This window comes from Pseudomonas frederiksbergensis (assembly GCF_017114915.1).
Lineage (GTDB): Bacteria > Pseudomonadota > Gammaproteobacteria > Pseudomonadales > Pseudomonadaceae > Aquipseudomonas > Aquipseudomonas frederiksbergensis_I.
The window spans coordinates 53,593-110,597 of sequence record NZ_JAAUOE010000001.1; the positions used below are offsets into that span (position 1 = coordinate 53,593).

Here is a 57,005-nt window from a genome sequence, read left to right on the forward strand (position 1 = left end):
TTTCGATCTGGAAGTTGTAGAATACGTGCCCTCCGAATAATGACCGGTTGTTTCCAGTCCTTGATTCGCGGTTAACACATCACTGAGGGACGCGTAGAAAACGCGTCCCGGCTCTTTAAGAGATCTAACGAATGACCCTGAAGACCATCGAAGGTACCTTCATCGCCCCTAAAGGCCGCTACGCTCTGGTAGTGGGCCGTTTCAACAGCTTCGTGGTTGAAAGCCTGGTCAGCGGTGCAGTTGATGCCCTGGTTCGCCACGGCGTGAGCGAAAGCGACATCACCATCATCCGTGCGCCTGGCGCCTTCGAAATCCCGCTGGTTGCGCAGAAAGTCGCTCAGAAGGGCGAGTTCGCGGCAATCATCGCCCTGGGCGCGGTCATTCGTGGCGGTACTCCGCACTTCGAATACGTGGCGGGCGAATGCACCAAGGGCCTGGCCCAGGTGTCCATGGAGTTCGGCGTACCGGTCGCGTTCGGCGTACTGACCGTTGATTCCATCGAACAAGCCATCGAACGTTCCGGCACCAAGGCCGGTAACAAAGGTGCTGAAGCGGCCCTGTCCGCTCTGGAAATGGTCAGCCTGCTGGCGCAGTTGGAGGCCAAGTGATTAGCGACGATAGCGATCGTTTCAACCCGCGCGATCCAAAGCCTGCGGATGCCGGCAAGCCATCGAAAAGCGCCAAGCGTCGCGAAGCCCGTCAGCTCGCGACCCAGGCGCTGTACCAATGGCACATGGCCAAGCAGTCGCTGAACGAGATCGAAGCGCAGTTCCGGGTCGATAACGATTTTACCGATGTCGATGGCGCGTACTTCCGCGAAATCCTGCACGGGGTTCCGCAGTTCAAGACCGAGATCGACACCGCGCTCAAGCCTTGCCTGGACTTGACCATCGAAGAGCTGGACCCGGTTGAACTGGCCGTTCTGCGCCTGTCCACCTGGGAACTGCTCAAGCGCGTCGACGTGCCGTACCGCGTTGTGATCAACGAAGGTATCGAACTGGCCAAGGTCTTCGGTTCCACCGATGGCCACAAGTTCGTCAACGGTGTACTCGACAAGCTGGCTCCGCGTCTGCGTGAAGCTGAAGTCAAGGCGTTCAAGCGCTAATCAGCGCTTGGATCTGCGATGGGCGAGTTTGAGCTGATCCGCAACTTCTTCGCCGCCGCGCCTTGTGCGCAGGGCGGCGAAGGCGTTGCCCTGGGGATCGGCGACGACTGCGCCTTACTGGCTGTTCCTCCCGGGGAGCAGTTGGCGATTTCTACCGATACGTTGGTGGCCGGTGTGCATTTCGCCGACCCCTGCGATCCGTTTCTGCTCGGCCAGCGCGCGCTGGCCGTGGCCGTCAGTGACCTGGCCGCCATGGGCGCCACTCCCGTTGCCTTTACCCTTGCCCTGACCTTGCCGGCCGGGACTGCCGATTGGCTGGAAGCGTTCGCCCGTGGTTTGAACCTCATGGCGCAGAATTGCCGTGTGGCACTGGTAGGCGGCGATACCACTCGTGGGCCGTTGAGCCTGACCATGACGGTATTCGGTCGAGTACCGACCGGGCTGGCGTTGACCCGCAGCGGCGCACGGCCGGGCGACTTGCTCTGCGTGGGCGGTGAGCTGGGCAACGGCGCGGGCGCATTGCCGCTGGTACTCGGCCAGCGGGCTGCCGAAGCGGCCATCGCCGAGCCGTTGCTGGCCCATTATTGGTCGCCGCAACCGCAGCTTGGTCTGGGGATGGCGTTGCGCGGCCGGGCCACGGCGGCGCTGGACATCTCCGATGGCTTGCTCGCCGACTGCGGGCATATTGCCCTGGCGTCGAAAGTCGGGATTGAGGTAGAGCGCAGCAGGCTACCGTTGTCGAAGGCGCTGCTGGCTTTCCTCGGTCAATCCGACGCTGAGCAAGCCGCCCTGAGCGGTGGTGATGATTATGTGCTGGCCTTCACCTTGCCGCCCGCCGAGTTGCCATCGATGCTGGCGGACGGCTGGCCGATCCATGTGCTCGGGCAGGTGGTTGCAGGGCAGGGCGTGATTCTGCTGGACGCCGACGGACACGACATCACCCCGCCAGTCCGGGGTTACCAACATTTTCGGGAGACACCGTGACAGATCATCCCAAACAGGTCCCGGCGCAGTTCGTACCGCCGTCGGTCTGGCGCAATCCGTGGCATTTCCTGGCGTTCGGCTTCGGCTCGGGCACCCTGCCAAAAGCGCCGGGCACCTGGGGTTCGTTAGTGGCGTTACCCTTTATTCCGTTGTGGCAGATGCTGCCCGACTGGGGCTACTGGCTGATGCTCGGCATCACCATGCTCTTCGGCTTCTGGCTGTGCGGCAAGGTCGCCGACGATTTGCGCGTACATGACCACGAAGGCATCGTCTGGGACGAAATGGTCGGGATGTGGATCACCCTGTGGCTGGTGCCGCAAGGTTGGTATTGGTTGCTGGCGGGGTTCCTGATGTTCCGCTTCTTCGACATCCTCAAGCCGTGGCCGATTCGCTGGATCGACCGGCATGTGCACGGTGGCGTCGGGATCATGCTCGATGACGTGCTGGCCGGGGTGTTTGCGTGGTTGGCGATGCAAGGGCTGGTTTGGCTCTTCGCCTGAAGGGCGCAACCGAGGACTAAAGATGGCTCGCTGGTTGATGGTGATGGTTTTCGCGACGTTTTGCTCGCTCGCCCGGGCGGGAAATGCGCCGACGCCGCCGTCCGTGATTCACTTGGCCAGCGAAGCGTGGGAAGACTTTACCACCGCCGATGGCCATGGTTTGGGCTGGGATGTGTTGCGCGAAGTGTTCGAGCCGGCGGGCGTCAAACTGGATATTCGAATCGAACCGTATACACGCGCCGCGGGCCTTGCACAGCGTGGCGAAGTGGACGCTTGTATCGGGGCCTATCGGGATGAAGTCAGCGATGTGCTCTATCCGCGCTGGAGTTTCGATACCGATCCGATCTATGCACTGGGCCTGGCCACCAATCCAGCGCCGACCCCGAAAACCCTGGGCAATTATCGATTGGCCTGGGTACGCGGCTACAAGTACCAGGCTTACCTGCCGAATGTGCAGCGCTATAACGAAGTCGCGCGGCGTACCGGGATTCTGTCGATGTTGATCCACAACCACGTCGACTACTATATCGACGCGCTGGACGAGGTTAACTCCATCGTCAGCCGAGCCAAGGATCCGTCGCAGTTTCGCCGCACGCACATCGCGGACTTGCCACTATACCTGTGCTTCGCCGATACACCCCGGGCCCGCCAGTTGATGGCATTGTTCGATCAGCGCATGGAGTTGCTGGTAAAAAGCGGCCGGCTGAAACCGATTTTCGAGCGCTGGAAGCAACCTTATCCGTTCGGGTCGAAATGAATACAGCTGCTACAAGGTCGTGTAATGCCATCGTGTGATCAAACTTTTTGATTGTTATGGCCGATAATTCAGCCTAAGCGTCTGCAGGAACGTGCTGTTACAATGCCGCCTCTGCGAATCTTCAGTACTTTTAGATCAGGAGCACACCGGTGCCTGTCGTTTTTGTCGCCGCTTCCAAGCTGCCAACGCCTTTTGCGCAATTCACCATGCACGGCTTTCTCGATGAGGAAAGCGGGCGCGAGCACGTGGTGCTGAGCCTGGGTGAGTTCGCCGACGGTGCGCCGGTACTCGGCCGGTTGCACTCCGAATGCCTGACCGGCGATGCCTTGTTCAGCCAGCGTTGCGACTGCGGTTCGCAACTCGAGGCGGCATTGCAGGCGATCGCCCGTGAAGGCCGTGGCGTGTTGCTCTACTTGCGTCAGGAAGGTCGCGGCATTGGCCTGCTGAACAAGATCCGCGCCTATGAATTGCAGGACGGTGGCGCCGATACCGTCGAAGCCAACGAACGTCTGGGCTTCGCCGCCGACCAGCGCGACTACGCCATGTGCCTGCCGATGCTGGAGCACCTGGGCGTGAAGTCCCTGCGCCTGATGACCAACAACCCGCGCAAGGTCAAAGCCTTGACCGACATGGGCATCGTGGTCGCCGAGCGCGTGCCGTTGCACACCGGGCACAACCCGCACAACAAACTCTACCTGGCCACCAAAGCCAGCAAGCTCGACCACATGATGGGCAACGAGCATCAGGGCGAGGTTGACCGGGCGTGACCCGCGGTCAGGTACGGCGGCGACTGTCCGTCAACTGGTGGCAATACCTGGCGTTGGCCTTACTGCCGCTGTTGGTGATCAACGGCGTATTCGGCCAAAGCGAGGCGATTCTGCCGGTGCTGGCCATACCGTTTTTCATTGCCGGTATGGCGTCGATGTTTGTCAGTCTGAAGTTCTTTGGCGGCTACAAACATGCGCTGATAGCCACCCAAAAAGTCCTCGATACCCCTGAAGAGCCTGCCGCCTGGATCGCCCTGGCCGCGAAACGCCGCGCCGCGTTTTTGGTCGCCGGCCTGCCCGCCTGGATCGGTGCGCTGGCGGTATTCGTGGGGCTGGAAGCCGTGCCGCTGATGCTGCTGGCGTTGTCGACGGTTGTGCTGTTCTACCTCTACCGTATCCCGCGTCAGCTCGCCTGATGCGCAGCGTCTGGCTGGCGGTCTTGATGCTGGCCATCAGTGGCCCGGCGGCTGCGGTCGAGCGGGTCGTCAGCCTGGCCCCGTCGCTGTCGGAAATCGTCGTTGAGCTGGGCTCGGCTGACCTGCTGGTCGGCGTGCTGGATGCCGGTGAGCGTCCCGCCGAACTCAAAGACATTGCTTCTGTGGGCCGCTACGGTCAGTTGGACATCGAACGGTTGCTCAGCCTCAAACCCGATTTGTTGCTGCTCTGGCCGGGCAGTGTGGGGTCGGCTCAGCGTGAACAGCTTAAACGGCTGAACATTCCCACCTATGTCGCCGAACCTCACAACCTCGAACAACTTACCTCCCAGATTGAAGTGATCGCTGCACAGCTCGGAAGGCCGGAGCGGGGCGTTTCATTGGCTGAAAATCTGCGTCAGCGACTCGATTCCTTGCGTCAGCGTTATCGAAGGGAAGAGCCGTTGCGGGTGTTCTATCAAGTCTGGGACCGGCCGCTGTACACCGTGGGCGGCGGGCAGATTATCAGCGATGCGCTGGAGGTTTGCGGGGCACGCAATGTGTTTTCCGACCTGCCACAACCTGCACCGCAGGTCAGTGTGGAGGCCGTGTTGCAGCGCAACCCCGAGGTGATTCTGGCCGGTGATCAGGCGCAGCTCGATGCCTGGAAAGCCTGGCCTCAGGTGACGGCGGTGGCGCAGGGGCGATTGTTTCTGGTGACGGATAAAGGCCTGGAGCGGCCGAGTGGGCAGATGATCGAAGCGACGGCCAAGCTCTGCCATTTGATTGCGCCGAACCTCTAACCTGTGGCGAGGGTGATGGCTTCAAATATCTGGCATCCAGGTCACCCCGAACATCCACGCCCGGCCTTCCTCTCGATACCCGTACTGACTGCCATCATGGCTGTACAGCGCCCGGCTGTAACCCTTGTCCAGCAGGTTATCGACCTTCAATTCCAGCTTTAGCTCGCGATTCAGCGCCCAGCTGCTACGCAACCCCAACAACGCATAGCCGCCCAACGGCTGTTGGTTGTTCTCGTCGTCATAGCTGCTGCTCACAGCTTGCCAACTGGCGCCGACCCCCAGTCGATCGAATTGTCGATCGAGGTCCAGGCTCAAGGTTCGCCGTGCGCGACGGGCGAGGGTGTGGCCGCTGTCGCGATCTCGTGGGTCGATGATCGCCACGCCCAGGTTGCTCTGCCAGCCGAACAGCTCTTGTTTCAACGCTGCTTCGAAGCCGTTGATGCGAGCCGAGGCAACGTTCGCCGGGCGGTTGTTGCTGCCGAAAATAATCGCGTCTTGCAGATCGGTGCGGTACAGCGAGGCTTCCAGGCGACTGCTCTGCGTCAGCTGACTGCGCCATTGCAGCTCATAACTTTTCGAGGTCTCGGGTTTCAGGGCCGGGTTGCTGAAGTCCGGGTAGTACAGGTCGTTGAAGGTTGGCGCGCGGAAGCCTTCGCTGTAGGTCAACAACACATCGTTGTCCGGGTTCAGCGGCAGGGTGAAGGTGCCGCTCCAGCTGTTCTGGCCACCAAACTGCTGGTTCTGGTCGCGGCGCAGGCCCAGTTCGGTGGAGAAGCTGTCGGCCTGATAGCGATGCTGGATAAACGCCGCACGGTTCCAGCGGCTGTCTTCGTCGAACGCTGTGCTGCTGTTGATCCGGTCTTCGTACCAATCGCCGCCGAGGATCAGGCTGTTGCGCTCATCCAGGTTCAGGTCGTTCTGCCAGTTCACCGAATCGCGGTACGTGTTGAACACGCTGCGCTCGTCGCTGAGCTTGTCGAGGGTCTTTTCGCGGTTTTCGCTGTGGCCGAATTCAAGGCGGGTTTTCCACAGGTCATTGATCCGTGCGTCGACGTAACTGCTGACGCTGCTCACGGTGAACTCGCTGTAGGGCTGCTGCTGGACCGATTCGAAGGTGTTCATGTCGAATCGGCCGAACGGGTTGTCGAACGCGCTTTTGCCTTGGTTGTCCAGCAGGTTGGCGCCGATCTCGATGTCATTGTTGAGCGCGTGACTCAGGCTTAAGCTGATCGCCCGATTGCGGTATTCGTCGTGATCGCCGTCGCTGGGATAAGACGCGTGGGTGCGATTGATGCCTGCCGTTTCATCGAGACTGGCGCCGAGGTTGAAGCGTGTCTGCGCGTTGCCGCCGGACAATCCGAGGCTGCGCTCCCAGGCTTGGTTGCTGCCAAAACCCATGTGCATGCGCGGTTGCAGGCCCTGTTCGCCGCCACGCCGCGTGAAAATCTGGATCACCCCGCCAATTGCGTCGCTGCCGTAAATCACCGAACGCGAGCCACGCAGCACTTCCACACGCTCGACCTGTTCGATGTTGATGTGTTGCAAGTTGCTGTCGCCGGAAGTCGAGTTACCGATGCGCTGGCCGTCGACCAGCACCAGGCTCTGTGCCGGCTTGGTGCCGCGAATGTAAATCCCCGGTAGACTGCCGCGCCCGCCGGTTTGCCCGACTTGTACGCCCGGTACGCGGCGCAGCAGGTCAGTGACGCTGCTCGGTTGCAGACGGTCGATGTCTTCGCGGGTGAACACGGTGTTGGCGGCGCTGCTGTCATTACGCGCTTCGACCTGACGGTTGGCGCTGATCAGCACGTCGGGCAGTCTCAGAGCCTGGTCGCGTTCGAAGGTGTCGGCCAGCAACTGGCCGGCCGGCAGGAGCGTCAGCGTCAGGGCAAAAGGGGAGAGTTTCATGGATGATCCGAGGCGAATTCAGATACGACGCAACCCCCTGTAGGAGCAGCCTTCGGCAGCCCCTACGGGGGCGGGATTAGATATTCAGCAATTGCAGGCGCTGACGCACCGCTTCCTCGATTCCTGCCTCGTCCAGCCCGCACTCGGCGAGCATTTGCGCAGGCTTGGCGTGCTCGACATAGATGTCCGGCAAGCCCAGGTGCAACACTGACTTGAGGATGTTTTCCCGGGCGAGGAACTCGCTGACCGCGCCACCGGCACCGCCCATGATCGCGTTCTCTTCGATGGTCACCAGCAATTCGTGGCTGCCGGCGATTTCGCGAACCAGTGCTTCGTCGAGGGGTTTGACGAAGCGCATGTCGACGACCGTCGCATCCAGTTTCTCGGCGACTTTCAGCGCCTCGGCCAGTTGCACGCCGAATACCAGCAGGGCGACTTTGCTGCCCTGACGGCGAACCACCCCCTTGCCGATTTCAATCGGTTCGAGGTTTTTCTCGATCGGTGCATTCGGGCCGGTGCCACGCGGGTAACGCACGGCGGCCGGGCCGTTGTACAGGTGGCCGGTGCTGAGCATTTTGCGCAGTTCGTTTTCGTCGCTCGGGGTCATCACCAGCATGCCGGGGATGCAACGCAGGAACGACAGATCGAAGCTGCCCGCGTGCGTCGGACCGTCTTCGCCCACCAGGCCTGCGCGGTCGATGGCGAACAGCACGTCGAGGTTTTGCACCGCGACGTCATGGATCAGCTGGTCGTAACCACGTTGCAGGAAGGTCGAATAGATCGCCACCACCGGTTTCGCGCCTTCGCAGGCCATGCCGGCCGCCAGGGTCACGGCGTGTTGCTCGGCAATCGCCACGTCGAAATAGCGCGTCGGGAAGCGTTCACTGAAGGCCACCAGATCGGAGCCTTCCTTCATCGCCGGGGTAATCCCGACCAGACGCGGATCGGCCGCGGCCATGTCGCACAGCCACTCACCGAACACACCGGAATACTTAGGCCCGCCGGCCTTCTTCGGCGCGGCGGCCGGAGCGTCCAGCGGTTCGAGTTTGGTGATGGCGTGGTAACCGATCGGGTCGACTTCAGCCGGGGCGAAGCCTTTGCCTTTTTTGGTGACCACGTGTAGGAATTGCGGGCCTTTCAGATCGCGCATGTTGCGCAGGGTGGCGATCAGGGTCGGCAGATCGTGGCCATCGATCGGGCCGATGTAGTTCCAGCCCAGCTCTTCGAACAGGGTGCCGGGGACCAGCATGCCTTTGGCGTATTCCTCGGTGCGACGGGCGATTTCCCAGGCGCCGGGCAGGCGCGACAAGACCTTTTTGCTGCCTTCGCGCATGCTCGCGTAAGTGCGGCTGGAAAGGATCTTCGCCAGGTAGTTCGACAGCCCGCCGACGTTGCGCGAGATCGACATGTCGTTGTCGTTGAGGATCACCAGCATGTTGGCGTCCACTTCCGGCGCGTGGTTCAGCGCCTCGAACGCCATGCCGGCGGTCAGTGCGCCGTCGCCGATCACCGCGATCGCCTTGCGGTCACTGTGTTGCAGGCGGGCGGCAATCGCCATGCCCAGCGCTGCGCTGATCGATGTGCTGGAGTGGCCGACGCCGAAGGTGTCGTACTCGCTCTCGGAGCGACGCGGGAAGGCCGCCACGCCGTCCTTCTGGCGCAGGGTGCTCATGCGCTCGCGACGGCCGGTGAGGATTTTGTGCGGATAGGCCTGATGACCCACGTCCCACACCAGCCGGTCGTCCGGGGTGTCGAAGACGTAATGCAGCGCGATGGTCAGCTCGATCACACCCAGACCGGCACCGAAATGCCCACCGGTCTGACCGACCGTGTAGAGCAACTCCAGGCGCAACTCATTGGCCAGGGTTTCCAGCTCGGCTTCGCCTAACCGGCGCAGGCCGTCCGGCGTGTTGGCACGGTCGAGCAGGGGCGTGGTCGGGCGCTTGCGGGGAATCTCATGAAACGTCGTGGGCATCAGGCGAATCGTTATAGGTATAAAAGATGCGGCAGTTTACCTGATGCATCGCCCCCTGCCCACGCGTTGGTATTTTTTGGCGGATACGCCGTCAGCTGCGGCGGTCAACGATGTACCGGGCCAGATCGCGCAACGGCTCGGCCGCCGCGTCAAACGGTCGCAGCGCATGCAGGGCCTGGTCGCGCAGTTCCAGGGCGTAGGCCTTGGCCGCGTCGAGACCGAGCAGGGCCGGGTAGGTCGGCTTATCCCGTGCGATGTCGGCGCCCTGGCGTTTGCCGAGGGTGGCGGTGTCACTTTCGACGTCGAGAATGTCGTCCTGGACCTGAAAGGCCAGGCCGATGGCTTGTGCATAACTCTGCAGGGACTTCAGTTCGTCCTTCTCGGCATGACCGCTGGCCAGGGCGCCGAGTTTGACGCTGACTTCGATCAGCGCACCGGTCTTGTGCCGATGCATGTATTCAAGGGCTTTTTGATCGAGCTTCAGGCCCACCGAGCCGAGGTCGATGGCTTGCCCGCCGACCATGCCCGCCGGACCTGCCGCCAACGCCAGGGCGCTGACCATCTGTAGACGGGTTTCGGCGTCTGACGCACTCAGGCGCGGGTCGAGCAAGGCGCTGAAGGCCAGGCTCTGCAAACCGTCGCCGGCGAGAATCGCGCAGGCTTCGTCGAATTTTTTGTGGGTGGTCGGCTGGCCGCGACGCAGATCGTCATCGTCCATGGCCGGCAGATCGTCGTGCACCAGCGAGTAGGCATGAATCAGCTCCACCGCGCAGGCTGCGCCGTTGGCTTGCTCGGCCTTGCCGCCCAGCGCTTCACACGCGGCGTAGGCCAGCAACGGACGCACGCGCTTGCCGCCGTTCATCACGCTGTAGCGCATGGCTTCGTACAGCCGCGCGAGCTCAGGGCTCGGCGGGTTGAACAGGGTTTCCAGTGCCGCATTGACGCGAGCCTGGCTGGTCACCGAATACGTCGCAATCATTCTGGCTGATCCGCGTCGAAGGGTTCCTCGGTCAACTCGCCATCACGCTCGAGCAACACTTGCACCTTCTGCTCGGCCTGGGCCAGCGCCGCCTGGCAATCGCGGGTCAGCCCGATGCCCTGCTCGAAAGCGGTCAGCGAGTCTTCCAGCGACAATTCGCCGTTCTCCAGACGCTCCACCAGCGTTTGCAGGTCAGCGAGGGATTGTTCGAAATCCAGTGCAGCTTTTTTGCGGGCCATGGCGGCTATTTCCGGTTGACGTTAAACCGGCGCGACACTAGCAGACATGGGGGGTATGGGCAAATGAGCAGGGGCGTTGGAGCAGCAATTCCGGGGTGAAAACACACCTTGTGGCGAGGGAACTTGCTCTCGTTCGGCTGCGCAGCAGTCGCGAACTCTGGACGCGGTAGGCCTGAAGAAACACGACGTATGGTTTCGGGGCCGCTTCGCGACCCAGCGGGAGCAAGCTCCCTAGCCACAGATGTATGTCGTCTATAAGGGTGATGTGGATTATTCGGCTCACTTTATGAGCCGAATAAGATCGCTATTCGGCTCACGCCCCAAAAATATGCGTGATTCCCACCGCAAATTCAGATGTATCCGATTGTTAAAAAACCGCCAAATGGCTAATCTTCGCGCCTTCAACGACCCTATATTCAGGGTCTTTCAGACGAAACGCAGTTTTTGGATCTGTGACGCGCCGAGGATCGGGCGCAGGGTTTCGTTATGCATGGCAGGAGGCGTCACATGCGTTGGGTTCTTTCATTGCTGATCACGCTGGTCTGCGCTCAGGTGGCGTGGGCCGAGCCCACGGCCGAGCTATCGGAACCGGTGGGCGGCTGGCGCTATCACGGCCTGTTGGACCGCAGTGAAAACCCTCGCGTCGCCTATCCCACGCCACCCATCGACCGGGGCGTGCAGCGCAATCGCACGATGATCGAAGGCCAGCTCAAGGCCCTCGGCACGCTCCGTCCGCCCCACAGCCTGGCGGTCAACGGCAATCCCCTGAATCTGTACACCGACGACCAAGGACGTTTTGCCCGGCCGTATGCGTTCGGCGCCGGGTCCAACAGCGTCGAAGTGCGCAGTTCCGAGGGCCAGTCGCTCAAGCGCGTTCAATTCTATGAAGCCAACAACCTGCGCACCCCGGCGCGAATTCGCGTGGTGCTGGGCTGGGACGATCCCAAGGCCGAACTCGACCTGCACATCATTACCCCTGACGGCCAGCATGCGTTCTGGGCTCGCCCGGCGATGAGCAACGGCGGCGGCCTGGACCCGGATGGGGTCGATGGCCCCGGCCCGGAAATGTTCACCATGACCGCGCCGATGCACGGCACCTATCTGGTTTACGTGAACTATTGGGGCAACTACGGCAGCGGCGGCTATAACTTCGATGAGACCAGCAACCAGAACGAGGTGATCACCTCGCAAATCAATCTGGTGCTCAACGAAAACACCGTCGACGAAAAACGCGAGACGTTCATCGTGCCCTTGCGGGCGATCGGCGACCTGCTGCTGGTCAAGACTTTCAACTATTAAACATCCCGCACCATGGATGAAATCGAGCTTTGGGAACATGAGCGTGAACATGAGCGATAACACTGCTACTCCGACCGCCGACGCACCCGCAGCCAAAACTCCACGCCGTTGGCCGGCGCTGGTGATCGGGTTATGCCTGGCGGCTGGCATTGCGGGTGGGGTGGGGTGCAAACCCAAGGCGCCGCCTGTTCAGTTGGCCAGTGACAAACTGGGCATGAGCCGCCCGGACGGCCTGCTCGAAACCCATTCCCTGAGCCAGTTGCCCAAGGATCTGCTGGCGGTGCCGTTTCTCAAGGAAACCCTGACCGAAGATTTCGTCTTCTATTACGAAGCTCACGCCGACCGTCTCGGTTTGATTGGCAGTCTGCGGCGGATCATTTACGAGCATGACCTGAAGTTGCAGGACAGCCTGATCGAGCAGCTCTTCGACCAACCGGCGGATGTGGCGCTGTGGCGCGGGGCGGATGGGCGCCTCAAGGATTTCCTGCTGGTGATGGATCGCGGCGGGCTGGCCAAGGTGCTGGAGCCGCTGGCGAAAGTGGCGCTGGATGATTCGCAGCTGAGCAAGCTCAACGAGGTAAAAGTTGGCACCGAAGCGGTCACCCTCTATCAACTCAACTACAACGCCAGCAAGGCGTTGGTGTTCGCTTCCCATGGCGACAAACTGGTGGTGCTGTCCAATCCGGCCAAGCTTTACGACCCGGAAAACGGTGCCTTCGAGGAAGCCGGCGGCGTTTCGACCAAGGCCGTCGCTGCCTTGCTCAATGGCGACAAACTGTTCCCCGAAGCCTTCGGCCTGCCACCCCGCGCGCCCGAGGTCAAACAGCGCCTGTCGGTCAACTCCAGCGTGTTGGCCATGGGGTACCAGCGCTTCATCCCGAACTTCTCGGGCCTGCGTTTCGACATGGACGACAAGGGCTGGCACAGCTTCCTCGCCCTGGATGAACTGGACAATCAGCCGGACTTCGACTTCAAACCGGTCTGGCAAGCCATGCCCATGGGTGCCAGCGCCTGCGTAGCCTTGCCGCTGGCCGCCGAACAACAGAAGCCGCTGCTGGTGAAACTCGGCGCTGAAGAATCCGCGGCCCAGACCCTCACCGAACGCATGGCCGGTGCCGCCGGCCTGTGCTGGTACGCCGACTCGCGGCTGTACACGCCGCTGCTGGTGGCCAGCCTGAATGACGATGACGGCGCCAAACTCGACGCCGACCTGGGCAAGCTGTTCGGCTCGATGGTCGGCGCCTACGAAGGCAAGGTCGCCGAGCACGCGTTCCCGGTGGTCGAGAAACAGAATGGTAAAACCCATCAATGGCAGCGCCAGGTCAGCTCCAACTTCGGCCCTTATAAAGCCAAGGATGCCGAGCAACCAGACGCGATCACCGGCAAAGCCTTCATGCGCGTCAGCCTGGCGCGCCACGGTGCGACGCTGCTGTTCTCCCTCGACGACAAACTCGTCGACAAAGCCCTCGGCACCCTCGACAAACGTTTCCCGCCGCTGGCTGACGTGCTGCCCAAAGACCTGCTGATGCCGATCTATTTCGGCCCGGATGCCATGGCGCAACTGATGCAGCAGGAAACCCTCGACAGCCTGCCGCAGGACATGGAGCCGGTGTTCTACAACGCCGCGCAAACCTACCTGATCCCGAAACTGCGCACCCTCGGCGGCTACGGCAAATACGCCCTGACCTTGCCTGAAGGCAGCGAGCCCGACGGCCACTGGCAGTGGCTGCCGCTGGAGTGGAAAGCCCTGTGACTGCACTTATCCGAGGCCTCGGCCTGCTGGCGTTGCTGCTGGGGACTCGCACATTTGCCAGCGAAACCCCGGCGCTCGACCCGCAGCAATCCCAGGTGTTCCGCGCCTGGTTCGTGCGCATCGCCCAGGAACAACTGACCCAGGGCCCGAGCCCGCGCTGGTATCAGCAGGACTGCGCCGGGCTGGTGCGGTTCGCCGCCAACGAAGCGCTGAAAGTCCATGACGACAAATGGCTGCGCAGCAATGGCTTGTCCAACCGCTACCTGCCGCCGGAGCTGCAACTGAGTGAAGCCCAACGCAGCCTCGCCCAGCAATGGCAGCAGGGCGGCGGCAAGGTCGGGCCTTACGTCAACGCGATCAAACTGATTCAGTTCAACAGTCATCTGGTCGGCCGCGATCTGGCCCAGGCCCGGCCCGGCGACCTGATGTTTTTCGATCAGGGCGATGACCAGCACCTGATGATCTGGATGGGCCGCTACATCGCCTATCACACCGGCACCACCACCCCCACCGACAACGGCATGCGCTCCGCAAGCCTGCAGCAACTCATGACATGGAAGGACACCCGATGGATACCCGACGCAGCCAACCCCAACTTCATCGGCGTCTATCGACTGAACTTTCTCTCCCAATGATCGGTGCCCGCATGCTGCGCATTTGCTCTCGTATTCCATTGCTGTTGGCGTTGCTGGTGCCTTTCGCCACAGTTAACGCCGAAGACACCGTCGAGCCGAGCGGCTACACGCCGGTGGCCGGTGAGAGTTTCTTCCTGCTGGCCGACAGCAGTTTCGCCAGCGACGAACAGGCGATGGTGCGCCTCGAAGCGCCGGGCCGGGATTACCGCCGGTTCCGCATGGAGCCCTACGGTGGCGCGGACATTCGCGTGTATCGCATCGACAAGCCGCTGGACTTCCTCAAGCGCCAGAAGAACCTGCACCGGGTGGTCAGTGACGGCCAGTTCAAGGGCGAAGGCCTGTCGAACACCCTCGCGTACCTGTGGGACAACTGGTACCGCAAATCCCGTCGGGTGATGCAGCGGGCTTTTTCCTACGAGTCGCGCCAACAAGTCACCGAGGAAGTGCCGGAACTGAAGATGGGCACCGCGATTGCCGCGCCAACGCCCTACGACGCACAGCCGCAATTCGCGCTGATTCCGGGCCTGCCGGTGGTCAGCCAATTCCGCTATCCGCTGTGGCAAGCCAAACCGATCCAGCCGCCGGAAGGCGTGAAGCTGGCCGGTTCTTCCAGCGAGTTCGTCAGCGTCATGCCGGGCAACGTCTACATCCCGTTGGGCAATCTGAAGCCGGGCCTGTATCTGGTGGAGGCGCTGATCGGCAAGTACCGCGCGACCACCATGGTGTTCGTCTCCAACACCGTGGCCGTGAGCAAGATTGCCGGTGATGAATTGCTGGTGTGGGCCGCGCGCAAACACGAAGGCAGTTCGGTGCCTAAAGTGAATGTGCTGTGGACCGACGGCCTGGGTGTGATGAGCAGTGGCGCCACCGATGCCGATGGTTTGCTGCGCCTCAAACACGTCAGCCCCGAGCGTTCGTTCGTGATCGGCGAGGACGAAGAGGGCGGGGTGTTTGTCTCCGAGAACTTCTATTACGACAGCGAAATCTACGACACCAAACTCTATGCCTTCACCGACCGGCCGCTGTATCGACCGGGTGATTGGGTGTCGCTGAAAATCGTCGGCCGCGAGTTCAAGAATGCGCGGGATTCCGTGGCACCGACTGCTGCCGACGTCAACGTGACGGTGCTCGATGCCACCGGCACGGCGCTGCAAACATTGGCGCTGAAGCTCGATTCCAAGGCCGGCAGCCAAGGCCGTTTCCAGTTGCCGGATAACGCCGTAGCGGGCGGTTATGAGCTGCGTTTCAACTACAAGGATCAGGCCTATAGCAGCGCCTTCCGTGTGGCTGAATACATCAAGCCGCACTTCGAGATTTCCCTGAACCTGGCCAAGCAGGATTACCGCACTGGCGAACCGGTCAAAGGCAGCCTGGTGTTGTTGTACCCGGACGGCAAACCGGTGGCCAATGCCAAGGTGAGCCTGAGCCTGCGCGCCCAGCAACTGTCGATGGTCGACAACGAACTGCAATACCTGGGGCAATTCCCGGTGGAGCTGACCAGCGCCGAACTGACCACCGACGCCAAGGGCAATGCGACGCTTGACCTGCCCGCCGCCGAGAAACCGAGCCGTTACATGCTCACCGTGTTCGCCAGCGATGGCGCGGCGTATCGGGTCAAGACCACCAAGGAAATCCTCATCGACCGCGGCGCCGCCAGTTTCCGCCTGAGCGCACCGCAGCGGTTCAGCGCGGTGGGCGACAAGGTTGCCTTCAGCTACGCCAACGAAGGTGGCAGCGAGCAGAGCAAAGCGGTCAACCCGAGCAGCTACAGCTGGGTGCGACTCGAAGATCAGACCACTGGCGAAGGTAAACTCGCCGCCAAAGATAAAGGCTTCACCCTGGCCTTCGACCGTCCGGGTACTTACAACCTGACGCTGAAAGATGATCATGGCCGCGTGCTTGGCGCGACCGGCCATTCGGTCACCGGCGATGGCGTCAAAGCAGTGCCCGGCACCGTGGAAATCGTCCTCGACAAACCCGAGTACAAGGCCGGCGACGAAGCCCTCGCATTGATCACTTTCCCCGAGCCGGTCAGCGATGCGTTGTTGTCGCTCGAGCGCGACAAGGTCGAGGCCACGGCGCTGCTGTCCAAGGGCGGCGACTGGCTGAAGATGGAAAAACTCAGCGACACCCAATACCGCGCGCGCATCGCGGTGAAGGACAACTTCGCGCCGAACCTGACGTTCTCCGTGCTCTATACCAAGGGCGGTCAGTACAGCTTCCAGAACGCCGGTATCAAGGTGGTCGCGCCACAGATCGATGTGGCGATCACTACCGACAAAGAGGCGTATCAGCCCGGCGATACCGTGTCCGTGGACCTCACCACCCAGTTCGCCGGCAAGCCGATTCCGGCGCACCTGACGGTCAGCGTGGTCGATGAAATGGTCTACGCGCTGCAGCCGGAAGTGGCGCCGACCATCGACCAGTTCTTCTATCACCCGCGCCGCAACAACGTGCGCACCAGTGCCAGTTTGTCGTTCATCAGTTACGACGTGGCGTTGCCGGGCAGCCCCGGTGCGCCGGGCAAAGCCAACCGCAGTGAGCGAGGGGTGAAAGTGCTGGAGCGGCCGCGTCGCGAAGACGTCGACACCGCCGCGTGGCAGCCGGAATTGATCACCGACGCCAATGGCAAAACCCGCTTCACCTTCAAAATGCCGGACTCCTTGACCCGCTGGCGCATCACCGCCCGGGCCATCGCCGATGACGGCCTGGTCGGGCAGAAGAAGCAATTCATGCGCTCGGAAAAACCGCTGTACCTGAAGTGGAGCGGCCCAACCAAATTCCGCAATGGCGATAAACCGGATCTTGGCGTGTTCGCCTTCAGTCAGGCTGAGCAACCGGCCAAGGCTGAGCTGGTGATTCATTACGCGGGTGCCGAGCAACGTGTGCCGGTCACACTGAGCAATGGCGTCAACTACATCCCATTGCCGGCGTTCACATTGGCCAATGGTGAGTGGACCGCCGAGCTGGTGCAGGATGGCAAAACCGCTGACGCCTTGGCCGTACGCCTGACCGCGACCGGCGAAGGCTGGCAGGTGACCCAGAGCCAAAGCCTGGACGTGGCCAGCGGTGACACCCCATTGACCTTGCCGGCAGACGCCACGGACATTCGCTTGCGTCTTGATGACAGCCCGCAAGCGCTGTTTCGTTCGGCCCTCGATGATCTGCTGAGTTATCCGTACGGCGGCGTCGAACAAACCGCCAGCCGTTTGCTGCCGCTGAGCATCGCTTATCCAGCGCTGTCGTCGAACCCGCAGATTCGCGATCGCTTGCGTTTGATCATGCAGAACAGCCGCCTGCGCCTGGTGCAAATGGCCGGGCCGTCGGCGAGTTTCACTTGGTGGGGCTTTGACGGCGAGCCGGATGCGTTCCTCACCGCGTACGCCTATTACGCCGACTGGCACGCCAGCAAGGCGCTGGAACTGAGCCTGCCGCCGGAGCATTGGCAGCGGGTGCTGGAGGTGTACGCCAAGCAAGCGAAGAACACGCCGCTGTTGCAGCGGGCGCTGATTCTGTCGTTCGCCAAACAGATGCAATTGCCGGTGAATACGTTGCTCAGTGGTTTGATCGACGACCTGGTGAAAGCCGGTGAAGGCCATGGGACGAGCATCATGGACGATGGCGCCGAGAGCCTGGTCATGAGCGATCCGGATTCTGCGTTGGGGCTGGCCAGCGCTCGGGTGCTGACCGCGTCTTTGGCGCGTCAGGCCAAGGTCAATCTGCCCCAGGCGTTCACGCGTCAATTGGACGCTGCACAACAACAAGTGGCCGCCAGCGCTCAACCGTTTGTCGAAGCCCTGAACCTGTCGCTGCAAGCCTTCGATCAAGCGCACGCGCAAGCGTTGTTGCAACGCCTGTTGCCACAGCAATCGACTCTGGAGCGAGCCTTGGCGCTGACCTGGCTGCAACGTAGCATCGAGCAGGCCTCGCCGACCATCGCGCTGGCACCGGGTGAAGGCTGGAAGAAAGAACACAGTGCTACCGGTGAGATGTATTGGACATGGCATGGCGCTTCGCCTGTGCCTGCGGTGTTGTCGGTGTCCGGGGTGCAAGATCGTCCATTGCGAGCGGCGCTGAGCTTCCAGACCCAACAGCCATTGGTTGACCCGATGGCGGTGACCATCACTCGTCGCTTGTCGCGATTGGTGCCGGGTGACGAGGCGTTCGAATTCAAACTCGAAGCGGTAGGCACCAAGCCGTTGTCCAGCGACAGCCTGTACCTGGACGAAGTGATCATCACCAGTAAAGCCGCAAAACCGTTGCGCTACGGCATGCTCGAAGTACCGCTGCCACCGGGGGCGGACGTTGAGCGCACCACGTGGGGCATTAAGCTGATGGGCAAGGCCGGCACCGAGCCGACCGCGCTGGAGAAGGCCCGTTTCGAGCCGGGGCAAATGACGTATGCCGTGCCAGTGGATGCCCTGAGCGGCGAGTTGCGCCTGCGTCATCTGGTGCGCTTCTCGCAAAAAGGCCAGTTCAACCTGCCGCCGGTGCGTTTCACTCAGGTCTATGCGCCACAGCATCAGGCCCAGGAACAGAAGCCGGCGCTCGGTCAGGTCACGGTCAACTGACATGACCCGGCGTCTGGTCTGGTGGCTGTTGTGTTTGATCCCTGCGCTGGCGACAGCGCAGGATGAGCCGCTGCGCCTGGGCTTCAAGGGTGAACTGCTTTCATTGAGCCAGACGCAGGTGATCTCGCGAGAGCCATTGCCTGCTGATGTGCAAACACCGCTGGGCAGTTTGTGGAAGCTGTTTGTCTACAGCTGGCTGGCGGACACCGGCGCGCGTGAGCCGGCTTATGAGTGTCGCGGGCAATCGAAGGAAGAAGTTTATTGCTGCACGGCGGGCGGTAAGATTGGGCGCGATCAGGCGTTGGTGAAGTCCTGCGGCTTGTACTTTGAGCCTACGCGCCTGGGCATTGCCGACGCTGATTGGCGTGCGTATTGGCAGGCGAGGCAAGCGCCGAAGTGGTTGCTGGATTTACCGTCGTTGCAACCGCAGACACGGGTTTCGGTGGCGGAGTTGTTGAAGGTCTTGGCCATGATGCCGGCGCAGGATCAGGCCCGAAGGGTGTTGCTCGATGTAGTGCTCAATGCCGCTGACGACAATGTCGTGGGCGAGCTCGGTGGTCGGTTGCGGGTGAAAACCTGGAGCTGGCTGGGGGATCAGGATCCTTCCTCACGTCAGGGCGGATTCGCTGGCTGGACGGCGGACGGCACCCCAATCTGGGCCGGTGGACGCGGCACCAGTCAAATGGTTTTGCGCCATTACGGTCAGGCACTGGCGACGGTGTTGCCCTCGTCATGGCCCGCCGAGGCGGGGAAGTGCGTTGAGGTCGGCCTGTTCGCGCGTTATCCGCTGAAACGCGTGTTGGCAGGGGACCGCGTTATGGCGCCCGGGCCTTTGCAAGGCGACTATCGCGTCGAGTTCGCCAACGGCAATCAGCTTGATATCCACAGCGACGGCGAGTTGTTCTTGCTCAAAGACAAACTCGTCGCCCGTCTCGATCGTGAAGAGTATGTCGCCCGTGTCCTGCAGCGCGAAGCCAGACCGGAACCCGTCGAAGCCGCCAAAGCCCTGAGCGTCGCGATCCGCACCTACCTGCTGCAAAACGCCACTCGTAGCGGTGACTGCCTAAGCATCGATGACAGCAGCAGCCGTCAACGCGTCGCGCCACGCCCGGCCGCCCCCGAGTCGCGCAACATCGTCGCGTGGACCAGCGATCTGGTTCTCGCCGGCACCGCCGTCACCTATCACTCCGACCAACCGGGGCCGGACAAACTCTCCTGGCAACAAGCCGTCGAACAGGCCAATGCCGGCCAACGCTACGACGCCATCCTGCTACACGCTTATCCGCGAGCGAGCCTCAGTCGCTGGGACAACCCGGTCGCCTCCTGCGAAGCACTGCCCACCGCGCAGGACTGGTTGCTGAAACAACGTCGCGGCTGGCGCCAACGGCTCGAAAGCGAAGTCGGCTACAACGAAGTCAGCACCTTCGCCGTCTGCCGCCTGGCCTTTGGTCGTCCGTTTGTCGATCGCGAACGCCAGCGCATCTACGTGCGCGGCGTGCTGTCGCTGCAAGACCGCCTCGACCTGACCCACGAATACCTGCACCTGGCCTTCGAAGCACACCCCAACGGCCAGGATGAAACTTACATTGAAGGGCTCGCCCGCCACCTCTTGCTGGAATAGGTCATGAAACTCCGTTATCCACAGGTCCTCCTGTTCCTTTGCTCTTTTTGCGTAATGCCGGCGACATTTGCCGCCGTCAAACTTGATACGCCCGTTGGAGGCTGGCGTACCGGCGCTCCTGAAGGTGAAGGCGAAAACTTTCGTCAGACGGTCAATTACCCGGCTTCCTCGGTCAATACCCCGGTGGGCCAGGCCAATACGGCGCGCATTACCGGACAGATCCAATCCACCCCCAAGTCCAGCGAGCCGGGGCGGTTGATCGTCAACGGTGTCAGCATGCCGCTGAAGATCGATCCGGCCGGCCGCTTCGACCGCCCGTTCTCCTTTCCCAATGGCAGCAACAGCGTTGAAGTCCGCAGCCCCGATGGTCAACAACGCCATCGCACCCAGTTCCTCAACGCCAGCGGCGGCGCCACCCCGGCCAAGTTGCGTGTGCTGCTGGCCTGGGACAGCGACGGCACGGATCTGGACTTGCACCTCATCACCCCCGATGGCGCACACATCTGGTACGGCGATCGTGTCGCGCCCAATGGTGCGGCGTTGGATGTGGACGTCACCACCGGCTACGGCCCGGAAATCTTCGCCATGCCGGCGCCGATCAAGGGGCAATACCTGGTGTACGTGAACTACTACGGTGGCGGGTATCGCGGTGATGAAGAGGGACAGGAAGAGGCCGTTCAGCCGCTGACCACCGCGCAAGTGACGGTGATTACGGAGGAGGGGACGCCTGATGAGAAGATGGAAACGTTCCTGGTGCCGATGCGGGCGGTGGGGGAGTTGACGTTGGTTAAGGGGTTTAGTTATCCGTAGGGTTGTTTCACCTAGACACAAATCGTGATTTTTATTTCGAGTTGAGGGGTACTAGAAAGGTCGACACCTACTAAGCAGGAACGCTTTCACGTGAATGACCTCGGTGCTACTGCGCCGTCCGTTAGTGCAAGCTTTAATAAAATCACGCAACTGATCATCACTGCCCGGCAGCGAGCGATGCAGGCGGTCAATACCGAGTTGATTGAACTGCATTGGCAGGTCGGGGCTTACATCAGCCGGAAGATCGAAGCGGCGGAGTGGGGGGACGGAGTGGTCGCTCAACTGGCTACTCACCTCGCTCGTACTCAGCCGGGATTGCGTGGTTTCACGCAGCGAAATCTGTTTCGCATGCGTCAGTTTTATGAGACCTACAGGGACGACGCAATTGTGACAGCACTGCTGTCACAATTGCCCTGGACCCAAAACCTGATCATTCTCAACCAGAGCAAACGCCCGGAAGAGCGTGAGTTTTACCTGCGCATGGCGATTCAGGAGAAGTGGTCGAGCCGGGAGCTTGAGCGCCAATTTAAGGCCGCGCTTTTTGAACGCTCCGTCATCAATCCCGTAAAAGTCTCACCACTGGTGAGACAAATGCATCCTGAGGCCATGAGTGTGTTCAAGGACACTTACATGGTCGAGTTTCTCGACTTGGCGCACGGCCATGTCGAAGCTGATTTACATGGCGGGTTGCTGCGCAGGCTCAGGGATTTTCTGATCGAGCTGGGGCGTGACTTTTGTTTCGTCGGTTCGCAGTACCCATTGCAGGTTGGCGGCCGCGACTTTGCGTTGGACCTTCTGTTCTTCCATCGTGGGCTCAATTGCCTGGTAGCGATTGAGCTCAAGGTCGGACGCTTCGAGCCGGAATACCTTGGCAAACTGGACTTCTATCTTGAGGCTTTGGATCGCAATGTCCGCAACCCCCATGAAAACCCGGCGCTCGGGGTCTTGCTGTGCGCCAGCAAAGATGACGAAGTCGTCGAGTACGCCCTGAACCGTTCACTTTCGCCAGCATTGATCGCGGAATATCAGACTCAGCTGCCGGACAAGAAACTGTTGCAGGCCAAGTTGCATGAGTTTTATGCGCTGAATGCTGACGAGTAAGCCAACGGTTACGCAAGCTGCCGGACTAGCGCGGCGCCCGGCGGCCTCACTCCCGCACCCCTCCATCACAAATAAAATCAATAAACGCCCGCAACTTCGGTGTGAGATACCGGCTCGACGGCCACACCACTTGTATGTTCAACGTACGCAGCACCTGATCGGGCAATATCGACACCAGTTCACCGGCGTCCAGTGCCTCGCGCACCGCAAATTCAGGGACGCAGGCGATGCCCAGTCCTTGCCTGGCCATGTGGATCAGCATTTCCAGATTGTTGCAGACCATCGTTGCCGGCACTTTCAACTCTGTACCTTCGGCAAGCCCCGACAAAGGCCATTTTTCCAGTTTGCCCGTGGAGGGCAGCTTGTAATGCAGGCAATGGTGGTCTTGCAGTTGCTCGACGCTCTGCGGATAGCCGTTGCTCGCAAAGTAGCCCGGTGCGCCGACGAGGTAGAAGTCAAAGCTGTCGAGTTTCCTGGCCATCAGCCGGGAGTCGTGCAGCTGGCCGGTGCGCACCACGGCGTCGAAGCCTTCCTCGACCACATCCACCAGCCGATCGGTGAAGTCCAGCTCCAGCTGTATCTCCGGGTAACGCTGCATGAACCGTGACAGTTGCATGTACAGCACGTTGCCGAGCAGTGGCAGGCTGATGCGCAGTTTGCCTCGTGGTGTCTCGCTTGCGCTGGAGAGTTCCTGCTCCGCGGCTTCCAGTTCGTTGAGCACTCTGCGGCAGCGCTCCAGAAACAGCGAGCCCTCGCTGGTCAGATTGATGCTGCGGGTATTGCGGTGGAACAGGCGCGCGCCGAGTTTCTCTTCCATGCGCGCAATGCTCTTTCCCACTGCCGAGGCAGAGATGCCGAGCAAGCGGCCGGCCCCTACAAAACTGCGGCTTTCAGCGACCTGCACGAACACCGTGATGCCATTGAGCTTATCCAACGCTCACTCCTTTGATTGCGGACAAAAAGGTCCGTGGACCTCGGAAGTGTAACCTCTGTTTCTCCGCAATGGCCGGCTCTACCATCGCGACATTCAGGTAAGTCATCCATCCATTTCGGGGTCAGACATGTCAGTCAACGAACCGCTTCGCCCATTACAGTCGCTTCGCTCGTTCGAACCCGTCGAGCTTGGTTCAAGGATCGACGCCGTGCTCGAGCAGACGCTGCACGACCAACGCCTGGTCGGGGCGGTGGTGCTGGTGGCTCACCGGGGCCAGCTCATCTATCACCGAGCGGCCGGCCTGGCCGACCGTGAAGCGCAATTGCCGATGCGTGAGGAGGCCTTGTTTCTGCTGTCGTCGGTCTCCAAGCCAATCACTTCGGTGGCGGCACTGGTACTGGTCGCCAAAGGCAAAATCCAACTGGACGATGACATCAGCCGGTGGTTGCCCTACTTCAAACCGACCCTGGGTGACGGCCAGCCCACGACCATCACCGTGCGCCAGTTACTGAGCCATAGCGCCGGTTTGACGTATGGTTTTCTGGAAAGCGATCAAGGCGGCCCTTATCGCGATGCCGGGGTGTCCGATGGTCTGGATCGAAGCGGCATTTCACTGGAAGAAAACCTGCGTCGTCTGAGCCATGCCCCCTTGCTGTACAAACCCGGCAGCGGTTGGGGCTATTCGATTGCCACCGACGTACTGGGCGCATTGATCGCCGCAGTCAACGGCACGCCCCTCGCCGAAGCGATCGACGAGTTGATTGCCCGGCCACTGGCGTGGCGCGATACCGGCTTCAGTGTTTCAGAGGTCAGCCGCTTGGGCCCTGCGTACCTGAACGATCAGCCGCAGCCACGGCGCATGAACGAGCTGGAAGTGATTCCGGTGTTCGAAGGGACCGCTGGCATCAGGCTGGAGCCGGCCCGGGCGCTGGACCCTCAGGCTTATCCATCCGGCGGTTCCGGCCTGGTCGGCACCGCAGGTGAGTTTCTTCAGTTGCTCGAAACCTTGCGCAAGGGCGGCGCACCGCTACTGCCCAAGGCCCTGGTCGATGAAATGGGCACAAACCAGACCGGCGAACTGGAACTGGACAATTGGCCCGGGCGCGGCTTCGGTCTGGGCTTCACGGTACTCAAGGATCCCGCAGCGGCACAAACCGTCGAGTCGGCCGGCAGCTGGCGACTGGGCGGCGCCTATGGGCATTCGTGGTTCGTCGACCCGGCGGAGCAATTGACCGTGGTCGCCTTCACCAACACGGCCTTCGAAGGCATGTTCGGGCAGTTCACCGTAGACCTTTGCAACGCCGTCTACGGGCTGGAGTCTGAGTCATGAAAATGCTCCATCCGATTTACTTCCTGGCGTTGGGGCTGTTCGGCGTTTACACCATCGAATTCGGCGTGGTCGGAATTCTTCCGGTGATTATCGAGCGCTTCTCGATCAGTGCGTCGCAGGCGGGCCTGTTGGTGGGGGTGTTCGCACTGATCATTGCGGTATTCGGTCCGATCATGGTGTTGCTGCTGTCGCGCTTCAACCGCAAGAAGGTGCTCACGATCGCCCTGTTCGTTTTCGCCGGGACCAGTGTGCTGTCGGCCTATGCGCCCAACTTTGAATCGCTGATGGTGCTGCGCGTCATCCCGGCGCTGTTCCACCCCGTGTATTTTTCCCTGGCGTTCGTCGCGGCCACTTCGCTTTACCCGCCAGGGGAATCGACCCACGCCGCCGCCAAGGCTTTTGTCGGCACCAGCATGGGCATGGTGCTGGGCGTGCCACTGACGACGCTCATCGCGGCACAGTTTTCCTATGAAGCCTCGTTTCTGTTCTGCGCCGCGGTCAACTGCATGGCGGGGCTGGGGATCATTGCCAGGTTGCCGGACGCCCCGGCCAAACTGGCCATTTCCTATAAAGAGCAGCTGGCAATTCTGCGTAAATTCCCGCTCTGGCTGAACATTACCGCCTCGACCCTGATCTTCGCCGCGATGTTTTCCGTGTACAGCTACTCGGCCGAGTACCTGGCCAAAGAAGTCGGCATGAGCGCGCCATCGATCAGTATTCTGCTGGTGGTCTTCGGTGTCGGTGGCGTGGCCGGCAATCTGTATGCCGGCAAACTGATCGGTCAGAACATGGTCAGGACGACGATCTTGCATCCGGTCCTGCTGGCCGCCGCCTATGGGCTGTTGTACCTGTTCGCCAGCCCGTCCCTGATGACAATGCTGCTGATCGTGGTGATCTGGGGCGCGACCCATACCAGCGGGTTGATCGTCACGCAGATATGGCTGACTTCCGAAGCGCCGCAAGCGCCGGAGTTCGCCACCGGCCTCTATATCTCGTTCATCAACCTGGGCGTGACCATCGGTTCTACCACCGGCGGCTGGTTCCTGGCGCGGATGGGATTGCAGGGCTCCCTTTACAGCGGCGTGCTGTTTGCCGCGCTGGCGGTATTGGTCATTGTGGTGAAAGTGCTGTTTTTCAGTGCGATGCCGCGCAAGGGAGGCGCACAAGTCGCCGCAGACTGAGTTGTACGATGCGCGATAGCCGACGCTGTCCGTTGCAGATGCTTAGTCATTGATGGTTCGAGATTATTTCAGGCATTAAAAAGCCGGCTTGTGGCCGGCTTCTCGGGGACTGGCTTGGTTTATTTTTGGTAAACCGCGCCAGCCTTCAAAACGTACACCCGGATCTTGCGTCCGGCTGTGGGACTTGGCGAGAAAATGATCTGCCTCGTCGGTGCGATCTGAGCCTTGGAAAGGGTCGATGCGCAAATGTGGGGCGCAGCATACTGATTTTTTTGAGGAATTCCCAGCTTGGCGTGCGGGGTAGAGCGATAGCGCTGAGGCGTAGCAGCTGCCGAAGGCAGCCTTCGGCAGCTGCTACAGGGCTTCGTATTTACAGGAACGGTACGGACGGTCTGCGTTTGTTGAGTGTCGACCACCAAAATACCCACCCCAACACCCTGATGTTCTGCTTGTCGATCTGTTCGGCACTGAAGATCTCATCCGGATACTCAGCCCTGTTGTGGCTGCGCAGCCGCAGTGCATTTCCCGGCATCCGGTGCAGGTACTTGATCCGTAACATTCCGTCATGCTCGATCGCATAGATCTCGCCGTCGATAATCTGCGTAAGCCCGCGATCAATGGCGAGTGTAGAACCGTCTTCAATCCTTTCGGCCATGCTGTTACCGATCATGTGGGTGCAAATGGCATCAGCATGTTTGATTTCCAGGGAGTCGAGGTGACTGTGGGGCAGGCGGATGGATTGGCCAGGGTCTTCGACGACGTGGGTTTTGTTGGAACCTGGAGCGGTGGCGGTTTCTTTGAAGAAGGGCAGTTCGACGTCGATGGGCTCGATCACCGTGTAGATGCCCCGGATGGCCTGGGCGTCGAAGGTGTTGCCGGACTCGTCGAGCACACGCAGGCGTGAGGACTCTTTCGGACCTTCGCCGGTTTTCAGCCAGTCACTGTTGACGGACAGTAATCGGGAGACTTCTTCCATGCGATAGGCGGGCACACCACGGGTGTACCAGTTGTGGATATTTTGCGCTTCCGTGTCGAAGAAAGCGGCGAATCCTGTCGTCGTGATGTTCGCCGCTTCGAGGAGCGCTCTAAACCGTGGGCCGCTAGTGTTCTTTTTCATAAACACGAGTCTACTGGCGCAGGATGGGGCTTTGAATAAACGACCCGTTCAAATTTCGACGGAAATTTAAGACTGGATGTAAGACGCTTTTTGTAAGAATTAAACAGGTAAAAACCCAGGCCAGGAGGCCGCAAACGCATTGTTAAGGGCGTATTTCCAGCGCCCACAAAAAACCCCGGATCAACCGGGGTTTTTCTTGAAGCGTGAGGTTAGAAGCTAACCGTTGCTTCTCAGCCTTTGTAGGCAGCGACCGACTTGGTGATCGCGGCGCGGGCGGCGTCTGCGCCGTCCCAGCCTTCGATTTTCACCCATTTGCCTTTTTCGAGGTCTTTGTAGTTCGCGAAGAAGTGCTCGATCTGCTGGATCAGCAGGGCTGGCAGGTCGGTGTATTCCTTCACGTCCACGTACAGCTGGGACAGCTTGTCGTGTGGGACTGCGATGACTTTGGCATCGCCGCCGCCGTCGTCGGTCATGTTCAGGATGCCGACTGGACGCGCGCGGATCACCGAACCTGGAGCAACCGGGTAAGGGGTCACGACCAGCACGTCGAGGGGATCGCCGTCGTCAGCCAGAGTGTTCGGGATGTAACCGTAGTTGGCCGGGTAGAACATCGGGGTGGCCATGAAACGGTCAACGAACAGGCAGTCGCTGTCTTTGTCGATTTCGTATTTGATCGGCGCGTGGTTGGCCGGGATCTCGATCGCGACGTAGATGTCGTTCGGCAGGTCTTTGCCAGCCGGAATCTTGCTGTAGCTCATTGGGCGGTGCCCCCGTTAGTTGACCAAAAACACTTGGCCGGATTGACCAAAAAGTGGCGGCGATTATAGGCATATTCCGCCACCGTTGCTATGTGCCAGAGGTCGTGTAGACCTTAGTCGTGTGCCTGATAGACAGGGTTCTCGGCCAGAAGTTGCCGTAGACGGGCCAGTGGATCCTGACGGTAAAACAACTTCAACTGCTCGTAGACCTGTGGATAAGCCTCATGCAGCAAGTCCGGGGCGCTGAAGAAGTATTCGCTGGTGACCGCGAAGAATTCGGCGGGGTTTTCCGCCGCGTACGGGTCGATGGCGGTTTCAGCGTCCGGGTGGCGCTCCAATTGCCCGTCGAGGTCGTCATAGGCCTCTTGCATGACCCTGGCCCAGTCGCTGACGCGCATGTCGGCGTGCAGCGGTGGCAGGCCATTGGCGTTGCCGTTGAGCATGTCGAGCTTGTGCGCGAGTTCGTGGATCACCAGGTTGTAACCTTCCCAGCCACCGCTGGCCATCACGCCAGGCCAGGCGAGGATGATTGGGCCTTGCTGCCAGGCTTCGCCGCTGTGTTCGCCGTCCCATTCGTGTTCGACGCCGCTGGCATCGCGATGGCGCTGGGGGCTGAGGAAATCGTCGGGGTAGAGGATGATCTCGTGAAAGCCCTGATACCAGTTCAGATCGCCCAAATGCATGAGCGGCAATTGGGCCTGGGCCGCGAGCAGCAGGCGTTGTTCCTGATGGAGTTCGACGCCGGGCAGGGCGGTCAGGTGTTTGTCTTGCAGAAACAGCACGCAAGCTTCGCGCAGCCACCGGTCTTCGGCCGCGCTGATGCCATCGAGAAAACTCAGGTGATGGCGCACCCGTTGCCACATGTCGTCGGCAATCGGATGCCTGGCCAGGGTACGCCGGCGTCGCCAGGCGCTAAGGGACCACATCGTCAGTCAGCGGGGTTCGGCTTTGGACGCGGCATTAGCGAGGCGGCTGCGGATCACGCTGATGATCATCGGTAGCAGCGACAGCAGGATGATGCCTACCACCAACAGCGACAGGTTTTTCTTGATGAACGGTACGTTGCCGAAGAAGTAACCCAGGGTTACCAGCCCGCCCACCCAGAGGATGGTGCCGAGGATGCTGAAGGCAAAGAAACGCGGATAAGGCATTTTGCCAACGCCGGCGACGAACGGGGCAAATGTGCGGATGATTGGCAGGAAGCGCGCCAAGGTCACGGTTTTGCCGCCGTGCTTGTCGTAGAAGTCGTGGGTTTGCTGCAGGTAGTCGCGGCGGAAGATTTTCGAGTTCGGGTTGCTGAACAGTCGTTCGCCGGCGGTTCGGCCGATCAGGTAGTTGGTGCTGTCGCCGAGGATCGCCGCCAGCATCAGCAGGCCGCCCAGCAGCACAGGGTCCATGCCGCCACCCGCCGCCACGGCGCCGGCGATGAACAGCAGGGAGTCGCCCGGCAGGAACGGCGTCACCACCAGACCGGTTTCGCAGAAGATCACCATAAACAGAATGGCGTAAATCCATGACCCGTAGTTAGTCACCAGCAAGTCGAGGTAGACGTCGAGATGCAAGATAAGGTCGATCGGGTTGAAATCCATGGAAAGCACCTGTGGTGATGGCCCGACTCAGCAGGCCTGTGCGGATGGCTTCGCGTAAGACTACAGCTGGGTGTGATTTTTCTTACGAGCCGGGAGGTGTGGGCATTATACGGGGTGAAAGGTGAAAAACGCGTCGAGTTTGTAGCGAGGGATGTCGAGGTGTAGCGGAGTTTGAGGGAAAAGATCGCAGCCTTCGGCAGCGCCTACAGGTTCGAGGTCGCTCCGGCCAATGTAGACGCTGCCGAAAGCTGCGATTTTTTGGGGATCTTAAAGTTCGTCACTGATCGGCAGTACGTAGTTCTTGAACTCGGTGTCTTCCTTGAACCCGATGGATTCGTAGGTTTTCTGCGCGACTTCGTTGTTGCTGCTGGTGGAAACGCGCATGCGCACGGCATTGGTTTCCTTGGCCATTTTCTTCGCGGTGCGGATCAGATTGTCGGCCACCAACTGGCGGCGGGCGTCTTCGGCGACGTAGATGTCGTTGAGGATCCATACGCGTTTGAGCGAAAGGGACGAAAAGCTCGGGTACAACTGACAGAAACCCATCAGTTTGTTGTTGTCGTCATCGGCCAGGGCCAGGTAGATCACCGATTCCTTGCGCCGCAGACGTTTCTCGAGGAACGCCCGGGACGAGTCCGGATACGGCAGGGAACCGTAAAACTCGCGATATTTGACGAACAACGGGGTCAGCAGATCCAGGTGTTCGAGGGTCGCTTGAATAATCCGCATGGTAGGTCTCGTCTTCAAGTGGCTGTCTTCACGTGCTCTGGCGGCGAACGATTCTCACTCGGAGCCGTGTTTCGATCCTGCCTGAAACCGGTGTAGAAACGCAATGCGGAAACGGTTCAGGCATCCGATGGGCTGAGTAGGAAATTACCTTTCAAGTCTGCTCCTGCGTCCGACTCCAGCGTCTGAACCTGGGCTTCGTCCTTCAGACTGACCCCTGATATCTGCCGCCGACAGGCTTCGCGCATCAAATACAGCAAACGGTGTGCCGCCATGCCGTAACTCAAGCCTTCGAGGCGGACATTCGAGATGCAGTTGCGATAGGCATCCGTCAGTCCGACCTTGGGATTATAGGTGAAATACAATCCCAGGCTGTCTGGCGAGCTTAAGCCAGGGCGTTCGCCGATCAATATGACCACCATTTTCGCGCCCAGCAGCTCGCCAATCTCGTCGGCCACCGCAACCCGGCCTTGCTCCACTAGAATCACCGGCGACAGGGACCAGCCTTCAATGGCTGTCTGTTCTTCCATACGTGCCAGAAACGGCAAGGTGTGGCGATGAACGGCCAGCGCCGAGAGGCCATCGGCCACCACGATGGCCAGATCCACCCCGCCAGGATGGGCCTGCGTGTAGTCACGCAGCGTCTGCGCCGACTCATCACTCAACTTGCGCCCCAAATCGGGGCGCTGCAAATAGCTGTTGCGGTCGGTGGCGGCGCTGTGCAGCAGCAAACTCTCCCGTCCCCGTTCGGCCAGTTGCGAACTGAGCCCGGTGTGGTCGAAGGGCAGGTGCACCGCATCCCGGGCCTGGGCATGGGCATACTGGAAATCCAGCTGCGCGCGGGTCGGCATACTGGTGCCGGTGCGTCCCAGTGCAATTCGCGCCGGGGTCAGGCGACGCAGTTCCAGCCATGGGTTCTGCGGATCGACGGGTAGTTTTTCCATATAAACACTCATCCCAGTTGCGCCAATGCCTGGCGGAAGGCCGGCGGCAGGTCGTTGCCGAAGTGAATTTTGCCGTCTGCCTGGGTGAAGATGCCCATGCTCGCCAGCCACTGTTCGAACTCCGGCGCCGGCTTCAGACCCAGGGTTTGCCGGGCGTAGAGGGCATCATGGAACGACGTGGTCTGATAGTTGAGCATGATGTCGTCGGAACCGGGGATGCCCATGATGAAGTTGATCCCGGCCACGCCCAACAGGGTTAGCAGGGTGTCCATGTCATCCTGGTCGGCTTCGGCATGGTTGGTGTAACAGATGTCGCAACCCATGGGTACGCCCAGCAGCTTGCCGCAGAAGTGGTCTTCAAGGCCGGCGCGGATGATCTGTTTGCCGTTGTAGAGGTATTCCGGGCCGATGAAGCCGACGACGGTGTTCACCAGAAACGGTTTGAAATGGCGCGCCACGGCGTAGGCGCGGGTTTCACAGGTTTGTTGATCGATGCCGTGGTGGGCGTTGGCCGACAGGGCACTGCCTTGACCTGTCTCGAAATACATCAGGTTTTGGCCCAGTGTGCCGCGATTCAGGCTCAAACCCGCGTCATAACCTTCCTGCAGGACATTGAGGTTGATACCGAAACTGGCATTGGCCGCTTCGGTGCCGGCAATCGACTGGAACACCAGGTCCAGCGGAACACCGCGATTGATCGCTTCAATGGAGGTGGTGACGTGGGTCAGCACGCAGGCCTGTGTCGGAATCTCGTAGCGCTGAATGATCGCGTCGAGCATTTCCAGCATGGCGCAGATCGAAGCGATGCTGTCGGTGGCCGGGTTGATGCCGATCATCGCGTCGCCGTTGCCGTACAGCAGGCCGTCGAGAATGCTGGCGGCGATGCCGGCCGGTTCATCGGTGGGGTGATTGGGTTGCAGGCGCGTCGAAAGCCGGCCACGCAGGCCCAGGGTGCCGCGGAATTTAGTGACCACGCGGATTTTCTGTGCCACCAGCACCAGGTCCTGCACACGCATGATCTTCGACACGGCGGCGACCATTTCCGGGGTCAGGCCTGGAGCGAGGGCGCGCAGGCTCTGTTCGTCGGCGGCCTCGCTGAGCAGCCAGTCACGGAAACCGCCGACGGTGAGGTGGCTGACCGTTTTAAAAGCCTGTTTGTCGTGGGTGTCGATGATCAGCCGGGTGACTTCATCGGTTTCGTAGGGAATCAGCACTTCCTGCAGGAAGTGGGTCAGCGGAATGTTGGCCAGGGCCATCTGCGCCGCCACCCGCTCGCCATCGTTAAGGGCGGCAACGCCGGCCAGAAAGTCCCCGGAACGCGCCGGGCTGGCTTTGGCCATGACGTCCTTGAGACTGTCGAAGCGGTAGGTCTGGGCGCCGACGGTATGGGCAAATACGGCCATGGGACGGTGTCCTCCTGATGAGTACAAGTCTTGATAACACTGAGCATTCTGTGGGAGCGGCGGTGCGGCGATCCGACTTGCCCGCGATGCAAACAACTCGGTTCAACAGTTGCACCGCGGTGATGCAATCGCGGGCAAGCCCGCTCCTACAGAGGGCAAACGCCAGGCACTTGGCCCGGCGCTGGTGCAACTCAGACGCCTTCGAGCATCGCATCCGCCGGTGCATCGGCGCGCTGTTTGGCAGTCAGTTGGAAATACAGGTAACCGGCCACCATGAAACCCAGGAACACGCACCCGATCAGCGGGTTGAACCAAGCCATTGCCACCAGGCACACCACCGCCAGAAACAGCGCGATCCCCGGCACGATCGGGTAGCCCGGCGCGCGGAAGGTGCGTTCCAGGTTCGGCTCGGTTTTACGCAGTTTGAACAGGCTCAGCATACTGATGATGTACATCACGATGGCGCCGAATACCGACATGGTGATCATCGCAGCCGTCAGCGTCATGCCCTGCAGGTTGACCAGGCCGTCGCTGTAGATCGCCGCGATGCCGATCACGCCGCCCGCCAGGATTGCCCGATGCGGGGTCTGGAAGCGCGACAGTTTGGCCAGGGAGGCCGGCAGGTAGCCGGCGCGAGCCAGGGCGAAGAACTGCCGCGAATAGCCCAGAATGATCCCGTGGAAACTCGCCACCAGACCGAACAGGCCGATCCACACCAGCATGTGCATCCAGGTCGAATTATTGCCGACCACGGCTTTCATCGCCTGAGGCAGCGGATCGTTGATGTTCGACAGTTGGCGCCAGTCGCCGACACCGCCGGCCATCACCATGACGCCGATGGCCAGGAACACCAGGGTCAGAATGCCACTGACGTAAGCCCTGGGAATCGTGCGTTTCGGGTCTTTGGCTTCCTCGGCGGCCATGGCTGCGCCTTCAATGGCGAGGAAGAACCAGATCGCGAAAGGGATGGCCGCAAAGATGCCGGGAATCGAGGCCATGGTGAACTCGTTGGAGCCCGACCAGCCATTGAGTACGAAATTGCTGAAGCTGAAGCCCGGTGCGACCACGCCCATGAACACCAGCAACTCGGCGACCGCCAGCACGGTGACCACCAGTTCGAACGTGGCTGCGATGCTCACGCCGAGGATGTTCAAGCCCATGAACACGAAATAGGCGCCAACGGCGGCGACCTTCGGGTCCAGTTCCGGGTATTGCACGTTGAGGTAGGCGCCGATGGCCATGGCAATTGCCGGTGGCGCAAAGACGAATTCGATCAGGGTGGCAATGCCGGCGATCAATCCGCCTTTTTCACCGAAGGCCCGGCGGCTATAGGCAAACGGCCCGCCAGCGTGGGGAATGGCGGTGGTCAATTCGGTGAAACTGAAGATGAAGCAGGTGTACATCGTCGCCACCATCAATGCGGTGACGAGAAAACCCAGGGTACCTGCGGTGCCCCAGCCATAACTCCAGCCGAAATACTCGCCGGAAATCACCAGGCCGACGGCAATGCCCCATAGATGCAGGGTGCCGAGTGTGGGTTTGAGCTGTGTGGTAGAAGTCATAAGTCCTCTCTGCGTAGTAGAAGTCATAAGTCCTCTCTGTCTTTTTTATTGTTTGATCTGTTGGACTTTCGGGTATGGCATTCAGCGTGTAGAGATGGCAAGCAAAGCCCATGCCAGACCGGCAGGGCGATGAAGGAGGCGTTTAAGGACACCATCGCGGGCTTGCCCGCGATGGCCTTCTGAAGGGCGACACAGAAATACCTGTATCGCCCCCGGTTTTTAGAAGAAACCCAACGGATTGATGTCGTAGCTCACCAGCAGGTTTTTGGTCTGCTGATAGTGATCGAGCATCATTTTGTGGGTTTCACGGCCGACGCCGGACTTTTTGTAACCGCCGAACGCGGCGTGCGCCGGGTACAGGTGGTAGCAGTTGGTCCACACGCGACCGGCCTTGATGGCGCGGCCCATGCGGTAGGCGCGGTTGATGTCGCGGGTCCAGAGACCGGCCCCCAGGCCGAACTCGGTGTCGTTGGCGATGGCCAGGGCTTCGGCTTCATCCTTGAAGGTGGTGATGCTCACCACCGGGCCGAAGATTTCTTCCTGGAACACGCGCATTTTGTTGGTGCCCTTGAGCAGGGTCGGCTGGATGTAATACCCGGTCGCCAGGCTGCCCTCGAGTTTTTCCACCTTGCCACCGGTCAGCAGCTCGGCGCCTTCGCCCTTGGCGATGTCCAGGTACGAAAGGATTTTGTCGAATTGCTGCTCGGACGCCTGGGCGCCGACCATGGTGTCGGTGTCCAGCGGATCGCCACGTTTGATCTGCAGAACCTTCTTCATCACCACTTGCATGAATTCGTCGTAGATCGACTCCTGGACCAGGGCGCGGGACGGGCAGGTGCAGACTTCGCCCTGGTTGAAGAACGCCAGCACCAGGCCTTCGGCGGCTTTCTCGATGAAGCTTGGCTCGGCCTGCATGATGTCTTCGAAGAAGATGTTCGGTGACTTGCCACCCAGCTCCACGGTGGACGGGATGATGTTCTCGGCGGCGCATTTCATGATGTGCGAGCCGACCGGGGTCGAGCCGGTGAAGGCAATCTTGGCGATGCGTTTGCTGGTGGCCAGGGCTTCGCCGGCTTCTTTACCGAAGCCTTGCACCACGTTGAGCACGCCAGGTGGCAGCAGGTCGCCGATCAGCTCCATCAGCACGGTGATGCCCAGCGGGGTTTGCTCGGCAGGCTTGAGGACGATGCAGTTCCCGGCGGCCAGGGCCGGGGCAAGTTTCCAGGCGGCCATCAGGATCGGGAAGTTCCACGGAATGATCTGCCCGACCACGCCCAGCGGTTCATGGATGTGATAGGCCACGGTATTGCCGTCGATCTCGGCGGCGCTGCCTTCCTGGGCGCGGATGCAGCCGGCGAAGTAGCGGAAATGGTCGGCGGCCAGCGGGATGTCGGCGTTGAGGGTTTCGCGCACGGCTTTGCCGTTGTCCCAGGACTCGGTGATCGCCAGCAGTTCCAGGTTCTGTTCGATGCGATCGGCGATTTTCAGCAGCACCAGCGAGCGAGCCTGGGCGGACGTGGCGCCCCAGGCATCGGCGGCGGCATGGGCGGCATCCAGGGCTTTTTCGATGTCTTCGGCCGTGGAGCGCGGGAATTCGGCAATCGGTTGGCCGTTGACCGGCGAGGTATTGGTGAAGTACTGACCTTTGACAGGCGCGACGAACTCGCCGCCGATGTAATTACCGTATTTGCTCTTGAACGAAACGATAGCGCCTTCAGTACCGGGGTGAGCGTAACGCATGATGGGTTTCTCCTTGGCTTTTGTGCTTATAAGGGAGGACGCGCCAGAGCGCTGCATTAAGCTTAGAGCAAAGGTCGGGCCAGTGCCTTGCAGGTCAGGTAAATCAAGGGCTTGTGTGTTTTTTATCGGACGGCTGGCCGGCGCTTGTGACGCTTGCAGTACAACCGGTGTGACACTTTGTACCGCTTGTGGCACAGCCTGTGACCGATGGATCTTGCCGGCATTGCATTGGAGGCTAGGCTGGAGGATGCTCGGTGCTCGCATGACTAAGTCACAGGGATTTGATGGCTGCTGTGGTGTAAACCGCTCGGGGAGAATAATAAGAAATGCACGACAACCATTTGAGTCGCCATGCCCAGCAAGTGTTGACCGTGACCCAGGGTAAATCCCACCTGCACGGTCCCGGCAGCGATCCTTCCATTGCCCGCTCCTGGCTGCGTTGTCTTGAGGACTATCACCTCGACCCGGCCCTGACCATGGCGCCGACGGTGCTGGAACATGGCCGCGTGCTGGAAAGCCGCGAACGCTTGCAGCAAGTGCTGCAGATTGCCGGCAACGAAATGACCAGCCTCCACCAGCAACTGTCTGGCGCCGGCCACGCGGTGCTGCTGACCGACGCCCGCGGAGTGATCCTCAACTGCGTCACCGCGCCCGCCGAACGGAAGATTTTCGAGCGCGCCGGCCTTTGGCTCGGCGCCGACTGGAGCGAAGCCTGCGAAGGCACCAACGGCATCGGCACTTGCCTGGTGGAGCGTCAGTCCCTGACCATTCACCAGGACGAACATTTTCGCGGCCGCCACACCGGCCTGACCTGCTCGGCAAGCCCGGTGTTCGACCCTCACGGTGAACTGTTGGCGGTGCTCGACGTGTCTTCGGCGCGCCATGAGGTGTCGCGTCAGAGCCAGTTTCACACCATGGCCCTGGTCAATCTGTCGGCGAAGATGATCGAGAGCTGCTATTTCCTGCGCTACTTCGACAATCAATGGTTGCTGCGTTTTCACTTGCAGGCCGAATCCGTCGGGCTGTTCAGCGAAGGGTTGCTGGCGTTTGACGGGGAAGGGCGGATCTGTGCGGTGAACCAGAGTGCGCTGAATTTGCTGGGACATATTCGTGGTGGGCTGTTGGGCAAACCGGTGGAGGCGTTTTTCGACTGCTCGCTGGATGAATTGCTCGGCCGCGCGAGCGCCAATGCCAGCGCCAGTTGGCCATTGCGCACCCGTGACGGGCGGCGGCTGTTTGCCGTGTTGCGCGGGCAGCCGCGCAGCATTCCGGTGCCGGTGGTGCAAAGCCCGATGGTTGTCGAGCGTCCGCGCTTGTCAGGCATTTGCCTGGGCGATGCCGCGTTGCAGGAGGATTTTCGCAAGGCTTTGCGCGTGTTTGAACGAGACGTGCCGTTGCTGATCAACGGCGAGACCGGCTCAGGCAAAGAGGCCTTCGCCAAAGCCGTGCATCAGGCCAGTCAACGGTCGGAAAAATCTTTCGTTGCCCTGAATTGCGCGGCGATTCCCGAAAGCCTGATCGAAAGCGAGCTGTTCGGCTATCGCGGCGGTAGCTTCACCGGTGCCCGCAAGGAAGGCATGCGCGGCAAGTTGCAGCAGGCCGATGGCGGGACTTTGTTCCTTGATGAAATCGGTGACATGCCGCTGAGCATGCAGACCCGTCTATTAAGGGTGCTGGAAGACCGTCAGGTGGTGCCGATTGGCGGTGAGCCGGAATCGGTCAATGTGCGAATCATCAGCGCCACTCACCGCAACCTGCTTGAACGGGTGCAGGACGGCAGTTTCCGCGAGGATTTGTATTACCGGCTCAATGGGCTGGAAGTCGCATTGCCGGCGCTGCGTGAGCGCGCTGACAAAACGCAGTTGCTCGACTTTTTGCTGGCCGAAGAGGCGGGCGGGGAAACGGTATTGATCGACGGGCCGGCGCGGCAAGCCTTGCTGGATTTTGCCTGGCCGGGGAACGTGCGGCAGTTGCGTAATGTGCTGCGCACCCTGGCGGCGTTGTGTGATGGCGGTCGGATCGGGCTGGAGGATTTACCGGCGATGATTCGCCAGGCCCGGCCGGTGACTGTGGCGACGGTTGAAGAGCCGTCCGAATATCCGCTGGATGATGCCGAGCGGTTGGCGTTGCTCAATGCGCTAGAACAGCAGCGCTGGCACATGACCCATACCGCCGAACAGCTGGGCGTCAGTCGCAATACCCTCTACAGAAAGCTGCGCAAACACGGTATCGGCCGCTAGGTTGTGACTGATCGTTCCCACGCAGAGCGTGGGAGCGAGCGTGGTTACAGCTAAAGAGTGCGATTTTCCCCTCCCTACGCTAACCTGCGGCCATGTTTTACGAGGTCGACTATGCACATTCATATTCTTGGTATTTGCGGCACTTTCATGGGGTCGATGGCGGTTCTGGCCAAAGAGCTGGGCCATCGCGTGACCGGCTCCGATGCCAACGTCTATCCACCGATGAGCACTCAGCTGCAAGCTCAGGGCATTGAGTTGACCCAGGGTTACGACCCGGCGCAGCTCGATCCGGCTCCGGACCTGGTGGTGATCGGCAATGCCATGTCCCGCGGCAACCCGGCCGTCGAGTACGTGCTGAACAAGGGCCTGCCATACGTCTCCGGCCCGCAATGGCTGGCGGATCACGTATTGCAAGGTCGCTGGGTGCTGGCGGTGGCCGGCACGCACGGTAAAACCACCACCAGCAGCATGCTCGCCTGGGTGCTGGAACATGCGGGCATGAGCCCGGGTTTCCTGATCGGCGGCGTGCCGCAGAATTTCTCGGTGTCGGCGCGTCTGGGCGATACACCGTTTTTCGTGATCGAAGCCGACGAATACGACAGCGCGTTTTTCGACAAACGCTCCAAGTTCGTTCACTACCGCCCGCGCACGGCGATCCTGAACAATCTGGAGTTCGATCACGCGGACATCTTCCCTGATCTGCCAGCCATCGAGCGGCAGTTCCACCATTTGGTGCGGACCATCCCGAGCGAAGGCCTGGTGATCCATCCGACCACTGAACCGGCCTTGCAGCGCGTCATCGACATGGGGTGCTGGACCCCGGTGCAAACCACTGGTGCCGGCGGTCAATGGCAGGTCAAATTGCTCAGCGAAGACGGTTCGAAATTCGAAGTGATGTTCGACGGCGTCGCCCAAGGCGTGGTCGAGTGGGACATGACCGGCCAGCACAACGTCGCCAACGCCTTGGCTACGCTGGCGGCTGCTCGCCACGTTGGCGTGGTGCCGTCGATGGGCATTGCGGCACTGAGCGCATTCAAAAGCGTGAAGCGCCGGATGGAAAAGGTCGCGGAAGTCCGTGGCATCACCATTTACGACGATTTCGCTCACCACCCGACCGCCATTGCCACCACCCTCGACGGTTTGCGCAAGCGCATTGGCGATGCGCCGTTGATCGCAATCATCGAACCGCGCTCCAACTCCATGAAGCTCGGCGCCCACCGCGATGGCTTGCCGGAAAGCGTGGTCGATGCCGATCAGGTGATCTGGTATTCGCCGGCCAACCTCGGTTGGGACTTGGGCGCCACTGCAGCATTGTGCACGGTGCCGTCGATCGTCAGCGATTCGCTGGAAGGCATCATCGAACGCGTGAAGAGCCAGGCCCAACCCGGCACTCATGTGGTGATCATGAGCAACGGTGGCTTCGGCGGCCTGCACGGTAAACTGGCCGAGGCGCTGCAATGAACAACGGTCCGGAACGCATCACGCTGGCGATGACCGGCGCTTCGGGCGCCCAGTACGGCTTGCGCCTGCTCGACTGCCTGGTGCGTGAGGACCGCGAGGTGCACTTCCTGATTTCCAAGGCCGCGCAACTGGTGATGGCCACCGAGACCGATGTCACGCTGCCGTCCAAGCCGCAGATGATGCAAGCCTTCCTCACCGAATACACCGGCGCCGCCGCCGGGCAGATTCGGGTCTATGGCAAGGAAGACTGGATGTCGCCGGTGGCGTCGGGCTCTGGCTCGCCAGCGGCGATGGTGGTGGTGCCGTGTTCCACCGGAACCTTGTCGGCTATCGCGACCGGGGCCTGCAACAATTTGATCGAGCGGGCTGCCGATGTCACGTTGAAGGAGCGCCGTCAGCTGATTCTGGTGCCGCGCGAGGCGCCGTATTCGAGCATTCATCTGGAGCACATGCTCAAGCTGTCGAACATGGGCGTGACGATTCTGCCGGCGTCACCGGGCTTCTATCATCAGCCGCAAACCATCGATGACTTGATCGACTTCGTCGTGGCGCGAATCCTCAATCTGCTGAGCATTCCACAAGACATGCTGCCGCGCTGGGGCGAACACCATTTGAGCAGCGATGAATAAACTGCTGATCATTCTGCTGACCTTGCAACTGGCGGGCTGCGCCACGGCGCGCACCCTCGATGCCGCCAAGCCAGGGGCGCCGGTGGTGTATTCGGGGACGCGTCTGGATTTGTATGCGCTGAACGGCGGTTGCTGCGCCATGGACAGATTTGGCGCAGAGGCGCCGAGTTATCCCGGCGTTGATCTGCCGGCCAGTGCGTTGCTTGATACGCTGTTATTGCCGCTGTCGTTGTTGACGGTGATTGGCGTAAGTTTTCAAGCGACGGGTGGTTTGTAGCGCTCGGCTTTGAATCGATGTTGCTCGCGAAGGCGTCCATTCAGGCACTGCGCAATTATTTGCCTAACTTGCGCAACTCATCCGACTCGACAATCCGCACGCCATCCTGTTCTTCCAGCGCCAGGCGCCACATGGCGCGGGCCAGTTGGCAGGCTTCGATGCCGTGGTATTTGCCCGGAATCAATTTCGACAACGGGCCGGCGACCCGCTCGGCCAGTCGCGGCTCGGCACGATCGCCCAACAACAGCGAAGGCCGGCAAATGGTCAACTGCGGCCAATTCTGCGCCCGCAAAGCGTGTTCCATCTCGCCTTTGACCCGGTTATAGAAATTCGGGGATCTGCGGTCGGCTCCCAAGGCACTGATCACGATCAAGTGCCGTGCGCCCATTTCCCGTGCACGTTTGGCGAAGGCCACGACCATGTCCAGGTCCACCGCGCGAAACGCTTCCTCGGAGCCGGCCTGTTTGATCGTGGTGCCGAGGCAGCAATAGGCGACGTCGACGCGACCGTTCAGTTGCGGCAGAAATACCGTCGGGTCACCGACCGGGTTTTCCAGGTGAGGATGCTCGGCCAGTGGCCGGCGTGAGGGGGCTAATACTCGTGTAATCGTTGGCTCATTGAGCAGACGGTCAAGCAAATGTTCACCGGTTAACCCGGTAGCTCCGGCAAGCAATACATGCTGAGGCGTCAAGTACATAGTCATTCCCCCTTGATACTATTCAGCTTAGTTGCTCTTTTCATCCTTGCTGATAGAGACACTTTGCAAGGCCTTTCGTGCCTGCTGTTTGCGTAACGATTGCCAGTGGGCGAGAACGGCTTTCGGCGCCCAGATCTGCGGTTCGGAGGCTTCGAAGTTGTCGGCCAGTTCGCGCTCGGCCACGGTGGCGCTCGCCAGTTTGAAGGCTTGCTCCAGATCGTCGGTCTGGTTCAGCGCCTGGGCAAACAACGCGTCGCCGAAATAAGTGAAGTTGGCTTCTTCCGAGCAGCCGAAGGACACCCGGTCGGCACGCGAGGCGGTCATGATCAGGGTGTGTTCGTCCTTGAGGGCGGGGATGAAGCCGCCGGAATAACAGGACGAAATCACGATGATCTTGTCGCGTTTCTTCAGGGGCGCGAGGACGGCGGCGAGTTCGTCGGCCGGCAGGTCGGCCAGTTCCATGCGTGGCTGGTCGAGCACCAGTTCGTGTTCACTGGAGCCATGGCTGGTCAGGTAAATGAACAGCAAGTCTTCCGGGCCGCTGCGTTCGGCCAGGGTCTGGGCGGCGCGGCGCAGGTTTTCCCGGGTGGCCATCGGCCGGTCGCCGAGATGGTCGCGATGGTTGACCAGACGGATCTGGCCGAAGGCGCCGAAACGGCTGGAAAGCATGTTGGCGACGTAGTCGGATTCGCGCAGGAATACGCTCTGCTTGCCATCGCCGCCCAGGGTCAAGGTGTACAGTTCGACCGCCGGGGTCGAGGCCGGCACGTTGGCCAGTGCTTCATCGAGCAAGCGGCCCTGGGCCAGCAAGCCAAGCTCGAGGGTGTCTGGCAGTAGCTTGCCGTCGGCGTCGCGCACGCGCTGACTGTTGATCCAGGTGCCGCTCAGCACCGTGCCATCGGTCAGCACCAACGTGCCTTTGCCTTGATAGTTGTCGCCTTCGAACTGGCCGATATAGAAGCTGCCATCAGCCAGGTTCAAGCGGCCCTGACCGGTGAAACGCCAGTCGCTGAACTGACCGATGTAGTGACTGCCATCGGCGCCGATCAACTCGCCCTTGCCGCTCAGCGCGCCTTCCTTGAACTGACCGATCCAGACATCGCCGTCGGCGTTCTCGTAGCGCCCCTTGCCATGCAGTTGATTGTTTTTGAAACCGCCGACATAGATATCGCCATCGGCGCTGTTGAAAGTACCGGTGCCTTCCAGCTGACCATTAGCGAAATGCCCGGTGAATTGATTGCCGCTGGCATCGCTGCGCTGGCCTTCGCCGTTGGGTTTGCCGTGGACGAACTGACCTTGGTACTGGCTGCCGTCTTCGAGTTCGAGGCGACCGAGCCCTGAATATTGATCGGCCTTGAACTCGCCGCGGTAGGTCATGGCGTTTTCTTTGAGGGTGCCTTCACCTTCGCGTCGCCCGGCCTTGAAGCCGCCGGTATAGCTGCTGCCGGTGGTGGTCAGGGTGCCTTGGCCGTCGAACAGCCCCTGCTGGAATTGCCCGCGATAGACTTCGCCGTTGCTGCCGTGCCATTCGCCCTGGCCATGCCATTGGCCTTTGTCGAACTGGCCGGCGTACCAGCTGCCGTTGGGGTAATCGATGCGACCCTCGCCTTGCAGCAACCCGTTGACCAGATCACCGCGATAGCGTCCGCCGTCCGGCAGGCGGGCGTCGGGGGGCAGCAGCGATTCGCCATCGCCGCAAGCGGTGAGCAAAAGGGTCAGGGCAAGGAGTGCAAGTGAGCGCATAGCGGGATCCGGGCAATTAGGCGACCGAGTATGCCGCAGCTATGTGTCGCATTTATAGAGACACGGCAGAAACACAGCGCGAAACAGCGTGAGCTGTTTCGCAATCAGGCGTGTGTCAGACGAAGCAGAGGGACAGTGGCTCGGCGATATAGGCCGGTTTGTCCGACCCTTCGATTTCCAGCGTGGCGGTGGCCTTGAGTAGCCATTGGCCGGGCTTCTTCTCGGTGACGTCGTTCATGTCGACCTTGAGTCGTACCCTGGAATTGACCTTCACTGGCTGGATGAAACGCACGCTGTCCAGACCATAGTTGACCACCATCTTCGCGCCTTGGGGCAGGATGAGGATGTCTTCCATCAGCTTGGGGATCAGCGACAACGACAGGAAACCATGGGCGATGGTGCTGCCGAAAGGTGTTTGCGCGGCTTTGACCGGGTCGACGTGGATGAACTGATAATCGCCTGTGGCTTCCGCGAACAGGTTGATGCGTTCCTGATCGATGGTGAGCCATTGGGAACGTCCGAGTTCCTTGCCGACATAATCTTTGAGCTCCGCAACTGGAACATAGGGCATTGAGACTCTCCTTGGGTTCATCGGTTTTATAGTTTTTCGAGTGGGGGATTTGACCGCCCTGCGAACCACTTTAGATCAACATGACAAACTGTTCCGGTCAACTGACCATGCTTTTGGCGAATGCCGACTCATAGCGTGCTTATAATGTCGGGCCCCTTCTTGGTGGGGAGAGCGCGCAGGAGATGATGGATGTTGTTACGTGGCCTGACCTGGCTGGTGCTTTTTCAATTGCTCGGCACTGCCCTCAACCATCTGTTTTTGCCGGTGCTGCCGGGGCCGATCATTGGCCTGCTGTTGCTGCTGGGGTATCTGATTGTTCGCGGTCAAGTCGGCGAACCGCTGAACCTTGCGGCCAGTAGTCTGCTGCGTTACCTGCCGTTGTTGCTGGTGCCGCCAGCCGTGGGCGTGATGGTTTACGCCACCGACATTGCCGCGGATTTCTGGGCGATCACCGGCGCGCTGGTGTTGTCGCTGGTGCTGTCGATGGCCTTCGCCGGTGTGCTGATGCAGCGCCTGGTCAAACGTCATGCCCATCCCGAGGACGGCCAATGATGTTCGATTGGCACGGCGCCTGGGCGTCGGTGATTCATCATCCATTGTTCGGTATCGGCATTACGCTGGGCGCGTATCAGTTGGTGCTGGCGGCGTTCGAGAAAACCCGCTGGATTTTCCTGCAACCGGTGCTGGTCTCCATGTTGCTAGTCATCGGTGTGCTGGTCAGTTGCGGTCTGAGCTACGTCGAGTACCGCAAGAGCACCGAGATCCTCAGTATCCTGCTCGGTCCGGCCACCGTTGCGCTGGCAGTGCCGCTGTACCTCAACCTGCGACGGATCCGGCAGTTGTTCTGGCCGATATTTACTACGCTGGTGATAGGTGGCGTGGTCGCCACGGGCATGGGCGTATTGCTGGGCTGGTGGTTCGGCGCCGAACACATGATCCTGATGACCATGGCCCCCAAGTCGGTGACCTCGCCGATTGCCATGCTGGTGGCGGAGCAGATCGGTGGCGTCGCGGCACTGGCGGCGGTGTTCGTGTTGATTACCGGAGTGATCGGGGCAATCTTCGGGCCGAGTCTTTTGACCCGTCTCGGGGTCCACAGTCCAGAGGCCCGCGGTATGGCCCTGGGCATGACCGCCCACGCAGTCGGCACCTCGGTGGCCCTGCAGGAAAGTGAAGAGTGCGGCGCCTTCGCGGCGCTGGCGATGAGTCTGATGGGCGTGGCCACGGCGGTGTTCCTGCCGTTGGCGGTGTCGATGGTGGTGTAAGGAAATGTCTATGAGCTTGCCGCTTTTCCCGCTGAACACCGTGCTGTTTCCCGGTTGCAACCTCGATTTGCAGATATTCGAGGCGCGCTACCTGGACATGATCGGCCGCTGCATGAAGCAGGGCGGCGGTTTCGGTGTGGTGTGCATCCTCGAAGGCAGCGAAGTCGGCGCCGCACCCGAAGGCTTTGCCATGGTCGGTTGCGAAGCGCGGATCACCGATTTCCAGCAGCAGGACAACGGCCTGCTGGGCATCCGGGTGCAGGGCGGGCGTCGTTTCCATGTGCTGAGCACCGAAGTGCAGCGCGATCAACTCATCGTCGCCGAAGTCGAGTGGCTGGACGAAGAGCCGGAGCAACCGTTGCAGGATGAAGACGCCGATCTGGTGGCGTTGCTCAAGGCCCTGGCCGAGCACCCGATGGTCGAGGCGCTGAACATGGGCACCGAGGCGGTGGGTCAGCAGTCGCTGGCCAATCAGCTTGCTTATCTGTTGCCGTTCTCCGAAGAAGACAAGATCGACCTGCTGCAACTCGACGATCCGCAGCAGCGGCTGGATGCGATTCAGGCGCTGCTCGATGAGTTGCAGGGTGAGTTGTTTGCCTGAAGCGATGGCTCCCTGTCATCCATGGCAACGGCAGGTAACCCCCGCCGTTGCTCAATGAATCAAACTCGCTGTTCAGTTGCTTCGCGATCCGGTGATCACTCAGGCCAGACGATATCGTTAGCGAACCATTGCTTTCCTGAATCCAGTTTCAGAATGGGCTTGCCTGCTTGGGCAACGGCCTCTATCAGGGCGTCATATCGATGTCGATTGTAGGCGCCGCTATGGGTTTGCTCCTCGATATCCATACGGGAGTAGTAATCAGCTTGCTGGGCGACATCATTGATTTTCGCTGCGCGGGTGAGTGTGGAGTCGAGTAGCCAGATACGTTCCGAGCCGATGCCCCGTTTGGAGGTTGATATCAATGCTTCATGATCGTCTTCCGGAAACCAGGCCCCCTGTTTTTCGGCGCTCCCGTTAAGAAATATATTCTCCTCTCTCAGTACAACTTCCATTTTTCGGGTATCGATGACATAGGCAAATATGAAATTTTGTTTATGTCGGATGGTTTCGTAGTTTCGTTCGGAGTCAAGCTCCACCTCAGACGAGTCAGACCAATCGTTATCGGAGCTATCTGAGTCATTGTCGGGCTCGCCGGGTTTCTTTCCGGGATATTTATTCTTCTGGTTGTTGTAGCGCAGATACTCCGGGTCGGGGGCATCAGTGCCCCTGCCGGCATACTCCTTGACCAACTTCAGACTTACCGTTGCGCTGATCGGTTTTTCGGTCGTCGCACCACGCGGATGTTTTAAGCGCGGCAGCATCCGGGCATCGTTATAAAACTCGAATGGCGTACGTTCATCGGCCCTGAACAAACCGGGGATATCTGTGCGGTACAAACAATCATTGCCGTTTCGTAAATAACCCAGTTTTGCCAGGAAGGCATCGAGAAATTCGCGGCTGACAGTTTCATCGAGGTCGAACAGGCCGCGGAGTTGCGACGTACCGTTTCTCAAGGGCAGGAGCAGTGGTTCGATTTCCTGATGGAACGGGTCGAAACGGGTCGGGGCGTTCGCGTCGAGGGTGCGCAGCCTGTGCTGCTCGACCCACTGGGGAAGAGCCCGGGGATTGTCGATCAGGTCGTTGCGCAGTTGTCTATGCTGGTTGGGCGAAAGGTTGTAGGAGCGCAAAAGCACGACCCGTTCGCCGTGGGTCATTGTCGGATACAGCCATCGCAGGGAATCGCCCAGCAGTTCATCTCTAGGGTTGCCGGAATTCAGCGGTCTGGCCCATTCAGGCCTTGTGCCGCTGGTCTGGGCCTCAATACGAAAACGCAGGATATCCTGGTCGTGGAGGCCGTAGAACTGCCGTATCTGATGATCGGTCCAGGCGCTCAGGTGGGTAGGCGCTCCGTGGAATCCGGCCGGAGGTAGAGGTGGTATTGCCGCCTCGGTTTGTATCGCGGGGCGCGAGGCCGCCGGTTGTTTGACGGGCGCTGCGATTTCGTCGTCAGCGGAATGTAGCCGCTTCAACGGCGGATGCGCGCCAACCTGATGTGTTGGACTCCAGGTCGCCTCGCCTGCATTTTTGTAGAGCGCGGGACCCGGCGGCAGCTTCTTGTAAAGATCTGTCACCCGGTAAGCGCCAAGATCCGCATCGAACTCCACATGTACGGTACCGACATCTTTGACGTCTACGAACTTGCGCCCGACGACAAAGCGAAAACCGTCGTCATCGGCAGGTTGCATGTTGCGCAGCAAGGCGCGATTCAATAGATAACTGCTGAACCCGACACTTGTCTGGGGCTCGGCGGAGGGCAAGTCTGAAATATCGAGCCTCGACGGTTCAGCACCGCCTTCGGAATGGCTGCCGGGTCGTTGATCAGGCCTGACAGGGTACTGAGTTGGCGAACCGAGTGGCGGCTGGTGCAGTGAAGGTGCTTGTGCATCTGGCCGCGCCCGGTTTGATCCGGGGGTAGTGGGCGTCGGCGTGTTAGCCCTTGGAGTATTGGCCGAAGAAGGAGGTTTTGGTCGCATCGTGTCATTCCTTGACGATTAAAAAGTCCATTGCAAAAAAGTCGGTCAGTTTAGTTCAGTTCAGTGGTTGGGGCATTTCTCCAATGATCAGATGTTCTGCATTAATCGTGCGTGACGGATCGCTATCGATTGTCCAATGGCCCGTATCAGCGATGTACAAAATCTTTCCGGGAGTGGCATCCAGCAAGTGGATGTTTTGAATGTGGATTTCATTGTTCTCAAGTTCATCCCGTTGTTTATGATCTTGTATCAGCGCGACGATTGCCTGGGGCGAGGGACAGGCCAATGCATTGATGGCGTAGAGACCTATGACCTCAAACAAGGTATTGATTCGATATCGGTCTCCCGAGGAAACAACAACGTCGATCATTTCCAACGGCAGCGTCGGATCGCCACTGTCCGGCAGATGAAAATGAATGCTGCCGATCTTGAGCCGGTTGTTCTTTATCTCGAGCTGCCGGTGGGTGATTTTCTCTTCAAGATGTTGTGTGTAAATACACCAGGTTGAAGATCCCGAGGTATTGGCATCGGCCTGCGCCGTGGACAGTCGGATAACGCTATTGCTGGTCGGATAGATGTCATAAGAAGCGGACCGTCCTTCCAGCCAATAAGTCGCATTGTGTTCGGCTGTCTGAAAGTCGATTCGTTGCGGCGTGGTCTTTAATGTGCGTTTTTCGACAGAGGGTTTTACAAAGATGTACTGGCCTGCACGCTCACGCAGCGAGGCGCGACTGTCAACAACGTTGTAGCCGGTGTTCTGCGCATCATCGAGGTATGAGTGGCGGGGGAAGTCGAGGTGATAAGAAATACCGTCCCGCATCACCAGGATGAAGGAATGATTCATCTTCCAGCCGGAGGCCAGAATGCCGGCGCCCATGTCGCTTTTTTTGCCCGGATTTTCGATCACTCCCCTGTGCAGTGAGAGGAGCCCGCCACCCTGCACGAAGGTGATGGTGAAATGAACATTCGTGTAACTGAGTACTGTGAATGCATTTGCCTCGACGGCCTCCACCACGTAAATGGCTCTGACTTCGTCGATCTCTGTGCTGTCGAAGTCGACATACAGCGTGCTGCGGGTTTCTTTGTCATTCTGTGCGGCCACAAGGATTGTGTGGTGGCTTTCGCGGGAAACGTAGTAAAACGAGTGCGCTTTGGCCGGGATGGCGCGAGGGCGGTTATAAAGCGGCACAGGAGGCGTTTTCGCCAGGCCGGCGGCGATGACGCAGATGCTCAGCTGCAGGTCGGTCAGGTCCGGCGTTTCGGCAGGCCATGCAGGCTGCAGGTGGTAGCCGTCCAGGGTGATGAATATCCATTTGTCGTTGCGCAGCCGGCGTTTGCCATTGAGCGTCTGATACACCGCCTCGATGATCAGCTCCCGTTGTGGTACCTGTGGGTCATCATCGCGCAGTGACTCGATCACCAACGCATTGTCACGGATGCGCCAGCTCTGAATGGCTTCGAGCGTCACACCGAGGTAGACCTTGCTTTGCTCCTGACCATCTTCGGTAATGGAGACGCTGAGGCTACGTGAATCGAGGTAATAATCGTCGCTTCCGCTGCCGCCATCGACGATGCAATGGGTTCCGCGTATCGAAATCTGGTCATCGCCCGCGCCTGCATGGATCCGGTCGTCACCATTGGCGGTGATCAGGTCTGCCTGGTCCGAGCCCGTGACCCGGTTGGCCGCGCCGGCCAGTGTCTCGACTTTTTCGATGGATTCAATGGTCGAGTGCTGTACGGGTTCTACGGAAGAGTCCGCAGAGAGCAAACCCAGCTTGCCATTCTTAAGGTTGACGTCGAAGCCGACATAGGGCGGGTTCGACTCCTTGTCTTCGCGCTTGTTTAGACCTTGCAGCCATAGCAGGTCGGTGCCGGGGCCGCCTTGCAGGTGGCTGGTTCGATGCGGGGCGGGTGTGGAGGCGAGTGCTTCGGTTGCAGCCTGAAACAGAAACGAATCGTCCTTGCTACCACCGCTCAGGATTTTTTTACCGGCGCCATAGCCGAAGTGATTCGGCTTGTCTCGTACGCCCCGCACGGTGTCGTTGCCGCCCCCCAGATTCCAGAAGATCCCTTTGGCGGGATTGCTCTGACCGGTGATGATGCTTGAGTCGCCAATCGGTAAGCCGTCCCGGGCATCGTAGGTATCATCGGTTTCGTTGATGACGGGCTGGTTGACCGTGGTATAGGGCGACTCGCCCTTGGCCTCATCCCATTGATATCTATAGATCCGGGTGGGCTGCATCTTGATTTCGAACCGACCGCTTACCACCGCCTCGACACTGTCCTTGAGTTCGTTGTCGAGCCAGCTGATGCTCTTGGTTTTCAACGCCTTGGCATAGTCGCTGTAGGTTTTGGCGACGGTAAAGCGTTCCATGAGCTCCTTGTCCTGGTCCTGCCCGGTAAAGGCAAACCAGCCCGCGCGCCAGCGCTCGTTCACGCTCAGCTCGATGTAATCGTCGAGGTCGTCGACCACCCGTGCGGCGCCGTAGATTCTCGCCCCGACAATCAGGATGGCGGCGGCGGCGATGCCCACCGGGCCGGCGGCCTGGAAACCCATCAGCGCCGCGCAGCCAAGCGCAAGGGACAGCGTTCCACTGAATACGCTCAGTCCGCCAGTGACATACAGATCCTGTGCTTCCTTGCCTTGGGCCTTGGCCGCGTCGCTGAAGGATTTGATGGCGGTATAAATGTCGAAGGGCAGCGTGAGTACGCTGGCGATCAACCCCGCACCCCGGCACAGCCACTTACCCATGGTGGTCATGCAGAATTGCTCGAAGGCCATGGCGCCGTGGCGAATCATCTTTTCACCGGTCCTGGTCAGGGCGTACTCCAGGCCCAGCGAACCGATTTCCGCTGCACCTCCACCCACATTGATGAGGGCTTCGCCCAATTGCCCTTTCTTGAGCGCATCGATCGCGCCTGTGTAAGCGCAGTACAACCCGTAAGCCTGCAGCCCCGCGCCCATGCTGGTCATCCCGCGACTCTTGGCCTTGTCCACCCAGCTCGGCAAATGCTCGGGCAGCGGATCTTTATGGATGTCCAGGCGCTGTGTGGCGTTGAGCAGGCGGGTGATCTTGTTCATCGGTGCAGCGCAGGCGTGCGCAGGCATTTCGCGTATTAACGAGGCTGCGTCGGGAGAGCGAAGTGTGACGAGCTCATACAGCAATGTCGGGACAAGTTGGCTTTGCTGTGGGTTGGCTGAGTTGATTCGCTGTTCGACCAGAAGCGGATCAAACTCCAGAGCATCGAAGAACGCCTGATCGGGTTCGGAAAAGTAAGTGTTGGCCGCAGAGATGGCCTCTCCATTGAGCTGGCCACCCAACGCCTGAAGCGCCTGGCGACTGACGGTGAATTCGCCGACTCGAATGGGGCCGAACAGTTTGTCCAGATCCAAAAGGTTGGGAGTCCTGCCTGCGGGCGGGGAAGTGCTGGCCTCGGCTGGATTCGGCTGGGGGGGAATGTCGGATATTTTAACGGTTGCTGTCAGATAATTACTCTGGCTTGTTTCAGTTGATAGTGTTGTCAAAGTTATTGCTCTTTTGGAAGTGCGTTATCAGGTGTTGATGAGGGAATGTGTCATGAGGTACCTGTTGGATTCATGTATTTTTACTTTTCCAATTGTGTTGTTGTGTTTTGTATAAAGTTGTCGGGTGTCGGTTGTTGTGTCTTGCCTGTTTTCCAATTAGCGTGAGATGTAACTCGGCAATAGGCGGGTTTATTTTTTTTACGCAAAGGAGTGCGTTGTGACGATTTATGAAGATGAGTGGGCTTTTTGGGATGACATCGCTGGGCGGTATGTTTTAAAGAACGCCAATACCGATCCGAATACTGGAAATATCATTGAGGCCGCAGGTTTTTACGCTGATGCCATGGTGGTGGAACGCCGCAAGCGCAGACGAGCGAAAGTGCCGACGGTCAGCCACGAAAGCATGGAGTGATAAAAGTCTATGGAAAGTAATAGTAAGGGGTTTGCCGCTAATCTTTATGTCAACGGATTGCCCGTTGTATTGAATCAGCAGCGCCTTAAGGCACGTTTGCGCAATGTGCGCATCACTCAGCGTGAGCGACTGGATGTTGAAGTGGCTCTGGCCAGCGATGAAGGAACAGAGTTCCTGACGTTGGCCGATCACGAAAGCGACAAGCCACTATTGTTTAAGTTTATTCCTCAGGGTGAAAGTTATTCGGTCATGGTGGCGTTAAGGGGGGGCTATGATGGGGCCTATCTGGCAATCAAACCTGAGGCCCGCCAACTTGTAGTCCGTAAAGGTTTCCCCGGGAAAGGATTTTCCATCGTCAAACACGGCGCAGAGAAAGCCTGGTTCAGCGATCTGAACGCCAAGCCGAGCTATGTGTACTTGCGCAATGAGGAGAGCGCAGGGGTTCTCTATCTGGCCAATGATAAGGGAAGGCTGCATTTCAAGGATGTCGATCCCAACACCTCCAGCCATGACGCGTACAACAACAGCCCGGTGACCTTTGTAATCAAGACCGTCGACAAACCAAATAAGTGATGAAGAGAGCCCACCGCCAATTGGCCAGCGGCGGTGGGCATTTCGTCGGCGGGTTTGATATCAGTATGCATACCGCAACATTGCGTGAGGCAGATGGCGCAGGGCAAAGAACCCGACCAGCGCCAGCAATGCCGGAAGAATCAGCCACCAGACCTTGAACGGCATGCCGTTGAGCGGCGTCTGGCGCTGACTCAGCCACAGGCTGGCCGCACAGACGCACGCGGCCAGCATCGCACCGGCAAGAACATCCGTTGGCCAGTGCGCCCCCAGATACACTCGCGACAAGGCAATCGTCAGTGCTGGCAAGCAGCCCACCAATAACCAGGTCAGGCGCATTCGCGGTGGTTGCCCGCGGCCAGCCAGCACCGCGAGCGTCAGGAACAGCGCGAAAGAGCCCGAGGCATGGCCGCTGGGCATGCTGTAGCTGGTCAATGGATCACTCAGCACTTCCGGGCGCACGCGGGCGAAAAAGTGCTTGGTCGCGGTGTTGCCCAGCGCGGTGAAAAACAAAGTGTCGCCAGCGAAGATTGCATGGCGCCATTGGCGAGTGAGCAACAGCAAGGCGGTCAGCAGGGCGCTGAGCATAAACATGTTGCGGAATTCGCCGATCAGCGTGAACACCACCGCCACTTCATCGAGCATCGGGCTGCGGTGTTCCTGCACCAGAGCCATCAACCCTTGGTCGAGGGCGGTCAGGTGCGGATAGCCGATGAACAGGCCGATCAGGATTAGCAGACTCATGCTGCTGATCCAGACCGTTGCCCGGCGATGGCGGCGCAGGCTGCTGTTGGCGCTGAGGCCGACCATCACCGCAATGCTGCCGGCGACGATCCCTGCCTGCAGCCAGAAACCTTCCGGCAGCGGCAGGCGAATCGCCGCCCCGGTGGCCCAGCCCGGCAGCAGGTAGGCGAGGCTCCAGCCCGCAGCGGCCAACAGGCTGACGACGGCGAAGCGCGGGAATGGCATATCGCACATCCCGGCGACCATCGGCAGCATCGGTCGTAACGGGCCGATGAAACGTCCGACCAACAGGCTGGCAATGCCATAACGCTGGAAATAGGCCTCGGCCCCGACCATCCATTCCGGATGATGGCGCAACCCCGGCAGGCGCCGGATGTTCTGGTGGAAATGCCGTCCCAAATAATACGAAACGATGTCGCCCAACACGCCGCCGAGAAAACCCAGCAGCAGCGTTTCACCCAGCGACAGCGCGCCACTGCCGGCCAGCACCGACACCGCAAACAACAACACCGTGCCGGGCACGACAAGCCCGGCAATCGCCAGGCATTCCACACAAGCGACTATGAACACCGCCACGGCCAGCCACTGCGGATTGACCGTCAGCCAACCGGTCACGCTATCGAGCCATAGGCCCATAAAAATAACTCCATCGTATTGATTGAATCTATGTAGGGGCGATTGTGTTCACAGCAAAAAATAATCGCGACCTTCGACTTGCCCACGTCGCAGCGGGTTACGAGTGCAATAGGCGGCATAAGCCGCATCGACGAAACGGTACATCAAATGTTCGTCGCGCCCGTGGGGAATGCCCAGGCGTGTGGTCTGGATGATATGGCCGGGTGCCGGTCCGATGTCTTCCACCAGCAGCACTTCATGGTCGAAGCGCTTGGCATCCCAGACGGGCACCTTCAATCCCAGTGCCTTGCACAGCAATGTCTGCCCGGCACACAGCTTTTGTGAGGGACGAGGGCGACCCTGAGCATCGGGATTGTTCAGCAGCATCTGCGCCAGGCTCGCCGGCCCGCTCAGTTCATCGACCCATGGATAGGCGGATTTGATCAGCACCGCATTGCCCGGACCTTGAGCACTGAAGTTCAGGGAATCGCCGCCGCGGGCGTAGTACATATAAATGTGGCCACCATCCAGAAACAAAGCCTTACGCTTTTCTGTGTAACCCAGGGAGGCGTGGCTGCCTTTTTCTTCGCAGTAATAGGCCTCGGTCTCGATGATCCGGGCGCTGAGCCACAGGTCGTCGACCCGATGACGGATGATTTTGCCCAGTAAATCCCGGGCCAGGGTTTGGGCGTCGCGGTCGAAAAACGCATCCGGCAACGCCTTGGGTGGGCGCATATCGGACGCACGGACAGTCAGGTTGGTCATGATGAACAGCGTTTATCAGGGCTGATTGAGTCGTGATCATAACAATATGGAACTTAATCCCGGCTGAACATCGGCAAATTGCTCCCCATTTCGACCATCCGCCCGTCACCGCTGTTAGTCGGGAGACGCGACAGCTATAATCTGCCGCTTTCCTCTTTACCAAGACCACAGCAGACCATGACTGAGTCCGTTCTTGACTATATGACCCGCCTGGGTCGCGCCGCCCGCGAAGCTTCCCGCGTGATCGGCCGCGCCAGCACCGCGCAGAAAAACCGCGCCTTGCAGGCGGCGGCCAATGCGCTGGACGCCTCTCGCGCCGAGCTGACCGCAGCCAATGAGCAGGATTTGGCCGCCGGTCGCGCCAATGGTCTTGAGCCTGCCCTGCTGGAGCGTCTGGCACTGACCCCGGCGCGCATCGACGGCATGATCGTCGGTTTGCGTCAGGTCGCGGCACTGCCGGACCCGGTCGGTGCAATCCGTGACATGAGTTATCGGCCATCGGGCATTCAGGTCGGCAAGATGCGCGTGCCGTTGGGCGTGATCGGGATCATCTACGAGTCGCGGCCGAACGTGACCATCGATGCCGCCAGCCTGTGCCTGAAGTCCGGCAACGCGACCATCCTGCGTGGCGGCTCCGAGGCCATTCATTCCAACCGCGCCATCGCCGCCTGCATCCAGCGTGGCCTGGCCGAGGCCGGTCTGCCGGCCGCCGTGGTGCAAGTGGTCGAAACCACCGACCGTGCCGCCGTTGGCGCGCTGATCACCATGCCCGAATACGTCGACGTCATCGTGCCCCGGGGCGGCCGTGGCCTGATCGAACGGATCAGCCGCGATGCCCGCGTGCCCGTCATCAAGCACCTGGACGGCATCTGTCACGTCTACGTCGCCGCCCACGCCGATCTGCCGAAAGCCCAGCGCATTGCGTTCAACGCCAAGACTTACCGTTATGGCATCTGCGGCGCCATGGAAACCCTGTTGGTCGATCTAGCCGTTGCCAAAGAGTTTCTGCCGGCGATGGCTGCCCAGTTCCGCGAAAAAGGCGTCGAACTGCGCGGTTGCGAGCGCACCCGGGCGATCATCGAGGCCGTCGCGGCCACTGAAGAAGACTGGACTACCGAATACCTGGCGCCGATCCTCTCGATCCGCGTGGTCGACGGGCTGGATCAGGCCATCGAGCACATTAATAAGAACGGCTCCCATCACACCGACTCGATCGTCAGTGAAAACCTGGCCGACACCCGGCGTTTCGTGGCTGAAGTCGATTCGTCCTCGGTGATGATCAACACCCCGACGTGCTTCGCCGATGGCTTCGAATACGGATTGGGTGCCGAGATTGGCATTTCTACTGATAAGCTGCACGCCCGCGGCCCGGTGGGCCTCGAAGGTCTGACCTGCGAGAAGTACATCGTGGTCGGTGACGGACAGTTGCGCGGCCAGGAGTCGCTCTGACTTGGGCGACCTCGATCCGTCTGCCCCAGTGACCGCCAGCGAGCCCCGGCCTCGACGCATTGGCGTACTGGGCGGGACTTTCGACCCGGTGCACATCGGCCATCTGCGCGGCGCGCTGGAAGTCGCCGAATCGCTGACGCTCGATGAGTTGCGTCTGACGCCCAGTGCCAGGCCGCCCCATCGTGGCACGCCACAGGTGTCGGCGAAGGACCGTCTGGCGATGGTCAAGTGCGCGGTGGCCGGTGTGCCGCCGTTGGTGGTGGACGCTCGCGAATTGCAGCGGGACAAACCGTCCTACACCATCGACACCCTGGAACTGATGCGCACCGAACTTGCCGCTTCAGACCAGGTTTTTCTACTTTTGGGCTGGGACGCATTTTGCGGCCTGCCCACTTGGCACCGCTGGGAAGAGTTGCTCCAGCATTGCCACATCCTGGTGCTGCAACGCCCGGATGCCGACAGCGAACCGCCGGATGCCTTGCGCAACCTGCTGGCAGCGCGTTCGGTGAACGACCCGCTGGCCCTCAAAGGGCCGAGCGGACAGATTGCATTCGTCTGGCAGACACCGCTCGCGGTATCCGCCACCCAGATCCGTCAACTGCTGGCCAGCGGTAAGTCGGTACGTTTCCTGGTGCCCGACGCGGTCCTGGCCTACATCGATGCGCACGGGCTTTACCGTGCGTCGAACTGAAAAAGGGCGCGCTTCAAGGCACGTGAATGCGTGTATCGAAGCGCCCGAACATACGAGCAAAACGAGTTTTATATGACTGACAAAGACGTAAGCAAAGTAAAGCGCAAGGGCACATTCAAGAGCGCCCCGCTGCCAGTAGAAGCGCCAACTGGCGCGCCACTGGCCGGCGAAGAGCTGGTCAAGGTTGCCGTAGCGGCCCTGGAAGACGTCAAGGCCCAGGACATTCAGGTGATCGACGTTCGTGAAAAGCAGAGCATCACTGACTACATGATCATCGCCACCGGTACGTCCAACCGCCAGATCGGCGCGATGCTGGACAAGGTCCGCGAAGCGGTCAAGGCCCGGGGCGTCAAGCCGCTGGGTGAAGAAGGCAAGGGCGACAGCGACTGGGTGTTGCTGGATATGGACGACGTCATCGTGCACATGATGACCGCCTCGGCTCGTCAGTTTTACGACCTGGAACGCCTGTGGGCCGGCGCCGAGCAAAGCCGTTCGGCCAGCGCTGCACACCACAGCCCCGAGAACACCCATGAGCATTTCACCAAGCTCAACAAAGACCAGCAATAAGGGACCGCTGTGCGACTGCGACTGATCGCCGTCGGTTCACGCATGCCCAAGTGGGTGGAAGAAGGCTGGCATGAATATGCCAAGCGTCTTCCGTCCGAGCTGGCGTTGGAACTGGTGGAAATTCCGCTCAACACCCGCGGCAAGAACGCCGACGTGGCGCGCTTTATCCGTCAGGAGGGCGAAGCCATGCTGGCCAAGGTCGGCCCGAATGAGCGCATTGTCACCCTCGAAGTCCACGGCAAGCCCTGGAGCACCGAGCAACTGGCAGTCGAACTCGATCGCTGGCGGCTGGACTCGCGCACGGTGAATTTCATGGTCGGCGGCCCCGAGGGGCTGGCGCCGGAAGTCTGTGCCCGGGCGGATCAACGCTGGTCGTTGTCACCGTTGACGTTGCCGCATCCGCTGGTGCGGATTCTGATCGGCGAACAGCTGTATCGTGCCTGGACAGTGTTGTCCGGCCACCCTTACCACAAGTAGTTCTGCCCTCATGTCCCAGCCGATCCGCATCAAGGACCACGAAAAAGACGCCCGTCTGGTGCGTGGTCGCGTCGTGTTCGGGGCCATTGCGGTGGTGGCGCTGATTGGCGTGCTGATCGCGCGGCTGTATTTTCTCCAGGTGATCCAGTACGAGTATCACTCGACCCTGTCGGAAAACAACCGCGTTCATGTGCAGCCGATTCCGCCGACTCGCGGGCTGATTTTCGACCG

Annotated in this window: 53 protein-coding genes (2 of these 53 only partly in view); 32 read left to right on the top strand and 21 right to left on the bottom strand. The window is 60.2% G+C overall.

Going from position 1 to position 57,005, the window contains the following annotated elements:
- From ribBA to HCU66_RS00370, 9 genes are all read left to right on the top strand, one after another.
- Window positions 1-40: the 3' portion of a bifunctional 3,4-dihydroxy-2-butanone-4-phosphate synthase/GTP cyclohydrolase II gene (ribBA, locus tag HCU66_RS00330; protein ID WP_007906834.1), read on the top strand. Its footprint begins 1,052 nt before the window's first position; 40 of the gene's 1,092 nt are visible here — the last part of the coding sequence; the start codon falls outside the window, past its left edge; it ends in the stop codon at window positions 38-40.
- A 91-nt stretch (window positions 41-131) separates the two neighbouring features.
- Window positions 132-608, top strand: coding sequence for a 6,7-dimethyl-8-ribityllumazine synthase (gene ribH / locus HCU66_RS00335; RefSeq protein ID WP_003228649.1), 477 nt, complete (start codon window positions 132-134; stop codon window positions 606-608).
- Complete coding sequence (nusB, locus tag HCU66_RS00340) at window positions 605-1,105, top strand: transcription antitermination factor NusB (protein WP_007933632.1); 501 nt, start codon at window positions 605-607, stop codon at window positions 1,103-1,105. The genes ribH and nusB overlap by 4 nt, the downstream gene beginning before the upstream one ends.
- Window positions 1,106-1,123: 18 nt before the next feature.
- A complete protein-coding gene (thiL, locus tag HCU66_RS00345) occupies window positions 1,124-2,089 on the top strand; it encodes a thiamine-phosphate kinase (RefSeq protein ID WP_205886499.1) in 966 nt (321 codons plus the stop codon).
- Entirely contained in the window at window positions 2,086-2,589 is a 504-nt protein-coding gene (locus HCU66_RS00350) for a phosphatidylglycerophosphatase A (RefSeq protein ID WP_205886500.1), read from the top strand. Before thiL ends, HCU66_RS00350 begins: the two co-directional genes overlap by 4 nt.
- Before the next feature lie 22 nt (window positions 2,590-2,611).
- Complete coding sequence (locus HCU66_RS00355) at window positions 2,612-3,346, top strand: substrate-binding periplasmic protein (RefSeq protein WP_205886501.1); 735 nt, start codon at window positions 2,612-2,614, stop codon at window positions 3,344-3,346.
- Between the two features lie 149 nt (window positions 3,347-3,495).
- A complete protein-coding gene (ribA, locus tag HCU66_RS00360) occupies window positions 3,496-4,113 on the top strand; it encodes a GTP cyclohydrolase II (RefSeq protein WP_030131335.1) in 618 nt (205 codons plus the stop codon).
- Window positions 4,110-4,529, top strand: coding sequence for an MFS transporter (locus HCU66_RS00365; protein WP_205886502.1), 420 nt, complete (start codon window positions 4,110-4,112; stop codon window positions 4,527-4,529). The genes ribA and HCU66_RS00365 overlap by 4 nt, the downstream gene beginning before the upstream one ends.
- Window positions 4,529-5,329 carry a cobalamin-binding protein gene (locus HCU66_RS00370; protein ID WP_205886503.1) on the top strand — a complete coding sequence of 267 codons (801 nt, stop codon included), beginning with the start codon at window positions 4,529-4,531 and terminating at the stop codon, window positions 5,327-5,329. Before HCU66_RS00365 ends, HCU66_RS00370 begins: the two co-directional genes overlap by 1 nt.
- Window positions 5,330-5,350: 21 nt before the next feature.
- Here the strand turns inward: HCU66_RS00370 and HCU66_RS00375 are convergent, their stop codons facing one another.
- From HCU66_RS00375 to HCU66_RS00390, 4 genes are all read right to left on the bottom strand, one after another.
- A complete protein-coding gene (locus tag HCU66_RS00375) occupies window positions 5,351-7,234 on the bottom strand; it encodes a TonB-dependent receptor domain-containing protein (RefSeq protein WP_205886504.1) in 1,884 nt (627 codons plus the stop codon).
- Window positions 7,235-7,310: 76 nt separating this feature from the next.
- Window positions 7,311-9,209: a 1-deoxy-D-xylulose-5-phosphate synthase gene (gene dxs, locus HCU66_RS00380; protein ID WP_205886505.1), complete on the bottom strand. Its 1,899-nt coding sequence runs from the start codon at window positions 9,207-9,209 to the stop codon at window positions 7,311-7,313.
- A 91-nt stretch (window positions 9,210-9,300) separates the two neighbouring features.
- Window positions 9,301-10,188: a (2E,6E)-farnesyl diphosphate synthase gene (gene ispA / locus HCU66_RS00385; protein ID WP_205886506.1), complete on the bottom strand. Its 888-nt coding sequence runs from the start codon at window positions 10,186-10,188 to the stop codon at window positions 9,301-9,303.
- Window positions 10,185-10,427 (bottom strand): exodeoxyribonuclease VII small subunit, encoded by a 243-nt coding sequence (locus tag HCU66_RS00390; RefSeq protein ID WP_205886507.1) that lies wholly within the window; start codon window positions 10,425-10,427, stop codon window positions 10,185-10,187. The genes ispA and HCU66_RS00390 overlap by 4 nt, the downstream gene beginning before the upstream one ends.
- A 507-nt stretch (window positions 10,428-10,934) precedes the next feature.
- Here HCU66_RS00390 and HCU66_RS00395 point away from each other — a divergent pair.
- The 7 genes from HCU66_RS00395 to HCU66_RS00425 all read left to right on the top strand — a co-directional run bounded on the left by HCU66_RS00395 (window position 10,935) and on the right by HCU66_RS00425 (window position 22,217).
- Window positions 10,935-11,726: a YfaP family protein gene (locus HCU66_RS00395; RefSeq protein ID WP_205886508.1), complete on the top strand. Its 792-nt coding sequence runs from the start codon at window positions 10,935-10,937 to the stop codon at window positions 11,724-11,726.
- A gap of 49 nt (window positions 11,727-11,775) precedes the next feature.
- Entirely contained in the window at window positions 11,776-13,479 is a 1,704-nt protein-coding gene (locus tag HCU66_RS00400) for a DUF2138 domain-containing protein (protein WP_205886509.1), read from the top strand.
- Window positions 13,476-14,114, top strand: coding sequence for a DUF1175 domain-containing protein (locus tag HCU66_RS00405; RefSeq protein ID WP_205886510.1), 639 nt, complete (start codon window positions 13,476-13,478; stop codon window positions 14,112-14,114). Before HCU66_RS00400 ends, HCU66_RS00405 begins: the two co-directional genes overlap by 4 nt.
- On the top strand, window positions 14,111-18,685 hold the full coding sequence (locus HCU66_RS00410; RefSeq protein ID WP_205886511.1) for an alpha-2-macroglobulin family protein: 4,575 nt from the start codon (window positions 14,111-14,113) through the stop codon (window positions 18,683-18,685). The genes HCU66_RS00405 and HCU66_RS00410 overlap by 4 nt, the downstream gene beginning before the upstream one ends.
- Window position 18,686: 1 nt before the next feature.
- On the top strand, window positions 18,687-20,306 hold the full coding sequence (locus HCU66_RS00415; RefSeq protein ID WP_205886512.1) for a DUF2300 domain-containing protein: 1,620 nt from the start codon (window positions 18,687-18,689) through the stop codon (window positions 20,304-20,306).
- A 3-nt stretch (window positions 20,307-20,309) separates the two neighbouring features.
- Entirely contained in the window at window positions 20,310-21,116 is an 807-nt protein-coding gene (locus HCU66_RS00420; protein ID WP_205886513.1) for a YfaP family protein, read from the top strand.
- A gap of 141 nt (window positions 21,117-21,257) precedes the next feature.
- Complete coding sequence (locus tag HCU66_RS00425; protein WP_420908033.1) at window positions 21,258-22,217, top strand: PDDEXK nuclease domain-containing protein; 960 nt, start codon at window positions 21,258-21,260, stop codon at window positions 22,215-22,217.
- Window positions 22,218-22,263: 46 nt separating this feature from the next.
- On the opposite strand, the gene HCU66_RS00430 is transcribed toward HCU66_RS00425, so the two are convergent.
- Window positions 22,264-23,151: a LysR family transcriptional regulator gene (locus tag HCU66_RS00430; RefSeq protein WP_205886515.1), complete on the bottom strand. Its 888-nt coding sequence runs from the start codon at window positions 23,149-23,151 to the stop codon at window positions 22,264-22,266.
- A 127-nt stretch (window positions 23,152-23,278) separates the two neighbouring features.
- Here HCU66_RS00430 and HCU66_RS00435 point away from each other — a divergent pair, with 127 nt between their 5' ends.
- Window positions 23,279-24,481, top strand: coding sequence for a serine hydrolase domain-containing protein (locus tag HCU66_RS00435; RefSeq protein WP_205886516.1), 1,203 nt, complete (start codon window positions 23,279-23,281; stop codon window positions 24,479-24,481).
- Complete coding sequence (locus HCU66_RS00440; protein WP_205886517.1) at window positions 24,478-25,662, top strand: MFS transporter; 1,185 nt, start codon at window positions 24,478-24,480, stop codon at window positions 25,660-25,662. Before HCU66_RS00435 ends, HCU66_RS00440 begins: the two co-directional genes overlap by 4 nt.
- Before the next feature lie 370 nt (window positions 25,663-26,032).
- On the opposite strand, the gene HCU66_RS00445 is transcribed toward HCU66_RS00440, so the two are convergent.
- From HCU66_RS00445 to exaC, 9 genes are all read right to left on the bottom strand, one after another.
- The gene (locus HCU66_RS00445) at window positions 26,033-26,779 is read right to left on the bottom strand and encodes a S24 family peptidase (protein WP_205886518.1); all 747 of its coding nucleotides are present in this window, start codon (window positions 26,777-26,779) and stop codon (window positions 26,033-26,035) included.
- Window positions 26,780-27,009: 230 nt separating this feature from the next.
- Complete coding sequence (gene ppa / locus HCU66_RS00450; RefSeq protein ID WP_007933577.1) at window positions 27,010-27,537, bottom strand: inorganic diphosphatase; 528 nt, start codon at window positions 27,535-27,537, stop codon at window positions 27,010-27,012.
- A 113-nt stretch (window positions 27,538-27,650) separates the two neighbouring features.
- Window positions 27,651-28,463: a M90 family metallopeptidase gene (locus tag HCU66_RS00455; RefSeq protein ID WP_205886519.1), complete on the bottom strand. Its 813-nt coding sequence runs from the start codon at window positions 28,461-28,463 to the stop codon at window positions 27,651-27,653.
- 6 nt (window positions 28,464-28,469) lie between these two features.
- Complete coding sequence (locus HCU66_RS00460; RefSeq protein WP_205886520.1) at window positions 28,470-29,126, bottom strand: DedA family protein; 657 nt, start codon at window positions 29,124-29,126, stop codon at window positions 28,470-28,472.
- A 267-nt stretch (window positions 29,127-29,393) separates the two neighbouring features.
- A complete protein-coding gene (locus HCU66_RS00465; protein WP_054052383.1) occupies window positions 29,394-29,855 on the bottom strand; it encodes a GNAT family N-acetyltransferase in 462 nt (153 codons plus the stop codon).
- Window positions 29,856-29,971: 116 nt separating this feature from the next.
- Entirely contained in the window at window positions 29,972-30,796 is an 825-nt protein-coding gene (gene eutC, locus HCU66_RS00470) for an ethanolamine ammonia-lyase subunit EutC (protein WP_205886521.1), read from the bottom strand.
- 8 nt (window positions 30,797-30,804) lie between these two features.
- Window positions 30,805-32,199, bottom strand: coding sequence for an ethanolamine ammonia-lyase subunit EutB (locus HCU66_RS00475; protein WP_205886522.1), 1,395 nt, complete (start codon window positions 32,197-32,199; stop codon window positions 30,805-30,807).
- A 191-nt stretch (window positions 32,200-32,390) separates the two neighbouring features.
- A complete protein-coding gene (gene eat, locus HCU66_RS00480; RefSeq protein WP_205886523.1) occupies window positions 32,391-33,761 on the bottom strand; it encodes an ethanolamine permease in 1,371 nt (456 codons plus the stop codon).
- 219 nt (window positions 33,762-33,980) lie between these two features.
- Complete coding sequence (gene exaC, locus HCU66_RS00485; protein WP_205886524.1) at window positions 33,981-35,501, bottom strand: acetaldehyde dehydrogenase ExaC; 1,521 nt, start codon at window positions 35,499-35,501, stop codon at window positions 33,981-33,983.
- A 326-nt stretch (window positions 35,502-35,827) separates the two neighbouring features.
- Between exaC and HCU66_RS00490 the strand changes: the two genes are divergently transcribed.
- The 4 genes from HCU66_RS00490 (at window position 35,828) to HCU66_RS00505 (ending at window position 40,108) form a co-directional block, all read left to right on the top strand.
- Complete coding sequence (locus HCU66_RS00490; protein ID WP_205886525.1) at window positions 35,828-37,741, top strand: sigma-54-dependent Fis family transcriptional regulator; 1,914 nt, start codon at window positions 35,828-35,830, stop codon at window positions 37,739-37,741.
- A gap of 111 nt (window positions 37,742-37,852) precedes the next feature.
- Complete coding sequence (mpl, locus tag HCU66_RS00495; RefSeq protein ID WP_205886526.1) at window positions 37,853-39,202, top strand: UDP-N-acetylmuramate:L-alanyl-gamma-D-glutamyl-meso-diaminopimelate ligase; 1,350 nt, start codon at window positions 37,853-37,855, stop codon at window positions 39,200-39,202.
- Window positions 39,199-39,831: a flavin prenyltransferase UbiX gene (gene ubiX / locus HCU66_RS00500; protein WP_205886527.1), complete on the top strand. Its 633-nt coding sequence runs from the start codon at window positions 39,199-39,201 to the stop codon at window positions 39,829-39,831. Before mpl ends, ubiX begins: the two co-directional genes overlap by 4 nt.
- Window positions 39,824-40,108, top strand: a complete 285-nt coding sequence (locus HCU66_RS00505) for a YceK/YidQ family lipoprotein (RefSeq protein ID WP_205886528.1) — start codon at window positions 39,824-39,826, stop codon at window positions 40,106-40,108. Before ubiX ends, HCU66_RS00505 begins: the two co-directional genes overlap by 8 nt.
- Before the next feature lie 55 nt (window positions 40,109-40,163).
- On the opposite strand, the gene HCU66_RS00510 is transcribed toward HCU66_RS00505, so the two are convergent.
- The 3 genes from HCU66_RS00510 to HCU66_RS00520 all read right to left on the bottom strand — a co-directional run bounded on the left by HCU66_RS00510 (window position 40,164) and on the right by HCU66_RS00520 (window position 43,119).
- Window positions 40,164-40,805: an oxidoreductase gene (locus HCU66_RS00510; RefSeq protein WP_205886529.1), complete on the bottom strand. Its 642-nt coding sequence runs from the start codon at window positions 40,803-40,805 to the stop codon at window positions 40,164-40,166.
- Between the two features lie 27 nt (window positions 40,806-40,832).
- Window positions 40,833-42,548 carry a C13 family peptidase gene (locus HCU66_RS00515; RefSeq protein WP_205886530.1) on the bottom strand — a complete coding sequence of 572 codons (1,716 nt, stop codon included), beginning with the start codon at window positions 42,546-42,548 and terminating at the stop codon, window positions 40,833-40,835.
- 115 nt (window positions 42,549-42,663) lie between these two features.
- Window positions 42,664-43,119, bottom strand: a complete 456-nt coding sequence (locus HCU66_RS00520; protein ID WP_205886531.1) for a MaoC family dehydratase — start codon at window positions 43,117-43,119, stop codon at window positions 42,664-42,666.
- A 189-nt stretch (window positions 43,120-43,308) separates the two neighbouring features.
- On the opposite strand from HCU66_RS00520, the gene HCU66_RS00525 reads away from it, so the two are divergent.
- The 3 genes from HCU66_RS00525 to HCU66_RS00535 are packed head-to-tail and all read left to right on the top strand — an operon-like array spanning window position 43,309 to window position 44,985.
- On the top strand, window positions 43,309-43,671 hold the full coding sequence (locus HCU66_RS00525) for a CidA/LrgA family protein (protein WP_205886532.1): 363 nt from the start codon (window positions 43,309-43,311) through the stop codon (window positions 43,669-43,671).
- A complete protein-coding gene (locus HCU66_RS00530; RefSeq protein WP_007937459.1) occupies window positions 43,668-44,384 on the top strand; it encodes an LrgB family protein in 717 nt (238 codons plus the stop codon). Before HCU66_RS00525 ends, HCU66_RS00530 begins: the two co-directional genes overlap by 4 nt.
- Window positions 44,385-44,394: 10 nt before the next feature.
- Window positions 44,395-44,985, top strand: coding sequence for an LON peptidase substrate-binding domain-containing protein (locus HCU66_RS00535; protein ID WP_205886533.1), 591 nt, complete (start codon window positions 44,395-44,397; stop codon window positions 44,983-44,985).
- 95 nt (window positions 44,986-45,080) lie between these two features.
- On the opposite strand, the gene HCU66_RS00540 is transcribed toward HCU66_RS00535, so the two are convergent.
- Together HCU66_RS00540 and HCU66_RS00545 are read right to left on the bottom strand one after the other, a co-directional pair.
- Complete coding sequence (locus HCU66_RS00540; RefSeq protein ID WP_241015311.1) at window positions 45,081-46,694, bottom strand: hypothetical protein; 1,614 nt, start codon at window positions 46,692-46,694, stop codon at window positions 45,081-45,083.
- 319 nt (window positions 46,695-47,013) lie between these two features.
- Window positions 47,014-50,352, bottom strand: a complete 3,339-nt coding sequence (locus tag HCU66_RS00545) for a calcium-binding protein (protein ID WP_241015312.1) — start codon at window positions 50,350-50,352, stop codon at window positions 47,014-47,016.
- 349 nt (window positions 50,353-50,701) lie between these two features.
- Between HCU66_RS00545 and HCU66_RS00550 the strand changes: the two genes are divergently transcribed.
- On the top strand, window positions 50,702-50,896 hold the full coding sequence (locus HCU66_RS00550) for a hypothetical protein (protein ID WP_205886534.1): 195 nt from the start codon (window positions 50,702-50,704) through the stop codon (window positions 50,894-50,896).
- 9 nt (window positions 50,897-50,905) lie between these two features.
- Entirely contained in the window at window positions 50,906-51,469 is a 564-nt protein-coding gene (locus tag HCU66_RS00555) for a hypothetical protein (RefSeq protein WP_205886535.1), read from the top strand.
- Between the two features lie 60 nt (window positions 51,470-51,529).
- On the opposite strand, the gene HCU66_RS00560 is transcribed toward HCU66_RS00555, so the two are convergent.
- Together HCU66_RS00560 and HCU66_RS00565 are read right to left on the bottom strand one after the other, a co-directional pair.
- Window positions 51,530-52,846: a bifunctional DedA family/phosphatase PAP2 family protein gene (locus HCU66_RS00560; RefSeq protein WP_205886536.1), complete on the bottom strand. Its 1,317-nt coding sequence runs from the start codon at window positions 52,844-52,846 to the stop codon at window positions 51,530-51,532.
- A 48-nt stretch (window positions 52,847-52,894) separates the two neighbouring features.
- Complete coding sequence (locus HCU66_RS00565; protein WP_205886537.1) at window positions 52,895-53,590, bottom strand: DNA-3-methyladenine glycosylase; 696 nt, start codon at window positions 53,588-53,590, stop codon at window positions 52,895-52,897.
- Between the two features lie 177 nt (window positions 53,591-53,767).
- On the opposite strand from HCU66_RS00565, the gene HCU66_RS00570 reads away from it, so the two are divergent.
- The 5 genes from HCU66_RS00570 to mrdA form a co-directional block, all read left to right on the top strand.
- Window positions 53,768-55,039 carry a glutamate-5-semialdehyde dehydrogenase gene (locus tag HCU66_RS00570; protein WP_205886538.1) on the top strand — a complete coding sequence of 424 codons (1,272 nt, stop codon included), beginning with the start codon at window positions 53,768-53,770 and terminating at the stop codon, window positions 55,037-55,039.
- A gap of 1 nt (window position 55,040) precedes the next feature.
- Window positions 55,041-55,730, top strand: coding sequence for a nicotinate-nucleotide adenylyltransferase (nadD, locus tag HCU66_RS00575; RefSeq protein ID WP_205886539.1), 690 nt, complete (start codon window positions 55,041-55,043; stop codon window positions 55,728-55,730).
- 72 nt (window positions 55,731-55,802) lie between these two features.
- Window positions 55,803-56,297 (top strand): ribosome silencing factor, encoded by a 495-nt coding sequence (gene rsfS, locus HCU66_RS00580; protein ID WP_205886540.1) that lies wholly within the window; start codon window positions 55,803-55,805, stop codon window positions 56,295-56,297.
- A gap of 9 nt (window positions 56,298-56,306) precedes the next feature.
- Entirely contained in the window at window positions 56,307-56,774 is a 468-nt protein-coding gene (rlmH, locus tag HCU66_RS00585) for a 23S rRNA (pseudouridine(1915)-N(3))-methyltransferase RlmH (RefSeq protein WP_003185785.1), read from the top strand.
- 10 nt (window positions 56,775-56,784) lie between these two features.
- Window positions 56,785-57,005: the start of a penicillin-binding protein 2 gene (mrdA, locus tag HCU66_RS00590; protein ID WP_205886541.1), read on the top strand. The gene runs 1,675 nt beyond the window's last position; only the first 221 of its 1,896 coding nucleotides appear in the window; its start codon is at window positions 56,785-56,787; its stop codon lies beyond the right edge, outside the window.

What these genes read in the sequence shown, in the direction of transcription:
- ribH (WP_003228649.1), top strand. Translation starts at nt 132, where the DNA reads ATGACCCTGAAGACCATCGAAGGTACCTTCATCGCCCCTAAAGGCCGC.
- HCU66_RS00455 (WP_205886519.1), bottom strand. Translation starts at nt 28,463, where the DNA reads ATGTGGTCCCTTAGCGCCTGGCGACGCCGGCGTACCCTGGCCAGGCAT.
- HCU66_RS00570 (WP_205886538.1), top strand. Translation starts at nt 53,768, where the DNA reads ATGACTGAGTCCGTTCTTGACTATATGACCCGCCTGGGTCGCGCCGCC.
- HCU66_RS00390 (WP_205886507.1), bottom strand. Translation starts at nt 10,427, where the DNA reads ATGGCCCGCAAAAAAGCTGCACTGGATTTCGAACAATCCCTCGCTGAC.
- HCU66_RS00510 (WP_205886529.1), bottom strand. Translation starts at nt 40,805, where the DNA reads ATGTACTTGACGCCTCAGCATGTATTGCTTGCCGGAGCTACCGGGTTA.
- HCU66_RS00525 (WP_205886532.1), top strand. Translation starts at nt 43,309, where the DNA reads ATGTTGTTACGTGGCCTGACCTGGCTGGTGCTTTTTCAATTGCTCGGC.
- HCU66_RS00530 (WP_007937459.1), top strand. Translation starts at nt 43,668, where the DNA reads ATGATGTTCGATTGGCACGGCGCCTGGGCGTCGGTGATTCATCATCCA.
- HCU66_RS00370 (WP_205886503.1), top strand. Translation starts at nt 4,529, where the DNA reads ATGCGCAGCGTCTGGCTGGCGGTCTTGATGCTGGCCATCAGTGGCCCG.
- HCU66_RS00520 (WP_205886531.1), bottom strand. Translation starts at nt 43,119, where the DNA reads ATGCCCTATGTTCCAGTTGCGGAGCTCAAAGATTATGTCGGCAAGGAA.
- HCU66_RS00490 (WP_205886525.1), top strand. Translation starts at nt 35,828, where the DNA reads ATGCACGACAACCATTTGAGTCGCCATGCCCAGCAAGTGTTGACCGTG.
- HCU66_RS00400 (WP_205886509.1), top strand. Translation starts at nt 11,776, where the DNA reads ATGAGCGATAACACTGCTACTCCGACCGCCGACGCACCCGCAGCCAAA.
- HCU66_RS00435 (WP_205886516.1), top strand. Translation starts at nt 23,279, where the DNA reads ATGTCAGTCAACGAACCGCTTCGCCCATTACAGTCGCTTCGCTCGTTC.
- HCU66_RS00445 (WP_205886518.1), bottom strand. Translation starts at nt 26,779, where the DNA reads ATGAAAAAGAACACTAGCGGCCCACGGTTTAGAGCGCTCCTCGAAGCG.
- HCU66_RS00465 (WP_054052383.1), bottom strand. Translation starts at nt 29,855, where the DNA reads ATGCGGATTATTCAAGCGACCCTCGAACACCTGGATCTGCTGACCCCG.
- HCU66_RS00555 (WP_205886535.1), top strand. Translation starts at nt 50,906, where the DNA reads ATGGAAAGTAATAGTAAGGGGTTTGCCGCTAATCTTTATGTCAACGGA.
- thiL (WP_205886499.1), top strand. Translation starts at nt 1,124, where the DNA reads ATGGGCGAGTTTGAGCTGATCCGCAACTTCTTCGCCGCCGCGCCTTGT.
- HCU66_RS00565 (WP_205886537.1), bottom strand. Translation starts at nt 53,590, where the DNA reads ATGACCAACCTGACTGTCCGTGCGTCCGATATGCGCCCACCCAAGGCG.
- rsfS (WP_205886540.1), top strand. Translation starts at nt 55,803, where the DNA reads ATGACTGACAAAGACGTAAGCAAAGTAAAGCGCAAGGGCACATTCAAG.
- HCU66_RS00460 (WP_205886520.1), bottom strand. Translation starts at nt 29,126, where the DNA reads ATGGATTTCAACCCGATCGACCTTATCTTGCATCTCGACGTCTACCTC.
- HCU66_RS00560 (WP_205886536.1), bottom strand. Translation starts at nt 52,846, where the DNA reads ATGGGCCTATGGCTCGATAGCGTGACCGGTTGGCTGACGGTCAATCCG.
- ppa (WP_007933577.1), bottom strand. Translation starts at nt 27,537, where the DNA reads ATGAGCTACAGCAAGATTCCGGCTGGCAAAGACCTGCCGAACGACATC.
- HCU66_RS00420 (WP_205886513.1), top strand. Translation starts at nt 20,310, where the DNA reads ATGAAACTCCGTTATCCACAGGTCCTCCTGTTCCTTTGCTCTTTTTGC.
- HCU66_RS00410 (WP_205886511.1), top strand. Translation starts at nt 14,111, where the DNA reads ATGATCGGTGCCCGCATGCTGCGCATTTGCTCTCGTATTCCATTGCTG.
- HCU66_RS00440 (WP_205886517.1), top strand. Translation starts at nt 24,478, where the DNA reads ATGAAAATGCTCCATCCGATTTACTTCCTGGCGTTGGGGCTGTTCGGC.
- HCU66_RS00515 (WP_205886530.1), bottom strand. Translation starts at nt 42,548, where the DNA reads ATGCGCTCACTTGCACTCCTTGCCCTGACCCTTTTGCTCACCGCTTGC.
- HCU66_RS00395 (WP_205886508.1), top strand. Translation starts at nt 10,935, where the DNA reads ATGCGTTGGGTTCTTTCATTGCTGATCACGCTGGTCTGCGCTCAGGTG.
- dxs (WP_205886505.1), bottom strand. Translation starts at nt 9,209, where the DNA reads ATGCCCACGACGTTTCATGAGATTCCCCGCAAGCGCCCGACCACGCCC.
- HCU66_RS00535 (WP_205886533.1), top strand. Translation starts at nt 44,395, where the DNA reads ATGAGCTTGCCGCTTTTCCCGCTGAACACCGTGCTGTTTCCCGGTTGC.
- HCU66_RS00505 (WP_205886528.1), top strand. Translation starts at nt 39,824, where the DNA reads ATGAATAAACTGCTGATCATTCTGCTGACCTTGCAACTGGCGGGCTGC.
- HCU66_RS00415 (WP_205886512.1), top strand. Translation starts at nt 18,687, where the DNA reads ATGACCCGGCGTCTGGTCTGGTGGCTGTTGTGTTTGATCCCTGCGCTG.
- exaC (WP_205886524.1), bottom strand. Translation starts at nt 35,501, where the DNA reads ATGCGTTACGCTCACCCCGGTACTGAAGGCGCTATCGTTTCGTTCAAG.
- HCU66_RS00475 (WP_205886522.1), bottom strand. Translation starts at nt 32,199, where the DNA reads ATGGCCGTATTTGCCCATACCGTCGGCGCCCAGACCTACCGCTTCGAC.
- eat (WP_205886523.1), bottom strand. Translation starts at nt 33,761, where the DNA reads ATGACTTCTACCACACAGCTCAAACCCACACTCGGCACCCTGCATCTA.
- HCU66_RS00355 (WP_205886501.1), top strand. Translation starts at nt 2,612, where the DNA reads ATGGCTCGCTGGTTGATGGTGATGGTTTTCGCGACGTTTTGCTCGCTC.
- mpl (WP_205886526.1), top strand. Translation starts at nt 37,853, where the DNA reads ATGCACATTCATATTCTTGGTATTTGCGGCACTTTCATGGGGTCGATG.
- ispA (WP_205886506.1), bottom strand. Translation starts at nt 10,188, where the DNA reads ATGATTGCGACGTATTCGGTGACCAGCCAGGCTCGCGTCAATGCGGCA.
- eutC (WP_205886521.1), bottom strand. Translation starts at nt 30,796, where the DNA reads ATGGAAAAACTACCCGTCGATCCGCAGAACCCATGGCTGGAACTGCGT.
- HCU66_RS00375 (WP_205886504.1), bottom strand. Translation starts at nt 7,234, where the DNA reads ATGAAACTCTCCCCTTTTGCCCTGACGCTGACGCTCCTGCCGGCCGGC.
- ubiX (WP_205886527.1), top strand. Translation starts at nt 39,199, where the DNA reads ATGAACAACGGTCCGGAACGCATCACGCTGGCGATGACCGGCGCTTCG.